49 protein-coding genes and 1 tRNA gene (2 of these 50 cut by a window edge) are annotated in these 57,671 nt (G+C 63.3%); 26 read left to right on the plus strand and 24 right to left on the minus strand.

Annotated features, from left to right (window positions below; genetic code table 11):
* From tuf to IVA79_RS06745, 18 genes are all read right to left on the minus strand, one after another.
* Positions 1–110 carry the 5' end (the start) of an elongation factor Tu gene (gene tuf / locus IVA79_RS06660; protein ID WP_008136415.1) on the minus strand. It extends 1,081 nt beyond the left edge of the window, so the window shows 110 of its 1,191 coding nt (coding positions 1–110); it begins with the start codon at positions 108–110; its stop codon lies off the left edge, out of view.
* A gap of 40 nt (positions 111–150) precedes the next feature.
* Positions 151–2,223 (minus strand): elongation factor G, encoded by a 2,073-nt coding sequence (gene fusA, locus IVA79_RS06665; RefSeq protein ID WP_018322261.1) that lies wholly within the window; start codon positions 2,221–2,223, stop codon positions 151–153.
* Between the two features lie 30 nt (positions 2,224–2,253).
* Positions 2,254–2,724 (minus strand): 30S ribosomal protein S7, encoded by a 471-nt coding sequence (gene rpsG, locus IVA79_RS06670; RefSeq protein WP_027520967.1) that lies wholly within the window; start codon positions 2,722–2,724, stop codon positions 2,254–2,256.
* Between the two features lie 15 nt (positions 2,725–2,739).
* On the minus strand, positions 2,740–3,111 hold the full coding sequence (rpsL, locus tag IVA79_RS06675; protein WP_007603006.1) for a 30S ribosomal protein S12: 372 nt from the start codon (positions 3,109–3,111) through the stop codon (positions 2,740–2,742).
* A gap of 832 nt (positions 3,112–3,943) precedes the next feature.
* Positions 3,944–5,965, minus strand: a complete 2,022-nt coding sequence (locus IVA79_RS06680; protein WP_247551142.1) for an ABC transporter ATP-binding protein — start codon at positions 5,963–5,965, stop codon at positions 3,944–3,946.
* 132 nt (positions 5,966–6,097) lie between these two features.
* Positions 6,098–8,161: an FAD-dependent oxidoreductase gene (locus IVA79_RS06685; RefSeq protein WP_247551144.1), complete on the minus strand. Its 2,064-nt coding sequence runs from the start codon at positions 8,159–8,161 to the stop codon at positions 6,098–6,100.
* Between the two features lie 193 nt (positions 8,162–8,354).
* A complete protein-coding gene (gene rpoC, locus IVA79_RS06690; RefSeq protein ID WP_247551146.1) occupies positions 8,355–12,551 on the minus strand; it encodes a DNA-directed RNA polymerase subunit beta' in 4,197 nt (1,398 codons plus the stop codon).
* Positions 12,552–12,679: 128 nt separating this feature from the next.
* Positions 12,680–16,798, minus strand: coding sequence for a DNA-directed RNA polymerase subunit beta (rpoB, locus tag IVA79_RS06695; protein ID WP_247551148.1), 4,119 nt, complete (start codon positions 16,796–16,798; stop codon positions 12,680–12,682).
* A 474-nt stretch (positions 16,799–17,272) separates the two neighbouring features.
* Complete coding sequence (rplL, locus tag IVA79_RS06700) at positions 17,273–17,650, minus strand: 50S ribosomal protein L7/L12 (protein ID WP_084803769.1); 378 nt, start codon at positions 17,648–17,650, stop codon at positions 17,273–17,275.
* Positions 17,651–17,703: 53 nt separating this feature from the next.
* Complete coding sequence (rplJ, locus tag IVA79_RS06705; protein WP_035709556.1) at positions 17,704–18,222, minus strand: 50S ribosomal protein L10; 519 nt, start codon at positions 18,220–18,222, stop codon at positions 17,704–17,706.
* Positions 18,223–18,809: 587 nt separating this feature from the next.
* The gene (locus IVA79_RS06710) at positions 18,810–19,763 is read right to left on the minus strand and encodes a 2-hydroxyacid dehydrogenase (RefSeq protein ID WP_247551150.1); all 954 of its coding nucleotides are present in this window, start codon (positions 19,761–19,763) and stop codon (positions 18,810–18,812) included.
* A gap of 90 nt (positions 19,764–19,853) precedes the next feature.
* Complete coding sequence (gene rplA / locus IVA79_RS06715) at positions 19,854–20,546, minus strand: 50S ribosomal protein L1 (protein ID WP_014494487.1); 693 nt, start codon at positions 20,544–20,546, stop codon at positions 19,854–19,856.
* Positions 20,547–20,552: 6 nt separating this feature from the next.
* Entirely contained in the window at positions 20,553–20,981 is a 429-nt protein-coding gene (gene rplK / locus IVA79_RS06720; RefSeq protein WP_006611824.1) for a 50S ribosomal protein L11, read from the minus strand.
* A 133-nt stretch (positions 20,982–21,114) separates the two neighbouring features.
* Positions 21,115–21,669: a transcription termination/antitermination protein NusG gene (nusG, locus tag IVA79_RS06725; protein WP_007602985.1), complete on the minus strand. Its 555-nt coding sequence runs from the start codon at positions 21,667–21,669 to the stop codon at positions 21,115–21,117.
* Positions 21,669–21,860 carry a preprotein translocase subunit SecE gene (secE, locus tag IVA79_RS06730; RefSeq protein WP_007602984.1) on the minus strand — a complete coding sequence of 64 codons (192 nt, stop codon included), beginning with the start codon at positions 21,858–21,860 and terminating at the stop codon, positions 21,669–21,671. The genes nusG and secE overlap by 1 nt, the downstream gene beginning before the upstream one ends.
* Before the next feature lie 313 nt (positions 21,861–22,173).
* Positions 22,174–23,442 (minus strand): class I SAM-dependent methyltransferase, encoded by a 1,269-nt coding sequence (locus IVA79_RS06735; RefSeq protein WP_247551152.1) that lies wholly within the window; start codon positions 23,440–23,442, stop codon positions 22,174–22,176.
* An 85-nt stretch (positions 23,443–23,527) separates the two neighbouring features.
* Positions 23,528–24,544: a lysylphosphatidylglycerol synthase transmembrane domain-containing protein gene (locus tag IVA79_RS06740; RefSeq protein WP_247551155.1), complete on the minus strand. Its 1,017-nt coding sequence runs from the start codon at positions 24,542–24,544 to the stop codon at positions 23,528–23,530.
* Between the two features lie 12 nt (positions 24,545–24,556).
* Positions 24,557–25,144, minus strand: coding sequence for an SIS domain-containing protein (locus IVA79_RS06745; protein WP_247551157.1), 588 nt, complete (start codon positions 25,142–25,144; stop codon positions 24,557–24,559).
* 165 nt (positions 25,145–25,309) lie between these two features.
* Between IVA79_RS06745 and IVA79_RS06750 the strand changes: the two genes are divergently transcribed.
* The 18 genes from IVA79_RS06750 to IVA79_RS06835 all read left to right on the plus strand — a co-directional run bounded on the left by IVA79_RS06750 (position 25,310) and on the right by IVA79_RS06835 (position 44,222).
* Entirely contained in the window at positions 25,310–26,323 is a 1,014-nt protein-coding gene (locus tag IVA79_RS06750; RefSeq protein ID WP_247551159.1) for an SDR family oxidoreductase, read from the plus strand.
* A gap of 83 nt (positions 26,324–26,406) precedes the next feature.
* A complete protein-coding gene (locus IVA79_RS06755; RefSeq protein ID WP_247551162.1) occupies positions 26,407–27,972 on the plus strand; it encodes a PfkB family carbohydrate kinase in 1,566 nt (521 codons plus the stop codon).
* A 28-nt stretch (positions 27,973–28,000) separates the two neighbouring features.
* Positions 28,001–29,002 carry an SDR family oxidoreductase gene (locus IVA79_RS06760; RefSeq protein ID WP_247551164.1) on the plus strand — a complete coding sequence of 334 codons (1,002 nt, stop codon included), beginning with the start codon at positions 28,001–28,003 and terminating at the stop codon, positions 29,000–29,002.
* Between the two features lie 5 nt (positions 29,003–29,007).
* Complete coding sequence (locus tag IVA79_RS06765) at positions 29,008–29,619, plus strand: hypothetical protein (protein ID WP_247551166.1); 612 nt, start codon at positions 29,008–29,010, stop codon at positions 29,617–29,619.
* Positions 29,616–30,653, plus strand: a complete 1,038-nt coding sequence (locus tag IVA79_RS06770; protein WP_247551168.1) for an aminoglycoside phosphotransferase family protein — start codon at positions 29,616–29,618, stop codon at positions 30,651–30,653. Before IVA79_RS06765 ends, IVA79_RS06770 begins: the two co-directional genes overlap by 4 nt.
* Positions 30,628–31,476, plus strand: coding sequence for a transketolase (locus IVA79_RS06775; RefSeq protein WP_247551170.1), 849 nt, complete (start codon positions 30,628–30,630; stop codon positions 31,474–31,476). Before IVA79_RS06770 ends, IVA79_RS06775 begins: the two co-directional genes overlap by 26 nt.
* A 10-nt stretch (positions 31,477–31,486) precedes the next feature.
* Positions 31,487–32,446: a transketolase C-terminal domain-containing protein gene (locus tag IVA79_RS06780; RefSeq protein ID WP_247551173.1), complete on the plus strand. Its 960-nt coding sequence runs from the start codon at positions 31,487–31,489 to the stop codon at positions 32,444–32,446.
* 8 nt (positions 32,447–32,454) lie between these two features.
* Positions 32,455–33,561, plus strand: coding sequence for a DegT/DnrJ/EryC1/StrS family aminotransferase (locus IVA79_RS06785; RefSeq protein ID WP_247551175.1), 1,107 nt, complete (start codon positions 32,455–32,457; stop codon positions 33,559–33,561).
* Entirely contained in the window at positions 33,551–34,669 is a 1,119-nt protein-coding gene (locus tag IVA79_RS06790) for a DegT/DnrJ/EryC1/StrS family aminotransferase (protein WP_247551177.1), read from the plus strand. The genes IVA79_RS06785 and IVA79_RS06790 overlap by 11 nt, the downstream gene beginning before the upstream one ends.
* A complete protein-coding gene (locus IVA79_RS06795; RefSeq protein WP_247551179.1) occupies positions 34,666–35,472 on the plus strand; it encodes a sporadic carbohydrate cluster 2OG-Fe(II) oxygenase in 807 nt (268 codons plus the stop codon). Before IVA79_RS06790 ends, IVA79_RS06795 begins: the two co-directional genes overlap by 4 nt.
* Complete coding sequence (locus IVA79_RS06800) at positions 35,465–35,857, plus strand: LIC12192 family sporadic carbohydrate cluster protein (protein WP_247551181.1); 393 nt, start codon at positions 35,465–35,467, stop codon at positions 35,855–35,857. Before IVA79_RS06795 ends, IVA79_RS06800 begins: the two co-directional genes overlap by 8 nt.
* 25 nt (positions 35,858–35,882) lie before the next feature.
* Positions 35,883–36,548 carry a class I SAM-dependent methyltransferase gene (locus IVA79_RS06805; protein WP_247551183.1) on the plus strand — a complete coding sequence of 222 codons (666 nt, stop codon included), beginning with the start codon at positions 35,883–35,885 and terminating at the stop codon, positions 36,546–36,548.
* Positions 36,526–37,104, plus strand: a complete 579-nt coding sequence (locus tag IVA79_RS06810) for a WbuC family cupin fold metalloprotein (protein ID WP_247551185.1) — start codon at positions 36,526–36,528, stop codon at positions 37,102–37,104. The genes IVA79_RS06805 and IVA79_RS06810 overlap by 23 nt, the downstream gene beginning before the upstream one ends.
* A gap of 58 nt (positions 37,105–37,162) precedes the next feature.
* Complete coding sequence (locus IVA79_RS06815; protein ID WP_247551186.1) at positions 37,163–38,140, plus strand: lysylphosphatidylglycerol synthase transmembrane domain-containing protein; 978 nt, start codon at positions 37,163–37,165, stop codon at positions 38,138–38,140.
* Positions 38,141–38,252: 112 nt separating this feature from the next.
* Positions 38,253–40,541 carry a hypothetical protein gene (locus tag IVA79_RS06820; protein ID WP_247551188.1) on the plus strand — a complete coding sequence of 763 codons (2,289 nt, stop codon included), beginning with the start codon at positions 38,253–38,255 and terminating at the stop codon, positions 40,539–40,541.
* Positions 40,542–40,768: 227 nt separating this feature from the next.
* Entirely contained in the window at positions 40,769–41,986 is a 1,218-nt protein-coding gene (locus tag IVA79_RS06825; RefSeq protein WP_247551190.1) for a class I SAM-dependent methyltransferase, read from the plus strand.
* Positions 41,979–43,184 carry a class I SAM-dependent methyltransferase gene (locus IVA79_RS06830; RefSeq protein ID WP_247551192.1) on the plus strand — a complete coding sequence of 402 codons (1,206 nt, stop codon included), beginning with the start codon at positions 41,979–41,981 and terminating at the stop codon, positions 43,182–43,184. The genes IVA79_RS06825 and IVA79_RS06830 overlap by 8 nt, the downstream gene beginning before the upstream one ends.
* Before the next feature lie 3 nt (positions 43,185–43,187).
* The gene (locus IVA79_RS06835) at positions 43,188–44,222 is read left to right on the plus strand and encodes a Gfo/Idh/MocA family oxidoreductase (protein WP_247551193.1); all 1,035 of its coding nucleotides are present in this window, start codon (positions 43,188–43,190) and stop codon (positions 44,220–44,222) included.
* Here the strand turns inward: IVA79_RS06835 and IVA79_RS06840 are convergent.
* Positions 44,212–45,819 carry a hypothetical protein gene (locus IVA79_RS06840; protein ID WP_247551195.1) on the minus strand — a complete coding sequence of 536 codons (1,608 nt, stop codon included), beginning with the start codon at positions 45,817–45,819 and terminating at the stop codon, positions 44,212–44,214. The genes IVA79_RS06835 and IVA79_RS06840 overlap by 11 nt on opposite strands.
* Before the next feature lie 6 nt (positions 45,820–45,825).
* Here IVA79_RS06840 and IVA79_RS06845 point away from each other — a divergent pair, with 6 nt between their 5' ends.
* From IVA79_RS06845 to IVA79_RS06860, 4 genes are all read left to right on the plus strand, one after another.
* Positions 45,826–46,041: a hypothetical protein gene (locus IVA79_RS06845; RefSeq protein ID WP_247551197.1), complete on the plus strand. Its 216-nt coding sequence runs from the start codon at positions 45,826–45,828 to the stop codon at positions 46,039–46,041.
* Positions 46,038–46,544, plus strand: coding sequence for a hypothetical protein (locus tag IVA79_RS06850; protein WP_247551199.1), 507 nt, complete (start codon positions 46,038–46,040; stop codon positions 46,542–46,544). Before IVA79_RS06845 ends, IVA79_RS06850 begins: the two co-directional genes overlap by 4 nt.
* A gap of 111 nt (positions 46,545–46,655) precedes the next feature.
* Positions 46,656–47,060 (plus strand): hypothetical protein, encoded by a 405-nt coding sequence (locus tag IVA79_RS06855; protein ID WP_247551201.1) that lies wholly within the window; start codon positions 46,656–46,658, stop codon positions 47,058–47,060.
* A gap of 143 nt (positions 47,061–47,203) precedes the next feature.
* A complete protein-coding gene (locus tag IVA79_RS06860) occupies positions 47,204–47,965 on the plus strand; it encodes a glycosyltransferase family 2 protein (protein WP_247551203.1) in 762 nt (253 codons plus the stop codon).
* 115 nt (positions 47,966–48,080) lie between these two features.
* On the opposite strand, the gene IVA79_RS06865 is transcribed toward IVA79_RS06860, so the two are convergent.
* Positions 48,081–48,156 (minus strand) — tRNA-Trp (locus IVA79_RS06865).
* A 150-nt stretch (positions 48,157–48,306) separates the two neighbouring features.
* On the opposite strand from IVA79_RS06865, the gene IVA79_RS06870 reads away from it, so the two are divergent.
* Positions 48,307–49,542, plus strand: a complete 1,236-nt coding sequence (locus IVA79_RS06870) for a serine hydrolase domain-containing protein (protein ID WP_247551205.1) — start codon at positions 48,307–48,309, stop codon at positions 49,540–49,542.
* A gap of 206 nt (positions 49,543–49,748) precedes the next feature.
* Here IVA79_RS06870 and IVA79_RS06875 read toward each other — a convergent pair whose 3' ends face one another.
* Both IVA79_RS06875 and IVA79_RS06880 read right to left on the minus strand, forming a co-directional pair.
* On the minus strand, positions 49,749–50,516 hold the full coding sequence (locus IVA79_RS06875) for an SDR family oxidoreductase (protein WP_247551207.1): 768 nt from the start codon (positions 50,514–50,516) through the stop codon (positions 49,749–49,751).
* Positions 50,517–50,585: 69 nt separating this feature from the next.
* Complete coding sequence (locus IVA79_RS06880; RefSeq protein ID WP_247551209.1) at positions 50,586–51,284, minus strand: histidine phosphatase family protein; 699 nt, start codon at positions 51,282–51,284, stop codon at positions 50,586–50,588.
* Positions 51,285–51,416: 132 nt separating this feature from the next.
* Here IVA79_RS06880 and IVA79_RS06885 point away from each other — a divergent pair, with 132 nt between their 5' ends.
* Positions 51,417–52,202, plus strand: a complete 786-nt coding sequence (locus tag IVA79_RS06885; RefSeq protein ID WP_247551211.1) for an SDR family oxidoreductase — start codon at positions 51,417–51,419, stop codon at positions 52,200–52,202.
* Positions 52,203–53,316: 1,114 nt separating this feature from the next.
* On the plus strand, positions 53,317–54,489 hold the full coding sequence (gene argE, locus IVA79_RS06890; RefSeq protein WP_247551213.1) for an acetylornithine deacetylase: 1,173 nt from the start codon (positions 53,317–53,319) through the stop codon (positions 54,487–54,489).
* 171 nt (positions 54,490–54,660) lie between these two features.
* On the opposite strand, the gene IVA79_RS06895 is transcribed toward argE, so the two are convergent.
* Both IVA79_RS06895 and IVA79_RS06900 read right to left on the minus strand, forming a co-directional pair.
* A complete protein-coding gene (locus tag IVA79_RS06895; protein ID WP_247551215.1) occupies positions 54,661–55,719 on the minus strand; it encodes a phosphotransferase family protein in 1,059 nt (352 codons plus the stop codon).
* Between the two features lie 238 nt (positions 55,720–55,957).
* Positions 55,958–57,193, minus strand: a complete 1,236-nt coding sequence (locus IVA79_RS06900) for an acyl-CoA dehydrogenase family protein (RefSeq protein ID WP_247551217.1) — start codon at positions 57,191–57,193, stop codon at positions 55,958–55,960.
* Between the two features lie 223 nt (positions 57,194–57,416).
* On the opposite strand from IVA79_RS06900, the gene IVA79_RS06905 reads away from it, so the two are divergent.
* Positions 57,417–57,671 carry the beginning of a TetR/AcrR family transcriptional regulator gene (locus IVA79_RS06905; RefSeq protein ID WP_247551219.1) on the plus strand. The gene runs 408 nt beyond the window's last position, so only the first 255 of its 663 coding nucleotides appear in the window; its start codon is at positions 57,417–57,419; its stop codon lies off the right edge, out of view.

The following is a 57,671-nucleotide window of genomic DNA, read 5'->3' on the forward strand; positions in this document are numbered from 1 at the left end:
GCGAGAACCTTGGTGATCGCCGCGGTCAGCGACGTCTTGCCATGGTCGACGTGACCGATGGTGCCGATGTTGCAGTGCGGCTTGTTACGTTCAAACTTTGCTTTGGCCATTTGACTCTCCGTTCAATCGTCAGTTCGTGACCGACGACAATCAGGCAAACTTCTTCTGGACTTCTGCCGACACGTTGGCCGGCGCTTCTGCGTAGTGGTCGAACTGCATGGTGAAGGTTGCGCGACCCTGGCTCATCGAGCGCAGGTTATTCACGTAACCGAACATGTTCATGAGCGGCACCATCGCGTTGATGACGTTGGCGTTGCCGCGCATGTCTTGACCCTGGATCTGACCGCGCCGCGAATTCAGGTCGCCGATGACCGAACCGGTGTAGTCTTCCGGGGTCACCACCTCGACCTTCATGATCGGCTCGAGCAGGACGGACTTGCCCTTCTGCAACGCTTCGCGGAATGCCGCGCGCGATGCGATTTCGAAGGCGAGCGCCGACGAGTCGACGTCGTGATACTTGCCGTCGACGAGCTGAACCTTGACGTCGACCACGGGGAAGCCCGCGACCACGCCGGAGCTCATCACGCTGTTGAGGCCCTTTTCGACGCCGGGGATGTATTCCTTCGGAACCGCACCACCGACGATCTTGGACTCGAACTCGTAGCCCTTGCCGGGCTCGTTCGGCTCGACCACGATCGACACTTCCGCGAACTGACCGGTACCGCCGGTCTGCTTCTTGTGGGTGTACTTGACCTCGGCCTTCTTGGTGACGCGCTCACGGAACGCAACCTGAGGTGCGCCGATGTTGGCGTCGACCTTGTAGGTGCGCTTGAGGATGTCGACCTTGATGTCGAGATGGAGTTCGCCCATGCCCTTGAGGATGGTCTGGCCGGACTCCTGGTCGGTCGACACGCGGAAGGACGGATCCTCGGCGGCGAGCTTGGCCAGCGCCACGCCCAGCTTTTCCTGGTCGGCCTTGGACTTCGGCTCGATCGCGATCTCGATGACCGGCTCGGGGAATTCCATCTTCTCCAGGATCACCTGCTTGTCGGGATCGCACAGCGTGTCACCGGTGCGCGCTTCCTTCAGGCCGGCCAGCGCGACGATGTCGCCGGCATAGGCTTCCTTGATGTCTTCGCGGTTGTTCGCATGCATCAGGAGCATGCGCCCGATGCGCTCCTTCTTCTCGCGGGTCGAGTTCACGACGCCGGTGCCGCTCTGCAGAACGCCGGAATAGATGCGGCAGAAGGTGATGGTGCCGACGAACGGGTCGTCCATGATCTTGAACGCGAGCAGCGCGAGCGGCTCCTTGTCGTCCGCCTTGCGCACGACCTCGTTGCCGCGGTCGTCGGTGCCCTTGATCGCGGGCACGTCGATCGGCGACGGCAGATAGTCGACGACGGCGTCGAGCAGCGGCTGAACGCCCTTGTTCTTGAAGGCCGAGCCGCACAGCACGGGATAGAACGCGCCGGTCAGGACCGCCTTGCGGATCAGCCGCTTCAGCGTTTCTTCGTCCGGCTCCTTGCCGTCGAGATAGGCGGCCATGGCGTCGTCGTCGAGCTCGACGGCGGCTTCCACCATCTTCTCGCGGTATTCCTTGGCCTGCTCGACGAGATCCTCGGGAATGTCGACATAATCGAACTTCGCGCCGAGCGATTCATCGTTCCAGATGATGCCCTGCATTTTCACGAGGTCGACGAGACCCTTGAAGTTGTTCTCGGCGCCGATCGGAAGCTGGATCGCGATCGGCTTGGCGCCGAGGCGGTCGACGATGTCGGCGAGGCACTTGAAGAAGTCGGCACCGGTCTTGTCCATCTTGTTGGCGAAGACGATGCGCGGAACCTTGTACTTGTCGCCCTGGCGCCAGACGGTCTCGGTCTGGGGCTCGACACCCTGGTTGGAGTCGAGCACGCAAACGGCGCCGTCGAGCACGCGCAGCGAACGCTCGACTTCGATGGTGAAGTCGACGTGGCCGGGGGTGTCGATGATGTTCAGACGCTTGCCGGCCCAGAACGCGGTGGTGGCAGCCGAGGTGATCGTGATGCCACGCTCCTGCTCCTGCTCCATCCAGTCCATCGTCGCGGCACCTTCGTGCACTTCGCCGATCTTGTGGCTCTTGCCGGTGTAATAGAGGATGCGCTCGGTCGTCGTCGTCTTGCCGGCATCGATATGCGCCATGATACCGAAGTTGCGGTAATTCTCTATGGCATGAACGCGGGGCATTGGGTGTTCCTCAGATTCCGTGTGTCGCCGTTACCAGCGATAGTGCGAGAAGGCGCGGTTGGCTTCCGCCATCCGGTGCACGTCTTCGCGCTTCTTGACGGCGTTGCCACGGTTGTTCGACGCATCCAGCAGTTCCGCCGACAGCCGCTCGGTCATGGTCTTCTCGTTGCGCTCGCGCGCAGCCGAGATCAGCCAGCGGATGCCTAGCGCCTGACGGCGGGTCGAACGAACCTCGACCGGGACCTGGTAGGTCGCGCCACCGACGCGGCGGGAGCGCACTTCGATCGTCGGCATGACGTTCTCGAGTGCCTGCTCGAACACGCCGAGCGGGTTCTGCTTGGTCTTGGTTTCGATGATACCGAACGCACCGTAGACGATGCCTTCGGCGACCGACTTCTTGCCGGCGTACATCACCGAGTTCATGAACTTCGTGACGATGATGTTCCCGAACTTCGGATCGGGAAGGACTTCGCGCTTTTCCGCTGAGTGGCGACGAGACATGGACCTGGTTCCCGCTTACTTCGGACGCTTCGCGCCGTACTTCGAACGACGCTGCTTACGGTTCTTGACGCCCTGGGTATCCAGAACGCCGCGGAGGATGTGGTAGCGCACGCCGGGCAAGTCCTTGACGCGACCGCCGCGGATCATGACCACCGAGTGCTCCTGGAGGTTATGGCCCTCGCCGGGGATGTAGCCGATCACCTCGAAGCCGTTGGTCAGGCGCACCTTGGCGACCTTACGAAGCGCCGAGTTCGGCTTCTTCGGGGTCGTGGTGTAGACGCGGGTGCAAACACCACGCTTCTGCGGCGACTGCTGCAGCGCCGGCACCTTCTTGCGCGACTTCTGCACTTCACGCGGTTGAGCGATCAGCTGGTTGATCGTCGGCATCCTGGCCTTACCCTTTGTTCTGTCGCGGACCCTTTTCGGATCCGCTGTCTTTGCCGCAGCCCGTCGCCGGGACTGCAAATTCTTTCGAGCTACCTGCCCGACGAGGTCGCCTTCCGCGGAACAATCCGCACAAAGCGAAATTGCGCCAACCGCTCCATCAACGAGCGGAAAGCGCTTCGACGCCACAGAGGACCGCAGTATTGAGGCCGGTCAGCATAAAGCCGCGGCCCGCGCACTGAGGTCATGCATCCGAATTCGATCTCAAGAGAACGTGCTCAAGAGAACTAAAGTCGCACTGGCATTGCCTAGCTATGATCGACAGCGTTTGAGCGGCATTCGTCGAGGTTGGTGCCCATCACAGCGATCCCAAGAGGATCAAATGGGTGGCCCGTTCCGACGCTGGCGATGCTCACCGCCTGTCGTTAAGTGAGGCGCTTTCTATAAGTGAGAATCGTTCAAGTCAAGGCGAAACGACAGTCACAAAGCGCTCAGGAGCCTGTCAAAATCGCTGTTTGCCGCTCTCGCCGCGCCGCCCTGATATGGGACCACAGCTCACATTTCGCCATCCCTTTGGCGATTTATACCCGGGCAAAAAGTAACTTTATAGCCGCCCGCAAGGGCTTTTCTGCTCGTAAAGCGTTAAGGCACGCTAATCTCTCCGTTTCGGGGCGATGAGACGCCCACTCGACTGACGCCGGTGGTATCGGCTGCCCGGCTTTTCGAAGCTCCGGCCGCCTGCCTGAGAGCTATCCGAGCGGATTATCGAATCGAAGATCTGACCGTGAGGTGCGGACCGCGCGCATGCCGATGACCAGAATCGGTGCGCCCCCGGTCACTCCTTCCCGTCGTCGTCCTCGTCATCCTCGAGGTCGACTTCATCGTCATCGTCTCTGTCGTCGTCGGCGTGAGCCGCCGCGCCATGCGGCTGGTGGATCTGGTCGTTCCACAGCTTGCGATAGGTGCCGTTCTTGGCGAGCAGCTGGGCATGCGAGCCGCGTTCGATCGCCCTGCCCCCTGAGATCACGATGATTTCGTCCATCTCGACCACCGAGGTCAGGCGGTGGGTCGACCAGATCATGGTGCGGCCCTTGGCGAGCTTGAGCAGCGTCCGGTTGATCGCAGCTTCCGTGGTCTGGTCCAGTGCCGAGGTGGCCTCGTCCAGCAGCAGCACCGAGGGGTTGCGGATGATCGCGCGCGCGATCGCGATGCGTTGGCGCTGGCCACCCGACAGGGTGTCGCCGCGCTCGCCGACCGGCGTGTCGTATCGCTGCGGCAGGCTCATGATGTAGCGATGGATCTCGGCCTTCTTGGCGGCGTCCTCCACCTCCTCGTCGCTGGCGCCCTCCTTGCCGAGCCGGATGTTCTCGCGGATCGACATGTTAAACAGCATGTTCTCCTGGAACACCACCGCCATGCTCCGGCGCAGTGAATCCAGCGTCACCTTGCGGACGTCGACGCCGTCGATGGCGACGCGCCCCTCGCTGGGCACGTAGAGCCGCAGGATCAGGTTGAGCAGCGTGCTCTTGCCGGAGCCGCTCGGGCCGACGATCGCGATGCGCCTGCCCGCATTGAGCTTGAGACTGAGATTGTCTAGCACCGGCGTCTGACTGCCCTCGTACTGGAAGGTGACGTGATCGAAGGTGATGTCGTTGGTGATGCACGGCAGGTCGGGCGCGCCAGCGCGATCGGCACTGCGGGTCGGCTCGTCCAGCAGCTCCTGGATGTGGCGGATCGCGGCGGCCGAGGAGATCGACACCGGGATGAAATGCATCACATGAGCGATGTTGTAGGAGACCTCCCAGAACGCACTCTCGAAGGTGACGAAGGTGCCGATGGTGATCTGGCCCTTGGTGGCCAGATACGCACCGATGGCCAGCACGACCAGGTGCAGCAGCAGCACCGAGATGGTCACCGTCCGCTCCACCATGGTCGACAGGAACGCGGCCGAGGCGATCTTGTTGCGCGTCTCGTCGTTGCGGAAGGTGAAGAAGCCGAACATCTTGCGCTGCAGGCTGAGCGCCTTGATCACGGCCTGCGCCGCCACGTTCTCCTGCACCATGCCGAGCAGCGCGCTCTCGTTGAGCTTCTGCTCGTAATTGGCCTGCACCGCCTTGGGCGTCAGGATCCGCGGGCCGATCAGCGTGATCGGGAATACGAGCAGCGCGACCGCCGCGAGCTGCCAGTTCAAGGACACCATCAGGATGATGCCGGCGATCAATTCCAGAAACGGCAGCGCGGCACTGTTGGCGAAAGTTTTCACCGCGCCTTCGAAGGCCGAGAGGTCGACCGAGAAGCGCGACAAAATCTCGCCGCGCTTGGTGCGGCCGAAATAGGCCGCCGGCAGGTCCTGGACGTGCTCGAACAGGTGCTTGCGGACGTCGGAGATGACACAGGCGGCCAACCGCGCATCCCAGCGCTCGTACCAGACTGCGACGATCGAGGTGAAGATGCCGGCGACGGCGAGCACGCCGAGGATCTTGTACAGCGCCTGGAAGTCCTCTTCGCCGAGCGCATCGTCGATCAGGAACTTGAGACTGAGCGGCATGATGACATTGAACAGCGTCTCGACGAAGACGCCGAACGCCACGAATGACAGCATCCGCTTGTAATTGGTCAGATAGGGCTTGACGAACCCAACGATGGTCGCGAGCGCGCCGGCGGCCTCGCGCGCGGTAAAAACGACGAGGTCCTCGTCCTCATCGTCGTCATCGAGTTCCAGCTCGTCATCTGCCTCGTCTTCGCCGTCCTCGTCGTCTTCGAGGTCCGGCCTGGCGGCGGCGAGCTTGTCGTCGAGCTCGGCCGCCTCTTCCGCGGCGAGCTTCTGTTTGTCGGGCGGGAGGGGTTTGGACGCCATGAAACCAACCGATGCTGACGGCCGGCATGACCGCAGAGAAAGCAGGAGATAGCGGTAACCGCTATTGCACCGATTCTATGCGATCAAGATGAATTCGGCAAAACAATTGGCGAAGGCGCTCGCTCCAAGCGGCTAATCGTCGTCGTCCTCGTCCTCGACCTTGTCGAAGAAGGAATAGCGCAAGCTGTCGGCGTCGGCGTACCACTGCCCCGGCCCCTTGTTGGCGGCGAGCGTCGCCACCCAGAGCGCATCGGTGCAGTCCTTGCGGTGCATCGAGAGGTCGAAACCGTTGCCGAAGAACAGCTCGGACCATTCCCACCAGGTGCCGAGCTTCCTGACGCCGCGCAGCAGGTCGTAGCGGTCAATCAGAGCCGGAGCCATGTCCGAGGTGATCGAGCCAAACACCAGGCCGGTCTTGACCACGCGGTTCAGCTCCTTGATGGCGCGGACCACCTGCTTCGGGGACACATGGCAGAGGCTGGTCTCGAACACGAAATCGAACGCGCCGTCCTTGAACGGCATGTCGGCGATCGAGCCGAGCTTGTTGTACTTCTTCAGCGCCTTCGGCGTCCTGGCGTGGATCGCACGGTTGTTCTCGATGCCGAAGGCATCGATGCCGCGCTCGCGCAGCGCACCGACCAGCTCGCCGCTGGCCGAGCCCGCGACGAGCAGCTTGGCGCCCTTGGTCTTGCCCCAGACGATGTCGAGCAGCCTGATGAGATAATCGGGGTCGGTGAAGTGGCGCCATGCCTCGTGATAGGGACCAAGGCCGCGATAGTTCTCGAAATAGTCGCGGTCGATCTTGTCGGAGACCGGCTTGCCATCCTGCGCGCGCTTGCGGCGCAGGCGCATCATCTCGGTCAGGATGATGTCGGTCGCCGCGTCCGAGGAGTCGAGCAGGCCGTTCAGCGTCGAATCGAACAGGTAGTCGCCGACTACCACGATGCCCGGATGCTCCTTCGGCTCCGGCCGGTGGTTGGTCATGACGTCGCGCACGGGCAGACCGCCCGGGATCGCGTTCACAGACGACAGCCAGCGATGGATCTTGCCTTCCATGAAATGCAACCGCGCATTGCCGAGCGAAGCCGGCAGCGACTTGAGCGCGGCGTCGATCAGCTCCTGGTCCGACAGATTGGCGAAGGCCAGCGCGTCGGAGCCGGGAATGAGCCAGTTCAGCACGCCGTGCTTGCCGACGTCGTGGCGCGCGCCCTCGTTGTAGATGCAGCAGCCGCCAAAGGCTTCCGACATGAACCAGGCGCCGGGAATCTTCTCGCCCCAGAACGGCGTGTCGAACAGGATCGAGACGCGCAGGTAGTGCGCGGGACGGTCGAAATAGGAGACGTGCTTGACCATCGACTTGCGAAGCTGTTCGCCTTCCCACCCCATGGTGGCGAGCCAGGAATGCGGCAGGCAGACCAGCACGAGATCGAAGTCGCGGGTCTCCGGTCCCTTGCCGTTCATCATCTTGAGCTGGTAGCGGCCGGTTGGCGCCCTGCCCACGGTGAGCACGCGGTGATTGAGCTGGATGTCGGCGTTGACCTCCGACTGCAGGCACTCGATCAACTGCTCATTGCCGTTCTGGATGGAATACAGGCCAATATAGCCGTCGACATCCATCAGATAGTTCTTGAGCGCGTTGAGGCCGTTGGTGTTGTGGCTCTCGGTCGCGATGTCCGAGCGCGCCATCACCTTGAAGAAGCGCTTTGCGGTTTCGTCCTCGACCTCCTCGTCGAGCACCTGCTCGGCGGTCTTGTAGGCCCAGGGGTTGTCGTTGTCGTGCGCGCCGACGCCCTCGTAATATTCGATCGGCGACATCACCTCGGCACAACGTTTGCGGAACGCCTCGATCGCAGCCGCGGTCTCGGCGCCGTATTTGCGGCGCATGCCGGGCACGTCGCTCAGCAGCTCGCCGCCGAACTGCACCTGCTCGGCATCCATCGGAATGGTCTGCAGCCCGAAATGCTGAATCAGCTCGCGCAGCGGATCGGGCCCGGTCATCGAGTAGTCGTAGATCTCGGCAACGCCGGCCTCGTACATCGCAGGCGCGGAATCGAACTTGCGCGTGACGATCTTGCCGCCGAGCCGGTCGGAGGCCTCGTAGATGGTGACGCGACAGAGATCGCCGAGCTTGCGCTTGAGATACCAGGCGCTCATCAGCCCACCGGGGCCGCCGCCTACGATTGCGAGATCGAGCATGTAAGTTCCGTGGTCTCCGGCCCTGCCCCCGTCACGGGATCCACCGGTCTAAACTCTCCTAGCAGAAGCGCTTTTGCGCCTGAAGGAAAGATGAACAAAGGTCGATCCCGCATCGCAGCAGGCAATGAAAGCAGCAAAAAGGCCGGCTTACGCCGGCCTTTTCATTGTCCTCGGTATTCCTACGGATGAAGGATCATTCCGCAGGCGGCAGTGCAGGAAGCTCCGCTTCCGGCGCGGGCGACACGACGGCCGCCTGCTTCTCGCGCTCGTCCAGGATCAGCTTGTCGCGCTTCATGGCGACTTCGCGGATCTTGGCCATGGAGGCGCCGGTGCCTGCCGGGATCAGCCGGCCGACGATCACGTTCTCCTTGAGGCCTTCGAGCGGATCGACCTTGCCGTTGACCGCCGCTTCCGTGAGGACGCGGGTGGTCTCCTGGAACGAGGCCGCCGAGAAGAAGGAGCGGGTCTGGAGGCTCGCCTTGGTGATGCCGAGCAGAACCGGCGTTCCCGTGGCGACCTTCTTGCCCTCTTCCTTGGCCTTCTCGTTGAGCGCGTCGAACTCGATCTTGTCGACCTGCTCGCCGGAGATCATGTCCGTGTCGCCCTGGTCGGTGACTTCCACCTTCTGGAGCATCTGACGGACAATCACCTCGATGTGCTTGTCGTTGATGAGCACGCCCTGGAGCCGGTAGACCTCCTGGATCTCGTTGACCAGATAGGCCGCAAGCTCCTCGATGCCCTTGACCGCAAGGATGTCGTGCGGCGCCGGGTTGCCTTCCACGATGAAGTCGCCCTTTTCGACGACATCGCCGTCCTGAAGGTGGATGTGCTTGCCCTTCGGGATCAGGTACTCGCGCGGCTCGTCGGTCTTGTCCATCGGCTCGATCGAGATGCGACGCTTGTTCTTGTAGTCGCGTCCGAACCGGATGGTGCCCGCGATTTCGGCGATGATCGCCGCATCCTTCGGACGCCGGGCCTCGAACAGTTCCGCCACCCGCGGCAGACCGCCGGTGATGTCACGCGTCTTGGCGCTTTCGGTCGAGACACGGGCGAGGATGTCGCCCGGGTTGACCTTGGCTCCGACGTCGACCGAGAGAATGGCGTCGACCGACAGCATGTAGCGAGCATCGCCGCCACGGGCGAGCTTGAGCACCTTGCCGTCCTTGCCCTTGACCACGATGGCCGGACGCAGGTCCGAGCCGCCGCGGGTCGAGCGCCAGTCGATGACCACGCGCTTGGCGATACCGGTGGCCTCGTCCAGCGTTTCCGAGATCGACTGCCCTTCGACCAGATCCTCGAAGCCGATGGTACCTTCGACTTCGGTGAGGAGCGGACGGGTGTAGGGATCCCACTCGACGATACGCTGGCCGCGCTTGACGTTGTCGCCTTCGTCGACGTGCAGGCGCGAGCCGTACTGGACGCGGTGCGTCGCACGCTCGGTGCCGTCGGCATCGACGATCGCCACCACCATGTTGCGCACCATCGCGACCAGGTGACCTTCGCTGTTGCGGGCGATGGCCTTGTTCCTGATCACGATCTTGCCGTCGAAATTGGCTTCGACGAACGACTGCTCGTTGAGCTGCGCCGCACCACCGATGTGGAAGGTGCGCATGGTGAGCTGGGTGCCCGGCTCGCCGATCGACTGCGCCGCGATGACGCCGACCGCTTCGCCGTGGTTGACCGGCGTGCCGCGGGCGAGGTCGCGGCCGTAGCACTTGCCGCAGATGCCGTTGACGAGCTCGCAAGTCAGCGCCGAGCGGATCTTCACCTCCTGCACACCACCCTGCTGGATGGCGTCCAGATGGCTTTCTTCCATCAGCGTATCGCGCTTGATGATCACCTTGCCCGAGCTGTCACGAATGTCTTCGCAGGCCGTGCGTCCGAGAATGCGCGAGCCGAGCGAAGCCACCACGGTGCCGGCATCGACGATGGCGCGCATCTTGATGCCGAGCTTGGTGCCGCAGTCGCTCTGCGTGATGATGCAGTCCTGCGCGACGTCGACCAGACGACGGGTCAGGTAGCCCGAGTTCGCGGTCTTCAACGCGGTGTCCGCGAGACCCTTGCGGGCGCCGTGGGTCGAGTTGAAGTACTCGAGAACCGAGAGGCCTTCCTTGAAGTTCGAGATGATCGGCGTCTCGATGATCTCACCCGACGGCTTGGCCATCAAGCCGCGCATGCCGGCGAGCTGGCGCATCTGGGCCGGCGAACCGCGGGCACCGGAGTGGGCCATCATGTAGATCGAGTTGATGTCGGCATCGGCTCCACTCGCCGTCTTCTTGGTGGAGGAGATCTCCTTCATCATCGCCTTGGCGATTTCTTCCGTGGCCTTCGACCAGGCGTCGACGACCTTGTTGTACTTCTCGCCATGGGTGATCAGACCGTCGTTGTACTGCTGCTCGAAATCCTTCGCCAGCGTACGGGTGGTGTCGACGATCTTCCACTTGGAGTTCGGCACGACCATGTCGTCCTTGCCGAACGAGATGCCGGCCTTGAACGCGTTGTAGAAGCCGAGCGCCATGATGCGGTCGCAGAAGATCACCGTCTCCTTCTGACCGCAGTGGCGGTAGACCTGGTCGATCACGCCCGAGATCTCGCGCTTGGTCATCAGCTTGTTGATGATCTCGTACGGGACGCGCGGGTTCTTCGGCAGCAGATTGCCGAGCATGACGCGGCCGGCGGTGGTCTCGATCCAGCGCTTGGAGACCTTGCCGGTCTCGTCGACGCCTTCCCACCGGTACTTGATCTTGGTGTGGAGGTGGATGACCTTCGCGTGCAGGGCGTGCTCGAGCTCGGCCATGTCGCCGAACACCTTGCCCTCGCCGGGCAGGCCTTCGCGCATGATCGAGACGTAGTAGAGACCGAGCACGATGTCCTGCGACGGCACGATGATCGGCTGTCCGTTGGCCGGATGCAGGATGTTGTTGGTCGACATCATCAGGACGCGCGCTTCCAGCTGCGCTTCGAGCGACAGCGGGACGTGCACGGCCATCTGGTCGCCGTCGAAGTCGGCGTTGAACGCGGAGCAGACCAGCGGGTGAAGCTGGATCGCCTTGCCCTCGATCAGCACGGGCTCGAACGCCTGGATGCCGAGGCGATGCAGCGTCGGTGCGCGGTTGAGCAGCACTGGATGCTCGCGGATGACCTCATCCAGGATGTCCCAGACCTCGGGCCGCTCCTTCTCGACCAGCTTCTTGGCCTGCTTCACCGTGGTGGACAGGCCCTTGGCGTCGAGCCGCGAATAGATGAACGGCTTGAACAGCTCGAGCGCCATCTTCTTCGGCAGGCCGCACTGATGCAGGCGCAGCTCGGGACCGACCACGATCACCGAACGGCCCGAATAGTCGACGCGCTTGCCGAGCAAGTTCTGGCGGAAGCGGCCCTGCTTGCCCTTGAGCATGTCGGCGAGCGACTTCAGCGGACGCTTGTTGGCGCCCGTGATGACGCGGCCGCGGCGGCCGTTGTCGAACAGCGCATCGACCGCTTCCTGAAGCATGCGCTTCTCGTTGCGGATGATGATGTCAGGCGCGCGCAGCTCCATCAGCCGCTTCAAGCGGTTGTTGCGGTTGATGACGCGGCGGTAGAGGTCGTTGAGATCCGAGGTCGCGAAGCGGCCGCCGTCGAGCGGCACGAGCGGACGCAGGTCCGGCGGAATCACCGGAACCACGGTCATGATCATCCATTCCGGCTTGTTGCCGGAGTGACGGAACGCTTCCACGATCTTCAGGCGCTTGGCGAGCTTCTTGTGCTTGATGTCGGAGTCGGTCTCCTGCATCTCGACGCGCAAGGAGGCCTCGAGCTTCTCGAGGTCCATGCCCTTGAGCAGCTCGCGGATCGCTTCGGCGCCGATCATGGCGGTGAAGGAATCCTGGCCGTACTCGTCCTGCGCCTTCAGATACTCGTCTTCCGACAGCAGCTGGCGATCCTTCAGCGCGGTGAGGCCCGGCTCGAGCACGACGTAGTATTCGAAATAGAGGATCCGCTCCAGATCCTTCAGCGTCATGTCGAGCAGGAGGCCGATGCGCGAGGGCAGCGACTTCAGGAACCAGATGTGGGCGACGGGGGCTGCGAGCTCGATATGGCCCATGCGCTCGCGCCGGACGCGCGACAGCGTGACCTCGACCGAGCACTTCTCGCAGATGATGCCCTTGTACTTCATGCGCTTGTACTTGCCGCACAAGCACTCGTAATCCTTGATCGGCCCGAAGATGCGGGCGCAGAACAGGCCGTCGCGCTCGGGCTTGAAGGTACGGTAGTTGATGGTCTCCGGCTTCTTGATCTCACCGTAGGACCAGGACAGAATCTTCTCTGGAGACGCGATCGAGATCCGGATCTGGTCGAAGACCTGAGCCGGCGTCGTCGGGTTGAAGAGATTCATAATTTCTTGGTTCATCGTCTTCTCCTCGCGTGCCGGTCGCCTCCGGCCGCAAATTCGAAAATCACTCGAGCAGGCGCCCTGCCCTCAAGGCCTCGGGCGGGGCGCCGGTGCCCGGCCGGGAAGGCCGGGCATGACAGGTCGAATTACTCGGCCGCTTCCGACGTCGGCGCCGGTCCCACCTTGGAGTTGTGCAGGTCGACGTTGAGGCCGAGCGAGCGCATTTCCTTGACCAGCACGTTGAACGATTCCGGAATACCGGCCTCGAACGTGTCGTCGCCGCGCACGATCGCCTCGTACACCTTGGTACGGCCGGCGACGTCGTCCGACTTCACCGTCAGCATCTCCTGGAGCGTGTACGCCGCGCCGTAAGCCTCGAGCGCCCACACCTCCATTTCGCCGAAGCGCTGGCCACCGAACTGCGCCTTGCCGCCCAGCGGCTGCTGGGTGACGAGCGAGTACGGACCGATCGAACGCGCGTGGATCTTGTCGTCGACCAGATGGTGCAGCTTGAGCATGTAGATGTAGCCCACCGTCACCTTGCGATCGAACGGATCGCCGGTGCGGCCGTCATAGACGGTCGACTGACCCGAAGCGTCCAGACCGGCAAGCTTCAGCATCTCCTCGATGTCGGCTTCCTTGGCGCCGTCGAACACCGGCGTCGCGATCGGCACGCCGCGGCTCAGATTGTGGCCGAGTTCGATCAGCTCGTTGTCGTTGAGCGACTTGATCGTCTCGTCCTCGCCGTAGACCTTCTTCAAGGTTTCCTTCAGCGGCTTGATGTCCTGCTTCGACAAATAGGCATCGACCGTCTGGCCGATACGCTTGCCGAGGCCGGCACAGGCCCAGCCGAGATGGGTCTCGAGGATCTGTCCGACGTTCATGCGCGAGGGCACGCCGAGCGGATTGAGCACGATGTCGGCATGGGTGCCGTCTTCGAGGAACGGCATGTCCTCGATCGGCACGATCTTCGACACCACGCCCTTGTTGCCGTGGCGGCCGGCCATCTTGTCGCCGGGCTGGATCTTGCGCTTCACCGCGACGAAGACCTTGACCATCTTCATCACGCCGGGCGGCAATTCGTCGCCGCGCTGCAGCTTCTCGACCTTGTCGAGGAAGCGCTGTTCAAGCCCCTTTTTCGACTCGTCGTACTGCTTCCGCATGGCCTCGATCTCGGCCATCAGCTTGTCGTTCGGCGACGCGAACAGCCACCACTGCGACTTCGGGTACTCCTCGAGCACCGCACGGGTGATCTTGGTGTCCTTCTTGAAGCCCTTGGGACCTGCAATGCCCTGCCGCCCCTCGAGGAGCTCGGCAAGACGGTTGTAGACGTTGCGGTCCAGGATCGCCTGCTCGTCGTCGCGGTCCTTGGCCAGACGCTCGATCTCTTCCCGCTCGATCGCCAGCGCACGCTCGTCCTTGTCGACGCCGTGACGGTTGAACACGCGCACTTCCACGATCGTGCCCTGCACGCCCGGAGGAACGCGCAGCGAGGTGTCACGAACGTCGGAAGCCTTCTCGCCGAAGATGGCGCGCAGCAGCTTCTCTTCCGGCGTCATCGGGCTCTCGCCCTTCGGCGTGATCTTGCCGACCAGGATGTCGCCGGCGCGCACTTCCGCACCGATGTAGACGATACCGGCTTCGTCGAGGTTCTTCAGCGCTTCTTCCGAGACGTTCGGAATGTCGCGGGTGATTTCCTCAGGTCCGAGCTTGGTGTCGCGGGCCATCACCTCGAACTCCTCGATGTGAATCGAGGTGAAGACGTCTTCCTTCACGATCCGCTCGGAGAGCAGGATCGAGTCTTCGAAGTTGTAGCCGTTCCACGGCATGAACGCGACGAGCACGTTCCGTCCCAGAGCGAGCTCACCGAGATCGGTCGAGGGACCGTCGGCGATGATGTCGCCCTTCTTGACGATGTCGCCGACCTTCACCAGCGGACGCTGGTTGATGCATGTCGACTGGTTGGAGCGCTGGTACTTCATCAGGCGGTAGATATCGACGCCCGACTTGGTCGGATCGAGATCTTCCGTGGCGCGGATGACGACGCGGGTCGCGTCGATCTGGTCGATCACGCCGGAACGGCGCGCCGCGATCGCGGCACCCGAGTCACGCGCAACCACGCCTTCCATGCCGGTGCCGACGAACGGCGCCTCGGCGCGAACCAGCGGCACCGCCTGGCGCTGCATGTTCGAGCCCATCAGCGCGCGGTTGGCGTCGTCGTTCTCGAGGAACGGGATCAGCGCCGCTGCGACCGAAACCAGCTGCTTCGGCGACACGTCCATGTAGTCGACCTTGTCGGGCGTCACCGGCAAGACTTCGCCGGCGTGACGGCAGACCACGAGGTCTTCGGTGAAACGCCCCTTCGGGTCGAGCGGCACGTTGGCCTGCGCGACCGTATAGCGGCCCTCTTCCATCGCCGAGAGATACACGACCTCGTCGGTGACGCGGCCGTCCTTGACCTTGCGATACGGCGTCTCGACGAAGCCGTACTTGTTCACACGCGCGAAGGTCGCGAGCGAGTTGATCAGGCCGATGTTCGGACCTTCCGGCGTCTCGATCGGGCAGATGCGGCCGTAATGCGTCGGATGCACGTCGCGCACCTCGAAGCCGGCACGTTCGCGGGTCAGACCGCCCGGTCCAAGTGCCGACAGGCGGCGCTTGTGGGTGATCTCGCTGAGCGGGTTGGTCTGGTCCATGAACTGCGAGAGCTGCGAGGAGCCGAAGAACTCGCGCACGGCGGCAGCCGCCGGCTTCGCGTTGATCAGGTCCTGCGGCATGACCGTGTCGATGTCGACGGAGGACATGCGCTCCTTGATCGCGCGCTCCATGCGCAGGAGGCCGATGCGGTACTGGTTCTCCATGAGTTCGCCGACCGAGCGCACACGGCGGTTGCCGAGATGGTCGATGTCGTCGATCTCGCCCTTGCCGTCACGCAGGTCGACCAGCGTCTTGATGACGGAGAGGATGTCTTCCTTGCGCAGCGTGCGCTGGGTGTCGGGCGCATCGAGGTCGAGGCGCATGTTCATCTTGACGCGGCCGACCGCGGAGAGGTCGTAGCGTTCGGCATCGAAGAACAGCGACTGGAACATGGCCTGCGCCGAATCCAGCGTCGGCGGCTCGCCCGGACGCATCACGCGGTAGATGTCGAACAGCGCATCCTCGCGCGTCATGTTCTTGTCCGCCGAGAGCGTGTTGCGGATGTAGGGGCCGACATTGACGTGGTCGATGTCGAGCAGCGGCAGCTCCTTGTAGCCCTGCTCGTTGAGCACCTTCATCGACTTGTCGGTAATTTCCTCGCCGGCCTCGGCGTGGATCTCGCCGGTCTTCGGGTTGACGAGGTCCTCGGCGATGTAGTTGCCGACCAGCTCCTCATCGGACATGCGCAGCGCCTTCAGCCCCTTCTCCTGGAGCTGGCGGGCGGCACGGACGGTGAGCTTCTTGCCGGCCTCGAGCACGACCTTGCCGGTGTCGGCGTCGATCAGGTCGTTGACGGTCGAGTAGCCGCGGAAACGGTTGGCATCGAACGGAACGCGCCAGCCTTCCTTGGTCCGCTTGTAGAGGATCTTCTTGTAGAAGGTGGACAGGATCGCCTCGCCGTCGAGGCCGAGGGCGAACATCAGCGACGTCACCGGAATCTTGCGGCGACGGTCGATACGCGCATAGACGATGTCCTTGGCGTCGAACTCGATGTCGAGCCAGGAGCCGCGATACGGGATGACGCGGGCGGCGAACAGCAGCTTGCCCGAGGAATGGGTCTTGCCCTTGTCGTGGTCGAAGAACACGCCGGGCGAACGGTGCATCTGCGAGACGATGACGCGCTCGGTGCCGTTGACGATGAAGGTGCCGTTCATCGTCATGAGCGGGATGTCGCCCATGTAGACGTCCTGCTCCTTGATGTCCTTCACCGACTTCGCGCCGGTTTCCTCGTCGATATCGAACACGATGAGGCGCAGCGTCACCTTGAGGGGAGCCGCGAAGGTCATGCCGCGCTGGCGGCACTCGTCGACGTCGTATTTCGGCTGCTCGAACTCGTAGCGGACGAATTCCAGCATCGAGGTGCCCGAGAAGTCGGAGATCGGAAACACCGAGCGGAACACCGCCTGAAGACCTTCGTCGAGACGGCCACCCTGGGGTTCATCGACCATCAGGAACTGGTCATAGGACGCCTTCTGAACCTCGATGAGGTTCGGCATCTCGGCCACTTCCTTGATGTGTCCGAAGAACTTGCGAACGCGTTTGCGACCGGTGAATGTCTGCTGCGCCATCGTGGCCTCTCATTTTCGTCGCCCGCTCCGGGCGCGCCGTCCGGGACGCGGCTGCCACCGCTCCCCGGGTTGAATTTTTCGAACCCGTTTTGGGGGCCGGAGACTCAGCTTCAGGCGAGAATGTCCTGAATCTGTTCTTCAGACCTTCAAAACGCAAAACGACGCGCGGGGCGCTGGTGCGCGCCCGCCCGTCACAACGATTGTCTTCACGGACTGCAAAAGCCCGAAATAGCTTGCTCTCCCAACGGCTTACAGGGAAATCCGGCCTCCCTGCCCACCGCGCTTTCGTGCTGTCGACCCGATATGGGGCGACAATAGTGCAGATTCGAGGGTGAAACCCGCAAATCCCCACACTTTTCCGTGTTCGGCCTGCGTCAGAACGTTCCGTCGCACGCCTTTTGCATCTGCCCCTTGTCGAGGGCGGACCAAGATCCCGGGCGCTGCCGCCCGGGACCCCGCGCCAGTAAGCGCTGCTTACTTGAGCTCGATCTTTGCGCCAGCCTTCTCGAGCTGGGCCTTGATCTTGTCGGCTTCTTCCTTGTTCACGCCTTCCTTCAGCGGCTTCGGAGCACCCTCGACGAGGTCCTTTGCTTCCTTCAGGCCGAGACCGGTGATGGCGCGGACTTCCTTGATGACCTCGATCTTCTTGTCGCCGGCGCTGGCGAGAACGACCGTGAACTCGGTCTTCTCTTCCGCCGGAGCGGCGGCAGCGCCACCACCAGCCGGGCCGGCCACGGCGACAGCCGCGGCAGCCGAAACGCCCCACTTCTCTTCGAGGAGCTTCGCCAGTTCAGCAGCTTCGAGCACGGTGAGGCTCGAGAGGTCGTCAACGATCTTCTGCAAGTCAGCCATTGTTCAGTTCCTTACGTGTAAGTCTGGTTCGGGTTTGAGTTTTGCGAAGGGCGTCAGGCCGCTTCGCCCTTTGAGGCATGAGCCTGGATGACGCGCGCGAGCTTGCCCGCAGGCGCATTGGCGAGCTGAGCGATCTTGGTCGCCGGGGCCACGATGAGGCCGACGATCTTGCCGCGCAGTTCATCAAGCGACGGCAGCGAGGCAAGCGCCTTCACGCCGTCGACATTCAGGACGGTCTTCCCCATCGATCCGCCGACGATGACGAACTTTTCGTTCGCCTTGGCGAATTCGATGGCGACCTTTGGCGCCGCTACCGGATCGTTCGAAGTGGCGATCACGGTCGGTCCCTTCAGCATGGGGCCGATGGCAACGACGTCAGTGCCTTCAAGAGCAATTTTGGCGAGACGGTTCTTCGAGACCTTCACCGCAGCGCCCGCCTGCTTCATCTGCTGGCGCAGCTTCTGCATCTGGGCGACGGTGAGGCCGGAATATTGAGCAACGACCGCGACGCTCGTGGTCTTGAAGACCTCATTGAGCTGTTCGACCGCCTCTTTTTTTGCCGCTCGTTCCACAGCAAGCTCTCTCCGGTTGGCGGTCATCGCGAAAAGCGGGACCGCCGGGTTGCACCCATCGTCCCACCCCAAACCTGAACCTCGGGGTCAAAAACCCTTCGGACACGCGCCGGGCGAGACGACGATTCAAAGCCTGCCCTCCGGGAGCACCTGAAGGCACCCACGGCGTGTCGAGGTCCGAACCAGACCCATTCCGCAACCACCCCTTAAGGTGGAAGGCGAAGTGAAATCCGGTCTTCACCCGTCTATGCAGGCCATGCGATTAAGCCGTTGAGAAATCGAAACTCCTCGCGGGCGCCTGCAGTCTTGGACAGGACAAGGTCAGGCGGCGAACCGTCCGACCTCTGCCCACATTCCACCCACCGACGGGTTTTCCTTCCTTTTCGGGCAAATCCTCACGGACGTCCTGAAAAGGAATGATCTCCTGTCGCGTCGGGTTTTCGGAATGCGTGCACGAACGCGCCAGCCGAGGCCGGCACGTCCGGAAGCGGTTCTTTAACCGCTCGGAGCCTGCTTGCCAAGAGCAAAATTCACACCAGTTCCAATCTGTTGCCGCGGGCGCTTGACCCGGGCCGATAAGGACCGATTCAGGCCGATTTGACCCCATAAGGCAGTGGCTTGCCCTCGAAGAACGCGGTCAGATTCGCCAGCACGCAGGCTTGCATGGCGACGTGCGATTCGAGGGTGTGACCGCCGATATGCGGGGCGAACACCACATTCGGCAGCGCCGTCAGTGCATCGGGCGCGTGCGGTTCCTCTTCGAAGACGTCGAGGCCGGCGCCGGCGATGGTCTTGTCGGTGAGCGCCGCCACGAGGGCCTTCTCGTCGATCACGGAGCCGCGGGAGATATTGACGACATAACCGTCCGCCCCGAGCCGCTTCAGGATGTCGGCGTTGACGACGTGCTTGGTCTCGGCCCCTGCCCGGACCGCGACCATCAGCACGCTGCACCAATCGGCCAGCGCCTCCAGCGTCGGGAAGTATTGATAGGGCAAATCGTATTTGCTGCGGCTGAAATAGCCGATTTCGCTCTCGAAGGCGGCGCAGCGCGCGGCGATCTTGCGGCCGATCTCGCCCATACCATAGATGCCGATGCGGCGGCCGGGCATGCCGGCCTGCGGGCGCATCATCGGCGATTGCTTCGAGGCGGCCCAGTCGCCGCTGCGGACATATTGGTCAGCCACCAGGATCCGCCGCGTCGTTGCCAGCATCAGGGTCATCGCGATATCGGCGACAGAGGCCGCATTGGCGCCGGGACTGTGGGCGACCGCGATATTGCGGCTGGCTGCCGCCTTGAGGTCGACACCGTCATAGCCTGTGCCGTAGCAGACAATGGCGCCGAGTTTCGGAAACAGATCCATCGCCTCCGCACCGAGCGGCGAGCCGCCGGCGGTCAGCATCGCTCGGATGCCGCTTAGCTCCTCGGCCGAAAACACCTCCCGCGCGGGCTTGCCACCGGTGTCGAGCAGCTCGAACCGCTCGGCGAAGCGCGCCATCATCGACTTGGGAAAGCGCGAATAGATCAGGACCTTGTCAGCCATTGTTCGTGTTTCCGGTGAAAGCCTTCACAAACGACGAGGGGCGGAATCGGTTGCCCAATTCCGCCCCTCGCCTCTAGCAATTTCGAGACCTTAGCCGAGGATGGTGCCCGGCTCGACCTTCACGCCCGGGCCCATCGTCGAGGACACCGCAACGCGCTGGATGTAGGTCCCCTTGGAACCGGCCGGCTTGGCCTTGGAGACAGCATCGGCCAGGGCCTTGATGTTCTCGACCAGCTTCTCCTCGGAGAACGAGGCCTTGCCGACGCCGGCCTGCAGGATGCCGGCCTTCTCGACACGGAACTCGACCGAGCCGCCCTTGGCACCCTTCACCGCACCGGTGACGTCCATGGTCACGGTGCCGATCTTCGGGTTCGGCATCAGGCCGCGCGGGCCGAGCACCTTACCGAGACGGCCGACCAGCGGCATCATGTCGGGGGTGGCGATGCAGCGGTCGAAATCGATCGAGCCGTTCTGCACCTTCTCGACCAGGTCTTCGGCGCCGACGACGTCGGCACCCGCAGCCTTGGCCTCATCGGCCTTGGCGCCGCGGGCGAACACGCCGACGCGGAGCGTACGGCCGGTGCCGTTCGGCAGGGTCACGACGCCGCGGACCATCTGGTCGGCGTGACGCGGATCGACGCCGAGGTTGATCGCGACCTCGATGGTCTCGTCGAACTTCGCTTTCGCGCGTTCCTTGACCATCTTGATGGCGTCCGCAAGCGGATAAAGCTTTTCGCGGTCAACACCTTCGCGGGCTTTGTTCAAACGCTTTCCGATTGCCATAGCCGCTTACCCCGCCACTTCCAGACCCATCGAACGGGCAGAGCCCTCGACCATCTTCATGGCCGATTCGATCGAGTCGCAATTCAGATCCTTCATCTTCTTCTCGGCGATCTCGCGCACCTGCGCCTTGGTCACCTTGCCGGCCTTGTCGCGGCCCGGCGCCTTCGAGCCGGACTGGATCTTGGCAGCCTGCTTGAGGAAGAACGACATCGGGGGCGTCTTCATCTCGAAGGTGAACGAACGATCGGCGTAGATCGTGATCACCACGGGAATCGGGGTGTTCTTCTCTTCCTTCTGGGTCTGGGCGTTGAACGCCTTGCAGAACTCCATGATGTTGAGACCGCGCTGACCGAGCGCGGGACCGATCGGGGGCGAAGGATTCGCCGCACCGGCCGGGACCTGAAGCTTCAGGTATCCGGTCACTTTCTTTGCCATGTATCACTCCTGTTGTGCCGGCATGCCGCCGGCGGTTTCAGGTTCGTGGTCGGGATCAACAGGCGGCTGGCAACCGCCCTCGTCCTCCCACGGCCTCTTCTAGCGTGAGACCGAAGTCTCGCGCATTACCCGGTCAGACCTTCTCGACCTGACCGAATTCCAGTTCGACCGGCGTGGCGCGGCCGAAGATCGACACCGCGACCTTCACGCGCGAGCGCGCCTCGTCGATTTCCTCGACGACGCCCGAGAACGAGGCGAACGGGCCATCGGCCACGCGCACGTTCTCGCCGATCTCGAACGACACCGACGCCTTCGGCCGTTCCACGCCCTCCTGCACCTGGTGCAGGATGCGCATGGCCTCGGCTTCCGAGATCGGCATCGGCTTGTTCTCGGCGCCGAGGAAGCCCGTAACCTTCGGCGTGTTCTTGATCAGATGAAACGCCTCGTCGGTCAGCTTCATCTTCACCAGCACGTAGCCCGGGAAGAACTTGCGCTCGGCGTCGATCTTGCGGCCGCGGCGCACTTCCGTGACCTTCTCGGTCGGAACCAGCACCAGCTCGAACAGCTCCTCGAGCCCGCGCTGCTTGGCCTGCTCGCGGATCGATTCGGCGACCTTCTTCTCGAAGTTCGAATAGGCGTGGACGATGTACCAGCGCTTGTCAGACAGTTGAGCGGTTGCTGTTGCCATCAGTGGATGCCCAGAAGGAAGGTGATGAGGACACGGATAATCTGGTCGGCGGCGAAGAAGAAGATCGAGGCCACGGCGACCATGACGAACACCATGATGGTGGTGATCGTGGTCTCGCGGCGGGTCGGCCAGGTGACCTTGGCCGTCTCCGAGCGCACTTCCTGCAAGAACTTGAACGGGCTGACTGCCATCGTTTTGATGTCCAACGTCCGTCGACAGACGCGAATGAATTTCAGGGATCCGAACAGCCGCCGTTGGCCCAGCCCTCTGTCTCGAAGGATGAGCCGGAAACCGGGCTCGATTGTTCGGGGATTTCAAAGCCGCGCCGGAGATCCGCGTCTAACGGGCCGGCTGCGAGTGCGGGGTATCTACTGCGAATGGGGCCAAAGGTCAAGATACAGGAGGCTCGTCTGGCCCCATCGCCGTTCCTGGGCGGCAGAGCAGAGCGCAGGCGAATCAAGAACTTATCTGCCCCACCCTTGCACGGCCTGACGGCACGCGCGGTCAGTCGGCCCGGTCGACCATCGAAATGCCCGGCAGCGGCACCACGAACTTTCCACCTTCGGCGAAATAGCGGGCGTGCTTGGCCCGGATCGGGTCGACATAGCGCCAGGCGAAGACGACCACGAATGCCGGCTTGCGCTCGTAGAGGGTGGCGGGCGGCAGGATCGGAATGTCATATCCCGGGCCGGCCATCACGTTCCCCTTCTTGGGGTCGTCGTCCACCAGGAAGTCGATCTTGCTCTCCAGGCCGAACTGCGGCAGCAGGGTCGTGGTGCCGACCGAGACGCCGTAGCCGGCAACGAGCTGCCCGCGCGCATGGGCGGCATCGGCCATCGCGACCAACTCGTCGCGGATCGCGGCGATCCGCTTCACGTAGGGCGCATAATAGGCCGGCTGATCGACGCCGAGCCGCTCTTCCTCGGCAACGAAGCGCGCGACCTCGGCCGACGGTTTCTTGGCGCCACCGGCACGCTGCACGGTCACGCGGATCGAGCCCCCCTTGGTCCAGATGTGCTGGACGTCGATCAGCTCCATGCCGAGCCGGGCAAAGAAACGGATCAGCGGCTTGATGTTAAAATACGACAGATGCTCGTGATAGACGGTGTCGAGCAGGTTCTTCTCGGTGACGTCGACGCCGTATTGCGTTTCGAAGACGAACAATCCATCCGGCGCGAGCACGTCGCGAACTCCGATCACCAGCGGATCGAGATTGTCGACATTGGCGATCATGTTGTTGGCGATCACGACGCTCGCCGCGCCGTGGCTCTGCAGGATGCGGTGACCGATGGCATCGGTGAAGAAATCGCCGATGGTCTCGATTCCCGCCTCCGTCGCGCGCCGCGCAATGTCGACCGCGGGATCGACACCCAATACCCGCATCCCGCGCTCCCTGAAGAAGCCGAGCAGCGATCCGTCATTGCTACCGAGCTCGACGACCAGCGAGCCCGGCGCAATGCCGAAGCGGCTGACGACGTCGTTGGCATAGCCGGCGAAGTGCTCACGCAGGCCGAGCGAGAGCGAGGTGGTGTAGACGTAGTTGCGGTACTGGATCTCGGGATTGCCGACATGGAGAATCTGGAGATGGCCGCAATCCCTGCACAGATGCAGCGCCATCGGCACCGCGGCCCGGAACACCGGATCGTCGACGCTGGCGTCCGGGACCTGGAAGTTCGGCGTGCCGATCGGCATGCCTGCCATCGGGACGACAAGCTCCTGCTTGTCCGAATGACAGAGGCGGCAGGTATGGCGGACGTAGAACAGATTTTTCATCGTGGAACCGAAAAATGAGACACGCGATCGGGTGAGGCAATCTCACCCCGTGAAGACCAGACCGGCAGCAACGGGCTCAAACGGGTCATGGGTGGCTCGAGACTTCCTTGCCCAGCCCATAGCTGGGCGCTTCCTCCGCTGCCTTGGCAGCCTTGTCCGCGGAATATGAGCCGCGCTCCGGACTTGCCAACCAGATCGCACCGCCGACGAGCCCGATGATCACGCTGATGGCGCCCAGCAGGAGCGAAACCGACAGCGCTTCCTCGGAAGGCACGCCCGCCAGACCGAGGCAGGCGACCATCGCTCCCTCACGAACGCCCCAGCCGCTGATCGAGATCGGGACGGCCGTCAACAGCACCACCGGCGGAATCAGGACGACGGCGTCCAGCACCGAGAGCTGGGCTCCGACACCGCGCGCCAAGGAGTAGCACGCCGCCGCGGTCACGAGGTGGATGAGAAGCGCCGACCCGAACAGCAAAGCGCGGCGCTCGGACTGCAGGAGAAGAAACCTGACCAGCGTTCCGAACCGGACGAAGCTTGCGATCGCCGGATGCGCGATGAGGCGCCCAGGCAAACGGTCGAGCGTCAACAGGACCACGGTGCCGGCGACGCCTGCCAGCGTCAGCCCACCGATGGCCAGGATCGCGGCCTGATTGGACACGCGCGACAGCAGCAACGGCAATCCGGCCACCATCAGCACGATCAGCCCGATCAATGCCGTGAAACGGTCGGCCGCAACGCCCTTGACCGCCTGCGGCCATTGCACGCCACGCTGGCGCAGCAGCCACATCCGCACCGCGTCCCCGCCGACCGACGACGGCAACACCTGATTGAACCAGAGGCTGATCATGAGGATGCGCCAGCCCGCGAGCCACTGCAGCGACACGCCGAGCGCGCGCATGATCAGCTCCCATCGGCCGTTGAGCACGAAGGTCTGGAAGAAGATCAGCGCCAGCGCGAGCGCAAACAGGAAAGGATCGACCGAGACGAGATGGCTACGCAACCGTTGCAGGTCGAGCCCGCGCGCGATGTAGACCAGCACGGCGATCGACAGCAGCAGCTTTACCGAAAACAGGGCCGCCTGTTTGAACCGCGACTGCATCTTGTGTCCGCCTCAGGATGCCGGATATTCCGCGCGACCGATGACGAGGTCGATCGCGGCCATCATCCAGAACTGGTGCGTGGTTTCGACAATGTTGTAGCTGCGGCTATCGACCCAGAAATTGACGTCGCCGAGATTGCGCAGAGGATTGTCAGCGTTCATCCCCGACAGCGCGATCACATCGAGCTTCATCGCCCTCGCCTGCGCAACCGCGTTGAGGATGTTCTTCGAGCGTCCCGACGAGCTGATCGCGACCAGGCAGTCGCCGGCACGGGCGTTCAGCCGCACGGCGTGCGCGATCCAATCCTCGAACCCGTAGTCGTTGGCAAGGCAGGACATCATGCTCGCGTCGCTGAAGCAGAGCGCAGGCACCGATGCGTTCTTCGCCAGATCGATCGCCAGATGCGAGGCGATGCCGGCCGAGCCGCCATTGCCGATGAAGATGACGCGGCCACCCTGCTCGCGCGTGCGCAACCAGGCGGCGCGGGTGGCGGAGATCCCGGCAAAAACGATGTCGTCGACCGCCGTCGCGCGATGGAGGCGCCCCACATAATCGTCGAGGAAAGCCTTGTGATCGGGATCGACGGACTCGGCGGGCATGGGCTGGCGGCTCGATTGCAACATGGCCGGGTGATACCGGCTATTACCAAGGATTGCAAAGGTATAATGCTTGCAAAGTCGGCGAGCGGCTGATAGTCGGCTTTCGAGTTTCACTTAACATTGGCGGGCCTGTTTCGCTGGGCATTCGCGTCACGGATGTTCCCCATGAAATGCATTGTCACTGGCGGCGCAGGTTTCATCGGAAGTCACCTCGTCGACCGCCTCCTCGATGATGGCCATGAGGTCATCGCGCTCGATAATTTCGTGATCGGCCGCCCCGAAAATCTGGCCTCGCGCGCCAATTCGAGCCAGCTGAAGGTCGTGCGGGCCGATGTCACCGACCTCGAATCGATCAAACCGTATTTCCACGGTATCGACTGGGTCTTCCACCTCGCGGCGCTGGCCGACATCGTCCCCTCGATCGAGTCCCCGATCCCGTATCATCGCGCCAATGTCGACGGCACGGTCAACGTTCTCGAGGCGGCGCGGCACGCGGGCGCCAAGCGTTTCGTCTACGCTGCGTCGTCATCCTGCTACGGCATTCCCGACGTCTATCCGACGCCGGAAAGCGCCGAGATCCGGCCGATGTATCCCTACGCGCTTACCAAGAATCTCGGCGAGCAGTGCGTTATGCACTGGTGCCAGGTCTACAAGCTGCCCGCGGTCGCGCTGCGCCTGTTCAACGTATACGGGCCGCGTCATCGCACCACCGGCACTTACGGCGCGGTGTTCGGCGTGTTCATGGCGCAGAAGCTCGCCGGCAGGCCCTTCACGGTGGTCGGCGATGGCGAGCAGACGCGCGACTTCACCTTCGTCAGCGACGTCGCGGACGCCTTCGTGACTGCCGCGCGCTCCGATATCTCGCACGAAATATTCAACGTCGGTTCGGACAACACCTACAGCGTCAACCGGTTGGTCGAGCTTCTCGGCGGCGACAAGGTCCACATTCCCAAGCGCCCGGGCGAGCCCGATTGCACCTACGCCGACATCACCAAGATCAAGCGAGTCCTGAACTGGACGCCGAAGGTGAAATTCGAGGACGGCGTCGCGACGATGCTGAAATCGATGGATCAGTACAAGGACGCGCCGCTGTGGACGGTCGACAAGATCGCCGACGCCACCAAGGACTGGTTCAAATATCTCGGTGACGACAAGGGCTCGCCGAAGGCAAGCTCTTGAACAGGTTCGCCGGATATCGTTGCTGCGAGTCGATCAATTTCGCGCCGGCCATTTGAGACCTACCGGCGCTTTGGGTAATTCACATGGGTAATGCACCGACAGACAAGCCGGCCGGCCATCCGGCACCGCACGAGAAGATCAAGACGATCGAGGAGCTCGGCGCGGTTGCGCGCGCTGCGCAGGCAAAGGGCCAGACCGTCGCGCTGTGCCACGGCGTGTTCGATCTGGTGCATCTCGGCCACGTCCGGCACATCCTGGCGGCGCGCAACGAGGCCGACGTGGTGATCGTGACCATCACCGCCGACCGTTTCGTCAACAAGGGCCCGGGGCGGCCGATCTTTCCGGAGAACATGCGCGCCGAGATGCTGGCCGCGCTCGGCACGGTCGATTGGGTCGGCATCAACCGGACCTCCAGCGCCGAGCCGGTCCTCGATACCGTGCGTCCCGACATCTACGTGAAGGGCTCGGACTACGAAAACCCCGAGGATGACGTCACCGGAAAGATCGCCACCGAGCGCGATGCGGTCGAACGTCATGGCGGGCGGATCGTCTTCACGCGCGACGTGACCTTCAGCTCGTCGTCGCTGCTGAACCGCTACTTCGACATCTACGACCCACCCTTGCGCGACTATCTCCAGAAGGTGCGTGAAGGCGGCGGCGCCGAACGCCTGCTGAGGCTGATCGACAAGATCCAGGACATGCACGTCGTGCTGGTCGGCGACACCATCATCGACGAATACCAGTACGTCACGGCGCTCGGGAAGGCTTCGAAGGAGAACATCGTCGCTACGCTGTTCAAGAATGGCGAGCAATTTGCCGGCGGCGTCATTGCCGCGGCCAATCACGTGGCGAGCTTCTGCAAGTCGGTGGAGATCGTCACGACGCTGGGCGGCAACGACTACCCCGAAGAGTTCATTCGCGCGCATGTCCGCCCGAACGTCACGCTGACGCCGATCCGCATCCAGGGCCGCCCGACGACGCGCAAATTGCGGTACGTCGAGATGGGCTATCTGCACAAGCTGTTCGAAGTCTACACGATGGACGACACGCCGCTGGACGAGAGCGCGCGCAAGGAGATCGACAAGGTCACCGCGGAACGCGCGCGCGGCGCGGACGTGGTCATCGTCACCGATTTCGGTCACGGCATGATCGCGTCCAGCACGATCGACACTTTGATCGCGAACTCCAAATTCCTGGCGGTCAACGCCCAGAGCAACAGCGGCAACCACGGCTACAATCTGATCACGAAATATCCACGGGCCGACTACGTCTGCATCGACGCGCCGGAAGCGCGCCTCGCCGCCACCGACAAGTTCAACGACATTGCATCGGTGATCCAGGACGGCCTGCACGGCAAGATCGATTGCGACAACATGATCATCACGCACGGCTCCTTCGGCTGTTACCCCTTCTCGTCGAAGACCGGGGTCGCGCGTGTGCCCGCTTTTACCAAGACCGTCGTGGACACGGTCGGCGCCGGCGATGCGTTCCTGACGATTACGGCGCCGCTGGTGGCGGCCGGCGGCAATATCGAGGACGTCGCCTTCATCGGTAACGCGGCGGGCGCGATCAAGGTCGGCATCGTCGGTCACCGCAGCTCGGTCGAAAAGGCGCCGCTGGTCAAATTCGTCACCGCGTTGTTGAAGTGATGCGAACGAGAAATTCGGAGAACGACAAGTGATTGATCAGAAATGGAACGTGATGGTCACCGGTGGCGCCGGCTATGTCGGCAGCGTGCTGGTTCCCCGGTTGCTGGCGGCCGGCCACATGGTCACGGTGCTCGACCTCTTCATGTACGGCGATGACGTCTTCAACGCCGTTCGCGACAATCCGAACCTGCGCCTGATCAAGGGCGACATCCGCGACGAGGCCGCGATCAACGAGGCCCTGCGCGGCAACAATGCGGTGATCCACCTCGCCTGCATCTCCAACGACCCCTCGTTCGAGCTGGATCCGGGGCTCGGCAAGTCCATCAACTACGACTGCTTCCGTCCGATGGTGCGCGCCGCGAAGAAGGCCGGCGTCAAGCGCTTCATCTATGCCTCCTCGTCGAGCGTTTACGGCATCAAGGACGAGGCCGAGGTGACCGAGGAACTGTCCTGCGAGCCGCTCACGGACTACTCCAAGTTCAAGGCGATGTGCGAGACCGACCTCGCCGACGAGGCCACGTCCGGCTTCGTCACCTGCACGGTTCGTCCGGCCACCGTCTGCGGCTACGCTCCGCGGCAGCGGCTCGACGTCGTCGTCAACATCCTGACCAACCTCGCGGTCAACACCGGCCGCATCCGCGTGTTCGGCGGAACGCAGAAGCGGCCCAATCTGCACATCGAGGACATGTCGGCGGCCTATCTTTTCCTGCTTCAGCAGGAAGACGCGAAGATCGACGGCAAGACCTACAATATCGGCTACGAAAACCACTCGCTGATGAAGATCGCCGACATCGTCAAATCGGTGGTCGGAAACAACGTCGACGTCGCCGTCGAGCCGACCGATGATCTGCGCTCCTACCACGTCTCCTCGGAGAAGATCCGCCGCGAGCTCGGATTTGCGCCGACGCACACCATCGAGCAGGCCGTGTCTGGCCTCGTGGACGCCTTCAGGGCCGGCCGCCTGCCGAACTCGCTGAGCGATCCCCGGTATTTCAACATCAAGATGATGCAGAACATCAGCCTGAAGTGAGCGGCGTGCGGATCGGCATCGATTTCGACAACACGATCATCTGCTACGACAAGGTCTTTGCCGCCGCCGCGCGCCAGCGTGGGTTGGTGCCGGAGGGCTGGGTCGGGCTGAAGACCGAGTTGCGGGATTTCTTGCGGTCCCGCGCCGGCGGTGAGCTGGCCTGGCAGGGGCTGCAGGGCTTCGTCTACGGCAAGGGCATTGGCGGCGCCGGGATCTATCCTGGCGTCCGCGAGTTCCTTGCGGCGTGCCGCAAGGCCGGCGCGAGCGTCTACATCGTCAGCCACAAGACCCGGTTCGGTCACCAGGATCCCGAGCGCGTCGATCTGCGCGAGGCGGCGCGCGGCTGGCTGAAGGGCGCGGGCCTCATCGACGTCGCCGATGCGGCGTTGGCGGCAGGCGATATCTATTTCGAGGACACGCTGGCGGCCAAGGTCGAGCGGCTCGCGAGCCTCAAGCTCGATATCTTCATTGACGATCTCGTCGATGTCTTCGAGCAGCCGCATTTTCCGAGGGCGACCCGATCGATCCTGTTCACGCAGTCGCAGCCTCCCCATCCCGCGCATTGCGAACCGATCGCGACCTGGGTCGATATCCACCGCGGAGTGTTCGCACAATGAGCGAGCCCGACCTGAGCGCGCAGGATGCGATCTCGATCGGCAGCCGCCTCTCCGGGGCACGGATCGTGGCCGCCCAACCGGCGCGGTCCGGCGGCAACAACCGGGTGTTTCGGCTGGAGATGGCGGAGGGTTCGCCCCTCGCCCTCAAGCAATATCCGTCCGACGGGCGCGATCGCCTGGGACAGGAATATGACGCGCTATCGTTTCTGTCGCGCCACGGTATCGTCTCGACGCCGCGCCCGGTCGCGAAGGACGCGGATGCGTTCTGCGCCTTGTATCAATGGTTCGACGGCGAAGCGGCGGTGCTGCGTCCCCAGAAAGACGATGCCGACCAGCTCGCCAATTTCCTGATCGAATTGCAGAAGCTGCGCGAGACCGAGGGTGCGCAGAATTTGCGGAACGCCTCAGCCAGCATCTTTTCGCCCGAGCAAGCCGTCGCCCAGTACGAGCAGCGTCTCGACGGCCTGAGGCGGGCCTCGGACGATCATCCGGACCTGCGCGCATTCATCGACGGCAGCCTGATTCCCAGCACGGCCGCCGCGATTCAGCGACTCCGTCAACGCTATGCGGAACTGGGCCGGGATCCCGCAGCGGACCTGGCACCCGCCCATCGCGCATTGAGCCCGTCGGATTTCGGATTGCACAACGCGCTGCGCACCGAAGATGGCAGGCTGCGCTTCATCGACTTCGAATATTTCGGCTGGGACGATCCGGTCAAGCTGGTGTCCGACACCGCGATTCACCCGGGCAGCGATCTGCCGGAGGCCAGCGCGAACCGATTGATCGAACGGCTCTCGCGCGCCTTCGAGGCTAGGGATGACGCGTTTGCGATCCGCCGTGACGTACTGTATCCTGTGTTCGGGGCGATTTGGTGCCTGATTGTCCTGAATGCTTATTTGCCGGAAAGCCGCTCCCGGCGCGCCCTGGCCGCGCAAGGAGGCGATCTGACGGTCCGCCTTGCCGGTCAGCTCGACAAAGCCCGCCGGCTCCATCAAACGATTTGCCAACGTGATCCAGATCTCACCCCACGCTGAAGCCGCCCTCACCTGCATGCTGGACGAGCGCAGTCTTTATTTGCGCCGCCTTGTCCTCGGTTCTGTCCGTTCGGCGGGACGCGGCCATGTCGGACCCGCCCTGTCGCTGATCGAGATGGTGCGCGTGCTCTACGACGACGTGCTGCGGATCGACCCGAACAACCCGCGTGATCCCGATCGCGACCGCGCGATCCTCAGCAAGGGACACGGTTGTCTGGCGCTCTATGCGCTGCTCGCCGATCGCGGTTTTTTCCCGCTGTCGGAGCTGGACGGCTTTTGCGGCCCCGACAGTATTTTGGGCGGACATCCCGAATACGGCATGGTGCCGGGCGTCGAGGCGTCGACCGGTGCGCTCGGACACGGCCTGTCGATCGGCGTCGGCCTTGCGCTCGCCGCCCGCATGCGCGAGCGCAGCTACCGGACCTTCGTCCTGCTCGGCGACGGCGAGATCAACGAGGGATCGGTGTGGGAGGCCGCCATGGGCGCGGCCAAGCACGGGCTCGATAATCTGGTCGCGATGGTCGACTACAACAAGCTGCAGAGCTACGGGCCGACCGACTACGTCCTGCCGCTGGAGCCACTCGCGGACAAATGGCGCAGCTTCGGCTTCGCCGTGCAGGAGCTCAACGGCCATGACGTCGGCGCCCTGCGCACCGTCCTGAAGCAGGTCCCGGCCGTTCCGGGCAAGCCCACCGCGATCATCTGCCATACCGTCAAGGGCAAGGGTCTGCCGGCTGCAGAATCCAACGCCGATTGGCATCACAAGAACAAGCTGACCGACAGCGAGCTCGACGCCATCCGCGTCGCCGTCGGCGATTTTTGATCGGCTCCCCATGCGCAACACCGCCATGAACATGGTCCACAAGCTCGCCGCGCGCGACGAGCGTGTGCTCTACATCGGCTCCGATCCTGGCGCCGGCACGCTGCGTGCGATGAGCAAGGAATTTCCCAAGCGCCATCTGATCGAGGGCATTTCGGAAGCGCACATCATCGGCATGTCGGCAGGCCTCGCGATGGAAGGCTTCGTGCCTTACGTCAACACCATCGCGACTTTCCTCACCCGCCGCTGCTACGAACAGGTGGCCGTCGATCTCTGTCTGCACAATCTGCCGGTGCGGCTGATCGCCAATGGCGGCGGCCTCGTCTATGCGCCGCTCGGCCCCACGCACCAGGCGATCGAGGACATCGCCATCATGCGCGCGCTGCCGAACATGACGGTGGTCTGCCCGTGCGACGCCGACGAGGCCGCGCGACTGATGGACAAGACGCTCGACTGGACCGGGCCGATCTACATCCGGCTCGGCAAGGGCGGCGACGCGATCGTCTCCAAGGCCGAGCACGGTTTCGAGATCGGCAAGGCCATCCTGATGCGGCCGCCCGGCGACGTTCTCATGGTGACCACCGGCATCATGCTTCAGCGCGCCATTGCCGCAGCTGACCTACTGGCCGCGCAAGGCATTCGCGCCGGCATCCTGCACATGCACACCGTGAAGCCGTTCGACACCGAAGCGCTGCTGCAGGCGGTTCGCGGCGTCAAGCTCGTGGCAACACTGGAGGAGCACGTGCCCTCGGGCGGCCTCGGCAGCGCCGTTGCGGAGGCCTTGATCGACAAGCTCGGTTCAAGCCTGCCGGCGATGCTTCGGTTGTCGCTGCCGGACCGCTTCATGCACAATTACGGCTCGCAGGACTCCCTGCTGAAGAAGCACGGGCTTTCCGCAGCCGCGATTGCAACCTCGATCGAGCGCGCGCATGCCGCCTCGCACACCCCCTCTCCTCAACTCCACTCCACCTGACGGGTCACATGTACGACGTTCGATATTCTTATCTGCTCGAGCAATTCTCCGACCCCGCCCCGATCCTGGCCGAAATCGGCCGGCTGGTGGCGACCGGTGACTTCACCCTTGGCAAGCCGGTTGCCGAATTCGAGAAGCGCTTTGCCGAACTGATCGGCGTGCGCCACGCCATCGGCGTCGGATCCGGCACCGATGCTCTCAAGCTGCCGCTCAAGGCACTCGGCATTGGTCATGGCGATGAGGTCATCACCGCCGCCAACACCTTCATCGCCACCGTCGGCGCCATCGCGGAGACCGGCGCGACGCCGGTGCTGGTCGACTGCGACGATTCCTTCTGCATGAACGTCGACCAAGTCGAAGCCGCCATCACTGAGAAGACCAAGGCGATCATGCCGGTTCAGTTGACCGGCGAGGTCACCGACATGGGCAAGCTGATGCCGATCGCCCAGCGTCACAACCTGCCTGTCGTCGAGGACGCCTGCCAGGGCATCTTGTCGGAGTTTGCGGGCAAACGCTCCGGCACCCACGGCATCGCAGCCGGCTTCTCCCTGCACCCGCTCAAGAACCTCAACGTCTGGGGCGATGCCGGCGTCGTCGTCACCAATGACGACGGCATGAACGAGAAGCTCCGCCTGATCCGCAATCACGGCATGAAGAACCGCGACGAGATCGCGATCCTCGGCTGCAATTCGCGGCTGGATTCGCTCCAGGCCGTCGTCGGCAACTGGCTGATCGGCCAGACCAGCGAAATCACGCGGCGCCGGATCGAGAATGCGGCCTATTACGACGCCGGCCTTGCCGGCCTGCCCGGCCTGCGCGTTCCGCCGCGCCGTCCCAACGTGAAGCACGTCTATCATCTCTACATGGTGTTCGCCGAGCGGCGCGACGAGCTCTACAAATACTGCCTGGACAACGGGGTCGAGGCCAAGATCCATTATCCCATCCCGCTGTATCAGCAGGAAGGCCTGAGGCATCTCGGTTACGCGCCCGGCGCCTTCCCGGTTACCGACCGCCACGCCAAGGAAGTCATCAGCTTCCCCGTCGACCAGCATCTGACGCGCGCACAGCAGGACCGCGTCATCGAGACTGTCAGGACGTTCTGCCATGGACGCTGACACCGGCCGCCGGCGGATCGGTTACGTCAATCTTCCCGCGCAATTCGAGGAAGAGCGCGCCGAGATCATGCAGGCGGTGGAAGGTGTATTCCAGCGCGGCGATTTCATCGGCGGCGCGGCAGTCGGAAAGCTCGAGGAGGAATTGTCGGCCTATCTCGGCTCGCCGCATGTGGTGACGCTGAATTCCGGCACCGACGCGCTGATCCTCGCCTTGCGGGCGCTCGACATCGGCCCCGGCGACGAGGTCATCACCCCGCCGAACTCGTTCGTGGCATCGACCGCCGCGATCATCGCAGTCGGCGCCACGCCTGTCTTTGCGGACGTGCTGCCGGACCAGAACATCGATCCGGCCGCGGTCGAGGCCGCCGTCACGGCGCGCACCAAGGCGATCATGCCGGTACATCTGACCGGGCGCATGGCCGACATGGCCCCGCTGGTGGCGATCGCGGACAAGCACGCGCTCGCCGTGATCGAGGACAGCGCCCAGGCGGTCGGCTCGACCTATGACGGCCGCATGAGCGGCACCATGGGAACGTTCGGCTGCTTCTCCGCCCATCCTCTGAAAAATCTCAATGCCGCCGGCGATGCCGGCTTCCTCGTCACCGCCGACGCCGAGCTCGCCGCACGAATCCGCCGGCTGCGCAATCACGGCCTGATCAACCGCAGCGACGTCCAGGAATGGGGCATCGTGTCACGGCTCGACACGCTCCAGGCCGAGGTGCTGCGGATCCGCCTGCGCAACCTGCCCTCCGTGATCCAGCGCCGGCGGCGCAACGCCGCGCAATACCGCGCCGAGCTCGCAGGGCTCCCTCTGTTCATTCCGCCCTGCCGCAACATCGAATTCAACACCTTCCATACCTTCGTGGTGCAGACCGACCGCCGCAACGACTTCCAGAAATATCTCGCCGACAAGGGCATCGAGACCGCAATCCACTATCCGGTCCCGATCCACCTGCAGCCGGCGGCGGCCCATCTGGGCCACGGCCGCGGCGCGTTCCCGGTGACGGAACGGCAGGCGGATCAGATCCTCACGCTGCCCATCAACCAGTTCCTGTCGGCCGCCGATATCAGCTATATCTGCGCGACCGCCCGGGAGTATTTTGCATGACGGATACGGACTTCCTTCAGGCCGATGAGCAGGCGCTGGCGCAACGCTTCATCGACAACGGCTTCGTCACCACGCCGGCCGACGATCGCGCCGGGCTCGATCGGATCCAGCGGCGCGCCGCCGAGCTCGCGGCGGATTATCTGAAGCTGCCGCACAGCAACGATCCCTACGCGATGCTCGACAGCATCCACACGCGGGTGAGCGTCGACGATCTCAACGGGCTGCGGCTCCACGTCTTCAACGGCCTCAACGCCGAGCCCTGGTTCCGGCCGACCTATTTCCGTCTGGCGCGCTCGACGATCGAAACCATCGTCGGCAACGAGCTCTGCATGCAGCGCCGCGTCAATCTCAGCATCCAGATGCCCGGTGACGATTCCTCGCTGCTCGCCACCCATTCCGATGTCTGGTCGGGCGATTCGCCGTTCGAGGTCGTGGTGTGGGTGCCGCTGGTCGACGTCCACCGCACCAAAGCGATGTACCTGCTGCCGCCGTCGCTGAACGGCAACATGCAGGACCGGATGGCTGACTTGCGCAGCGCCGAGGAACTGTACAAGACGATCAAGCCGCACGCGACCTTCATCGAGATTCCCTACGGTCACGTGATGCTGTTCAACCAGACTCTGATGCACGGCAACCGCGTCAACGAGGAGCCCGGCACGCGCTGGAGCATGAACTGCCGCTTCAAGAGCATCATGTCGCCCTACGCGGACAAGCGCTTCGGCGAGTTCTTCGAGCCGATCCTGCTGCGCCCGGCGACGCGGGTCGGCATGCAATACAAGCTGCCGGGAGGCTTCCATGCCTGAGCGAGCCGGCCATCGCGGCTATATCGGCGCCCGGCCGCTGAACGGCAGCCGTACCCCGCAGCACGTCCAGAACATCGTGATCCGCGACTACGCGCGGCGGAAGAACCTGCAATTTCTGCTCAGCGCCGTCGAGCACATCATGCCCGGCAGCTACATGGTGCTCGAGGACATCCTGGACGAGCTGCCCCGCCTGAACGGCATGATCCTCTACAGCATCTTCATGCTGCCGCCCGACGAGGCGCGGCGGCTGCAGATCTACGACCGCGTGCTGCGCGAAGGCTGCGACCTCCACGCCGCGGTCGAGGAGATCACGCTGTCGTCGCAGAAAGACATCCAGGCCGTCGAGGACATCCTGCTGGTCAACAAATACGCGACCATCCTGTGACGATGGCGCGGACCGATTGACGATCATGGCCGAGATCAACCTGCTCCAGCCGATGCACGCGTCGACCAGGCGGAACTACGTTCAGCGCGTGGTCGAGCACGACAAGGCGGAATCCGCCACCGTGGCGCGGCAATGGGGGCGCGACTATTGGGACGGCGACCGGCGCTATGGCTATGGCGGCTATCGCTATGACGGACGCTGGCGCCCGCTCGCCCAGACGCTGATCGATCGCTACGGCATCAAGCCCGGCATGAGTGTGCTCGATGTCGGCTGCGGCAAGGGCTATTTGCTCTACGAGTTCACCCAGCTCGTCCCCGACCTCACGGTCGCCGGCATCGACATCTCCGACTACGGCATCGCCAATGCCAAGGAGGAGGTGCGGCCGCAGCTCCAGGTCGGCAGCGCCGTCGAGCTCCCCTACCCCGATCACAGCTTCGATCTCGTGGTGTCGCTCGGCGTGCTGCACAATCTTCCGCTCGAGGACGTCTTCCGGGCCGTGGCGGAGATCGAGCGCGTCGGACGGGGCGCATCGAAATATCTGATGGTCGAATCCTTCCGCAACGAACGCGAGAAGGCGAATTTGCTCTACTGGCAGCTCACCTGCCTGAGCTTCCACGGTCCGGAAACCTGGGCCTGGATCTACGACAAATGCGGGTACCGGGGCGACCATGGGTTCATCTTCTTCGAATGAGGCGACGAGCCCACGCCGGCCGACGTCGCTGCGCGCGCAAAATCCCGAAGTCTATTATTCGGACGACGCCATCGTCACGGCCGATGACGCCACGATCGCGGAGCTGAAGCGCATCGCCGCCGGCAACCCGCGTCTGCGCAGCCGGCTGTGCACGCACCCCGATCCCTCGTCCGGCCTGCACGAGATGCTGATCGTGCATCATCGCGAGGCCTATGTGCGGCCCCACAAGCATTTTGGCAAACCTGAATCGTTTCACCTGATCGAAGGCACCGCACAGGTCGTGATCTTCGAGGACGACGGCCGCATCCGCGACGTGCTGGAAATGGCGCCATATGGCCAGGGTGCCCTGTGCTATTACCGGATGCCCGAACAGGTCTACCACTCGATCCTGATCACCTCGGAGTGGCTGGTGTTCCACGAAACCACCGCCGGTCCGTTCGATCCCTCCCGTACCGCATTTCCCGACTGGGCCCCCGATGGCAGCGACGCCGCCGAGGTCCAGGACTACGTCACACGGATTGCCACGCTCGCCGCGGAGCATCTGGCGAGGAAATAGCCTCCGACCGTCCCTGCACGACGATCCCGCCGCGAATGATCGAGGACGACACCAGCCGATGAAGCCGCCTGCAAAAGCACTGGTTACTCTGGCCAAGCTCGCCGTCTCGGTCGGTATCCTCGTATTGTTGTTGCGGTCTCAGGATTTGTCGTCCCTGCAAGCCGATCTTCTCGCTGTCAAACTGGACATGCTGGCGCTCGCGGTGCTGCTGCTGTTTGTCCAGACCTTCGTGCTTTGCCACCGCTGGATCCTGATCCTCCGCGCCATCAACGTGCCGCTGGATTGGCTGCCCGGCTGGCGCATTCTCATGGTCAGCACCTTTTTCAACCAGGTGCTGCCCGCAGGCGGCGACGCGGTCCGGATCTGGATGCTGCGGCGGCATGGCGTGCAATGGTCGCCGACCATCAGCAGCATCGTAGCCGATCGGTTTCTTGCGCTGCTGGCGCTTGGTGCCGTCATATTGGCAGGAATGCCGTTCCTGCTGCAACGGATCAGCGACAGCTCGCTGCTGTTCGCGATCATCATCGTTCTCGTCATTGCGTGTTTCGGCCTCATCGCTCTGCTCACGCTGGATCGCTGGCCGCCTCGCATCATCGCCGCCCTGCCGGCCGGGATCGTGCAATTCACGATGCTGGTCAGGGCTCCGCTGGCGGCCGAAGGACGCGGAACGCTGATGGCGGCCGCCGTCATCATCCATCTGATCACGGTCGCGGCTTGCTATGTCCTTGCGACCGGCCTCGACGCGCCGCTCTCCCCGCTCGATGCTTTCGTTCTTGTTCCGCTTGTCATTCTGTCGTCCGCGGTTCCGATCTCGATCGGAGGATGGGGCGTGCGAGAAGGCGCAATGGTTGCCGCGCTCGCCCTCGCCGGGATCGCATCCGACAAGGCGCTTGCCATATCGGTTTTGCTCGGCCTTGGCGGCCTGATCGTCGGACTGTTCGGTGGGCTGGTATGGCTGATCGCGCCTGAGCGCGCCAATTTCAGCGCCGACGAGGCGCGCGGCATTGCCAAGCCCGCCGACGTCACACCCATCTAGCAACGACAAAGATGACTATCCTTCAAGCCTTTCATCCTGCAGCCAATCGACCGAGCCCCCTTCAGTCGATCTGCGCTTTTTTCGTCGACGCGACAGCGGATTAGACAAAGCAATGACAATTAACCAAGCGAATTTGCGCACCGGTCTCGAGGCGCTGTGGTGGCGCGTCCTCGTCTTCGCGCCGGCCGCTGCTTCCATCTGGTACCTGAACCGGACGGGAACGTACCGAACACTGATATTCGACGGGGGCTGGACAACGCGATTTTACGTCGTCGCCTGGATCGTCCTGACGCCATATCTCGGCTGGTTCATCATGGCGGCCGGCCGCCTGACGTTTTCCCTCATCAAGCACGAACCCGCTCAGCGCGTGGACGAATTTTTCGTTGGCGCGGCCACGCTGATGCTGATGGGATTTGGGCTTGGCGCGCTTTCCCTTCTGTATCCGCAGATTGTTCTTGGGTCTGCGATCGCGGTTCTCTGGTGGGACACCCTCACCTTCAAGGCGTCGCGCAAATTCGCCGTGACCTTGCCGCTGATCGCGATGTCGATACTGGGCCTTTGGCTTCTGGTGACGGTGTTTCTCGATCGTGCCGTCATGCCCGACGTCATTTCGACCGACGTTCCGCAGCTCTACGCACCGTATCTTGCCGAAGTTGCGAGAAATCACAGCATCTGGCTTGCGGCCGACAATCCCATCTTCTCCGACTTCGAGATCGGCCACGGTAACGGACTGCACTTGCTGCTGGCGACGTTTCTACCTCCTCACGTCGCCCAGATCATCTCATTTCTCTACTTCGTCGGCATCGCCGCGGTCATTTTCGAGCTCGCCCGCATTGTTGTGCCGTTGCGGGCTCTCGGACGGTCGTGGGAGGACGCAATGACACCGATTGCGCTCGGCCTGGCCGTCCTCGGGCTTGCGTGGCCGCGTACGATGCCAAGCGTCAAGGCCGGCCTCCACATCATGGAGTTCGGCAAATATCATCTTCAGACGGCGGCGTTCTTCGTCTATTTCCTGCTGGTCGTCATTCGCTCTTCCCAAAGCCGCGACAGGTTTGCCGCCGGCATCTGCGGCCTTGCCGTCGCCGCCTCCTATCCGCTGTACGTCTCGCTCGTCTTCGTGATCTCATCGCTGGGCGTGTTCACCAAGACGATTCAACGAGACCGCCCCGGCCTCGTCACCAGCGTCCTGCTGGGTTTGGGAGCGCTCACGGGATGCATTCTCGCGTTCTCCGTCAATTACTTCTATCTCGGAATTCCAGCGACAAATCCATATTCGCTTTTTCGGCGTATCGTGGCGATCGAGCGGTTTTCGCAGTTCGGCAGCCTCGACATTCTGGATTATTTCGTGCTGGCGCAGTCGCTGGAGGTCAGCGACTTCCTGAGCAAAGCTGGAGTCGTCGCCTTCCTCAGACAGGCCAGGTCGGTTCTCACGGTCGCTTTCCTCATCGTGGTGGCGATCTCCGCCGTCGCGTTCGCCGAGTCAAAGCTCCGTCGCGATCGACCGGATGGCGCGAAGTTGCCGCCGCTGCCCAATCCTGCAGGTCTCTTCATCGTTGTCGCCTACGTTGCCAGCGTCCGTCTGCTGGACATGACGCTGAACATTCCCAGCCTGATCAGACTGTCCATTCACGTGAACGCGCTGTTCCCGCTTGCGACCGCCGGGATCGCTTGCTGGGGCCTGGTTCTGTTACGGCGGTTCGGGCTTGCCTGGTTCTCGGGACGCTTGGCTCCCTCTGCCGTGCTCGTGGCGCTTTTGGCCACGTGCGCCTGGATGACCACCACCTATCCCTGGCAGACCTTCAGGGATGACCGGGCCATCGCTTTTGTGCAGGGCCGTCCACTCGATCAGATGCCTCGTGTCAGCCAGAATTGGCAGCGCTGTGACGAGCTGCAGCAATCAACCGGCGCAGATCGCATTCTCGCCCTCAATGGCTACCGCGCGATGGTGCCCTGCTATTTCTCGCCGCTGCTCACGCGCGGCAAAGTCATCCACACCTATGAAAGCGACGTCGCGCGCGACTTCAGGAAGATCGCACTAGGAACCGCCGACACGGCAGAGGCCGCCCTTCGGGCGCTCGGCGTCAAGCTGTTCTATGTCCAGAAGCAGAATTGCGATTTCTGGCTCAACGGCTTCTCCGACCTCTTTCGGGGGGCTGAGCTGGAGAAGCGATTCGCCCTTCACAGCGAGACTCCGAACTACTGGATGTTGACGTGGAGGGATGGCGATCAAACATTGAGTCCCCAAGTCGAGGCCGGCATTTCCGCACTACGGACGAGGTCGAAAGAAATCTACCAGGAGGCTTACGGCATAGAGCCGTTTGAGGTGGTCAAGCACCGTTCTGTCCCCAACGGTAAGCGAGCAGACATCAAAGCCCTCGATCAGGTCTTCACCTGCCACTAAGTCGTGCTTCGCTCCGATCTCGTTGGTTCCGCGCATGTTCGGCAAGACGGAAGCCCGCGGCGAAGGCCACGGGTGCCAGCTTCAGAGGACCTCCGGGGCTTGTGAATAGCCCGCCCGGGGCAACTTAAGAATTGTGGCACGGCCTGCGGCGCTATATAGGCTTCAACTGCGCCGCGTATCGCCTGGGCGCCGCTGTTCCCTTGCCTTTCCTGCAAAGAGTCAAAGCCGTGACCGACCATTGCCGCCTTTGCCATTCGACCAACCTGCGTCCGGTCATCGACCTCGGACTGATGCCGATTGCACATCGGCTGCGGCATAGCCGAAACGAGCGGGAGGAACGGTATCCGTTCGAGGTGCTGGCCTGCGGCGATTGCGGCCTGCCCCAGATCGTCAAGCCGATCGATCCCGACATTCTGTACCGCCAGTTCAACTACAATTTCAGCAGCTGGAAGCCCGAACCGCACCAGGTGGACGAGCTCGACACCATCGCGAAATTCTCGAAGCATCAGTCGGTGTTCGAGATCGGGTGCAATGACGGCCTGTTCATGGACAGGCTACGCGAGCGCGGCACCAAGGTCATGGTCGGCGTCGAGCCCAATCCGGTGTCGGGCAAGATCGCTCGCGAGCGCGGCATCAAGGTCTATGCCGACATGCTCAGCCCGGAGATGGCCCACGACGCAGTCGCTCAGTCCGGCAAATTCGACCTCGTCATATCGCGCCAGGTGCTCGAGCACATCGTCGATTTTGAGAACTTCTTCGCCTGCGTGAAGATCGCGCTGAAGGAGGATGGGCTGCTGTTCATCGACGTGCCCGATTTCGCGCCCGGCTCGGCCGTTGGAGATCTCTCCGTGCTCTGGGAAGAGCACGTCAGCTATTTCACCGAGCCGACCCTGCTCGCGCTACTGGCGCGCCATGGCTTCGAGGCGGTGTCCGTGAAGAAATACAATTTCAGCGGCGGCAGCCTCGCGATCGCGGCCCGCCGTGCCGCAGGCACGGTGAAGGTGCCGCCTGCGCCATCCGGCGTCGGCGAGAAATTCGGTCAGCGCGCAAGAGAGTATGGCGCACGTCTCCGCCCGATTCTCGCGAAAGCTCGCGCGAGCGGTGCCGAGATCGCCATCTACGGCGCCGGCTGCCGCGCCTGCACCTTCACCAACGCCCACGAGCTGGCGGATCTCGTCGACGTCTCGGTCGACGATCAGAAAGAGCGCCAGGGGCTGTTCCTGCCCGGCACCGGCATTCCGATCCGCTCGCCCGACGACCTTGCCGGCAAGTCGGGGCCGCTGGTCTGTCTTCTCGCCGTGAACGAGGAGAACGAGGCCAAGGTCAGCAGCCGGCTGCGCGAGGCCGTGAAGCGCCCGCTGCAGATCGTTTCGATCTTCGCGCCCTCCGACATCTGGAGCGAGCTCGATCGCCTCGAGGCGGCGCTAAGGTCGCAGCATGGCTGAGGACAAGCTCTTCAACTATTACGAACGTCAGGATGTTCTGCCGACGTTCGGGAATTTCAAGTCGGCCGCCGAGCTCGAGGCCTACGCCAGCCAGCGGCGCGAGCTGTTTTCGGATAAGCTGATGCTGCCGCCACGGCTGTTCCGAAATGCCGAGGTGCTCGAATTCGGCCCCGATTCCGGCGAGAACGCACTGGTGTTTGCCGGCTGGGGCGCCAACATGACGCTCGCCGAACCGAACAGGCATGCACATCCGAAGATCGAGGCCTATTTCGCGCATTTCGGCTTGACCGAACCTCTCCGCAAGCTTGCACTGGCTGATGTCGAGGGCTTCGGCAGCGACCGCGGTTTCGACATCATCGACGCCGAAGGCTTCATCTACACCGTGCAGCCCAGCGAAAAGTGGCTCGGCATCTTCCACCGCCTGCTCAATCCGGACGGTTACGCCGTCGTGTCCTACTACGAGCGGTATGGCGGCTTCTTCGAGCTCGCGCTCAAGGCGATCCATGCGGCCGGCAAGGCATTGACCGGTCGCGCCGCACTCGTAACGGCGAAGATGCTGTTCGAGGCGAAGTGGAACAGCATCCCGCACACGCGCAGCTTCGAATCCTGGCTGATGGACGTGCTGGAAAATCCGTTCGTTCGGCATCGCTACTTCCTCGATGCGGCCGCCTTGTGCACGGCGGCGCATGAACAGGGATTCGACGTCCATTCGGCATGGCCCGCCTACCGCGACAGCCTGGACATCTACTGGCACAAGAAGGTCCTGCCCGGCGACGAGAAGCTGCGTCGCGCCGCACGTCACCTCGACCGCAGCCGCCTGAGCTTCCTCGGCGGGCGAAAGCTCTATCTGGTCGGCAAGGCCGATGCAGTGCAGGCGATCTCGGCATCGATCGAGGCGCTGGTCCTCGACGTCGATGCGATGATCGACGATCCCTTCGGCGAGAGCCTGCCGCGCGTGGTCGCGGGCCTCGCGTCCCTGCGCGAGACGATCCGGACGAGCGACATTCTCGCCGACGATGCTGCCGACATCGAAGCCATGATTGCGACGCTCGACAGTTTCCATCGCATCTTCGGCGCGATCGGGCGACGGGATGCGTCCGCGGTCGCCGCCCTCACCCAGTCGGATCCGGCGTTCATCAACACCTGGGGACAGCCGGCGCATTTCCTCGTCGTCCGGAAGCGCTTCAAGGGATCGTAGCCAGTGAGGCCAGGCATTGGCATCATCGGAACGGGCATGGTCGGCCAGATGTGCCACCTCGCCAATTTCGCAGCCAATCCCGCCTGCCGTGTCGTCGCGATCGCCGATCTGCGGCCGGACCTCGCTGCAGCCGCCGCGCAGAAATTCGGCATCCCCCAGGTTTACAGCACGCATCGCGAGTTGCTCGCAGACAGCGCGGTGTCCGCCGTCGTCGTCGTGACGAAGCGTCGCGCCACCGGCCCGATTGTCCTGGACGCGCTGAACAGCGGCCGGCACGTGCTCTCGGAAAAGCCGATGGCCTACACGACGGCCCAGGCCATTTCGCTGGTCGAAGCTGCGCGGCAGCAAAGCCTCGTCTACAGCATCGGCTACATGAAGCGTCATGATGCCGGTGTGGCGCGGGCGCTGCAGGTGCTGACGCGCTTGCGCGACGACCGGTCGCTCGGACGCATGGTCCGGGCAAGAGGCTGGTGCTTCGGCGGCGACACGGGCCGCTCGCACGATAATTTCGTGATGACCGGCGAAGCGCGGCCGGACGGGCTCGAGCTCTGGCAGGATGGTCCCGACTGGATGCCGCGCGCGATGCGTCCCGGCTACGACAATTTTCTGAACGTCTTCAGCCATATCATCAATCTGGCGCGCTACCTGCTCGGATCGTCGCCAACGATTGCCGAAAGCACGGTCGAGACTTCGGGAGCCGCACGCATCACCCTCGATTTCGACGGCATCACCTGCACGCTGGATCTCGTGAACGGGTCGGAGGGTGCCTGGCGCGAGGGACTGACGTTCGATTTCGAGCGCGGCGCGGTGACCCTGGAATTGCCTCCACCCTTTGCCGAGCACGAGGCGGAGGTCATCATCGATCACGATGGTCAGAGCACGCGACTGACGGGTGAAGCGAGCTGGGCGTTTCGGCGCCAGGCCGACGCCTTCGTTTCCGACATCGCGTCGCACGCCATACCTCTGGCCTCCGGCGAGGATTCGGTGACCGACATCGCGCTTGCGGAGACGGTCTGGAAACAGCGGGCTAGCGGCTAGGCGCGGCGCTCTTGCTGGCGCCGTCGAGCGGCAGGATGCCGGCGATCGGGCCGACCGTGATCGTGACCTGCGCAAGCTGAGCCAGAAACTCCGCAACATCGCAGCGCGCCAGCAACCGGCATTCGTAGTATTTCCGCACCAGGGTCTGGTTCGGCGCGGCTCCGGGGCCCGGTTGGAACGAGATCGTCGCCTGCGGCCCCGAGGGATCGAAATGATGGAATGCGCTTCCCGGCGCCTTCCTCGCCTCGTCCATTCCCTGGAGGATGTCCGGCCGCTCCGCACGCAGCGCAAATCCGAAAAAGGGCTGATTGCCCCAGGCAAGACGGAGCATGCCGGTGACCTCGGCGAGGCCGAACGGCACATGCCGAGACGGGTAGTCGAAAAAGCCGTCGTCGAGCGCATAAACCGTCGCGGCGGGCTGGACCCGGCCGGCAAGGTCGCGCGCCAGCGCCTCCTGCTTCAGCGTTCTCGCTTGCATGAAGACGTAGTCGCTCCACAACATGCCGATCGACGTGACCAAGCCCAACCCGAACATGACCGCAAAGGCGGCGCCGGGGGTGATCCAACGTTCGGCTTGCCGCTTGAACGCAAGTAGCGTCAGCGCCGCCGGCAGGCCGAACAACAACAGATGACGGCTCTCGTAGAAATGCGTGGATGACGGCCGCAGGCCGGCGATCAGATAGGGCGATGATAGTGCGAGGAACAGAACCACGGCGAGCACGAGCGGCAAGGCGATCGCGAGCCTGGACGTGGTCGGCTTCGCGGTGGAACGCAGCAACAGCAAGACGATGCCGACGAGCACCGCGGCCAGGATGAACAGCGCCGGGACCTGGATTGCCGCGCGGATCGCGCGGGCCAGGACGTCCCTGTAGCCGGTCACGAAAAATACCCACCATCCCCTTGCCAATTCGCCGAGCGTGGGGAAATGGGCGTCATAGTGTTGCGTGTACACGCCGATCCGTTTGAACCAGATATTGAGCGTGCCCCAGTAGGTCAGGGGAAGCACGATCAATTCCGGATAGCCGAGGGCGCAGCGCCAGGCTGCGAACCAGGTGCGACGAACGAAGCCGTCCGCCGCACGCCCGCCCCGCCATATCGCGACGTAGAGACCGAGCACCACGAAGGCATAGAGCACAATCGTCGAGTTGAGCGCGAAGCTCAGCAGGAACACGAGCGCACTGGCCAGGCGAAGCAGCACACGCCGCAGGCCGCTTGCGCTGAAGGCCAGTGTCAACAGCCCTGCACCGACGAACAGGAGCCCGAAGCTGAAGACGTAGACCGCGTTCGCCTTGCCCGCCCAAAGCTGGTAGCCCGGATAGGTCCAGACGATCAGCGCGAAACCGACCGCCTCGGCGCGGTCGAGCAGACTAAGACGCGTTGCCGTCAGCGCCAGCGATGTCGCGCCGAAGACGATTCCGGCGAACGCCAGCGAGACCATCACGGCAACAGGGGCGCCGGTCCAGTTCGCGAACGTGTCGTAGCTGTAGAAAATCGGATGACCGGCGCCGTTGAGCAGGAAATCGATGTCGATGAAATAGTCCGCACGCGGCTTGAGCACCAGCCAGTCGTCCATGAAGAGACCGTCATTCAGGAGCATCGGCGCATGCGCAGCCAGCAAGACGACGAGGAGGACGACTATCGCACGCAACAATGGGGACATCTCGGACGGAGGAACGGCATCGCCGGCAAGGATTCGCACGCCCAGGTGACGTCCGCAAGAGCGACCATGACGGGCTCCCTTGACCCGAAAAATACGACCTCCTATAGACTTTTGCTCTGGCTGGGCCTGAGAGGCGTCCGGGACGATTTTCCGCAATGAACATGCTACCGGGCCCGGCGCAAGCCGCTGCGATTGGTCTCAGCGTCGCGCTGCCGCTGCTGCTGCTGTGCTACGCGCGCATCGCCGCCACCGGCGGATCCGGCCGCCGCTTCCGGCTCGGCTGCGTCAGCGTCATCGCACTTTACGCGATCGCCTGCATCGCGCTCCCCGGTCAACGCCATTTCGACGACGTGCTTGGCGGTCTGTTCCTGTTGGCGACGGCGATGATGTTTTGCTACATCCTGTTCAGCCTGCTGGCCTGGGGCTTTACGCTGACGCTGCTCACCGCACTCGTCCAGGCCGGGCGTCCCCTCACTCTGGAGCAATGGGCCGTCGCCTATATGCAGGGCGGAGATCTCGGCACCTTCACCCACAACCGTCTGAAGCTGCTCGTCGGCGCGGGGATGGTGATCACGGCAGACGGCCGGCTGGCCCCAACGGCCAAGGGCGTGGCGGTCGCGCGTCTCGTCAAATTCGTCCGTCTGTCGACTGGACTTGAGTGAGCGGTTACGATGTCCTTCGTTGTCGGACTCTTCGCCGCCGTCACCTTCGCCTTGCTGGCGCCCGCCTTGCAGTTGATGGCCCGCGCTCGCGGATGGACGCTTGGAGCCGTGATGCTGCTCGCGATCGCCGCGGTCGTCACCCATTGTCTCGGTGTGATGCTCGGAATCCTCGTCGTCCCGCAATTCCAGTACTGGGACGCCGCGTCGATTTTCGGGTTTTGCGTCATGGGCTACGTCTTCGCTTTTGGCGCGGTGTACAAGTCGGTCTCCCTGGACATTCTGCTCGGCCTCATCAATCGGCCTGAGCAAAGGGCTCCGCTTTCGGACATCGTCGAACGGCAGGTTCCAGCTCTGTTCCAGGGACGGATTGGGAATCTGGTCGACGGCGGGCTGGTCGAACCGGTGGATTCGCACTTCGCCGCGACCGCCGCGGGGCGCGCCACGGCAGGCCGCGTCGGGCGACTGCGCCGCGCCTTCGGCATCGGCGATACCAGTCTCTACGATTTTTCCGATTAGTTGCGCGGAACACACACATCGCCGGATTCATGCCGGTTGTGCGGGGCATATCTGCGGGCCCCTTATTGTTCGCCCGGCTGAGATGACCTAGAGTTGCGCTGGGGTTCCACCAGTAAAGAGTGGCCGGCAACGGGCGGCATAAGATGACACCTTCCAGGGCGGCAAAAAGGCTTACGATCGTCATTCCTGCGCTGAACGAGCAGGACAAGATCGCCGACACCATCGACGGCGTGTTGCCGCTCGCCCGCGAGCTGCTTGACGATTTCGAGATTTTCCTGATCGACGACGGCAGCACCGACGCCACCGGCGCGATCATGGACGAGTTTGCGGCCAGCGAGCCCCGCATCACCGTGCAACATAACGCCGTACGGCGTGGTGTCGGTGCCGGCTTCGAATTCGCCCTGTCGCGCGCGAAATTCGATGCGATCACGCTCATTCCCGGCGATCACGCCTTTCAGAACGAGGGTATTGCCCGGATGTTCAAGGCGGCCGGCGCCGCGGACCTCGTCATCACCTATCGCGACAACCAGTCGGACCGCTCCGTCAACCGCTCGCTGCAGTCGCATTCGCTGCGGTTCATCCTGAACTGCCTGTTCGGCTTCTGGCTGTCCGACTATCACAGCATGATCGTCTACCCCGTGAAATGGCTGCGCCAGATCGCGGTCAAGGCCGACGGCTACGGCTATCAGATCTGCGCGTTGATCTCGCTGCTGCAGCTCGGCCTCACCTACGTGCAGGTGCCGGTGAGCCTGAACGCGGAGCTGAAGGGCTCGTCCCGTGCGCTGCGGCTGCGCACCTATTTCGAGCTCGGCGGCACCATCGTCTCGCTGCTGCGCCGCGTTCCCATCCGGGACGTCGATCGCAGCCAGGTTCCCACCGACGCGGAACGGGCCCCGGCGCGCTAGGCGACCCCGCCGGGCTTGGCGCCGAGTCAAGCGTGCGCGGTGGCTCGTGGCGATTCGCACCAGGGACGTCCGCGTCCCTATCCCGCCAGCATCCAACTTAAGTGATTGATTTGACTGGCAGGAGTGGCAGGGCTCGAACCTGCGACCCCCGGTTTTGGAGACCGGTGCTCTACCAATTGAGCTACACTCCTACAGACCCTGCGTCGCCTTAGGATCAGGGGCGCTTTCAAGCACAGAGAGCGGCCGGTTTGCAAGGGTGAACCGCGCCGGCTTCGCTTGTTTGTACCGGGGTTTCTGGGCCACAGTCCGCTTCCGACAATGAAGAACAATTGGGAGCGCCCATGACCGCTACAGCGACCGCGACCGCCGCCCCGCAGGCCACGATCACCCCGCAGACCCCGCCCTTGCCGGAGGCGCGCCCGGAGACGCTTGGGCTGTCGCGGCCTCGCCTGCAGGCCATGTCGGACGCCTTCAAGCGCGAGATCGACAAGGGAACGGTTCCCGGCGTCACCGTGCTCGTGGCGAGGGGCGGCCAGGTCGGCTGGTTCGAGGCGCTCGGCAAGCAGAGTCCGGCGGGGCCTGCGCCGATGGCGCGGGATTCGATCTTCCGGATCTTCTCGATGACCAAGCCGATCGTCTCGGTCGCCGTCATGGCGCTGGTCGAGGACGGCCACCTCCTGCTCAGCGACGCCGTCGCAAAGTTCATCCCGGAATTTGCCAGCCAACAGGTCGGCATCGTCAAGGACAGCAAGCTCGAGTTGGTGCCGCCGGCGCGGCCGATGACCGTGCAGGACCTGCTCCGCCACACCTCGGGTCTCACTTACGAGCACCAGGGCGACGGCCCCGTGCACAAGCTCTACCAGGAGTCCCGCGTCCGCAGCCGCAAGATCACCAACGCCGAGCATGCCGCATTGGTGGCGAGTTTCCCGCTGGTCTGCCAGCCTGGCGCGGAATTCAACTACAGCCGCTCCACCGACATCCTCGGCCGCATCATCGAAATCGTCAGCGGCAAGTCGCTCGGCGCGTTCCTCACTGAGCGCGTGCTCGCGCCGCTGCAGATGGCCGAGACCGGCTTCTCAACCAGCGAGGCCAATGCTGGCAGGCTTGCCGAGCCGTTCGCGGCCGATCCCTGGACCGGCGACAAGGTCGCGCTCTTCAACATGCTCGAACAGCCGGTGATGGAGTCCGGCGGCGGCGGGCTGGTCTCGACCACGATGGACTATGCCCGCTTCTGCCTGATGCTACGCAATGGCGGCACGCTCGACGGCAACAGGATCATCGGCCGCAAGACGCTGGAGCTGATGGCGTCGGATCATCTCGGTCCGCACGTTCAGACCAACGGCACGCTGCTCTCGCCCGGCCACGGCTTCGGTCTCGGCTTCGCGGTGCGCCGCGAGGCCGGCATCGCGCCCTTCCCCGGTAGCGTCGGCCAGTATTTCTGGAGCGGCATTGCCGGCACGTTCTTCTGGATCGATCCGAAGGAAGATTTGTTCGCGGTGTTCATGAGCCAGGGCCCCGGCCAGCGCGACTACACGCGGACCTTGGTGCGGGATCTGGTCTACGGCGCGGTGGAGTGAGGAGAGGATTCGGCTGACTTGAACGAACGATCGAGCGGCGAACTCGGTGCAACCTCTCCCGCTTGCGGGAGAGGTCGGCGCGTAGCGCCGGGTGAGGGCTTTCCCCTCATCGGGAATCTCACTGCGGAGACAACCCTCTCCCCAGCCCTCTCCCGCAAGCGGGAGAGGGAGCGCACCGTCCATCACGGCCGCACCTCGGCCTAACCTCAACTGATCGTCGCGCCGCCGTCGATCACCATGGTCTGGCCGGTCATGAAGTCGCCGGCCGCAGATCCCAGGAACACCGCCGCACCCGCGATCTCGTCGGGGATGCCGATGCGCAAGAGTGGCGAGCGCGAGGTCGAGGCTTTCAAATTCTCCGGATTGTCCCACAGCGCCTTGGCAAAGTCGGTCTTGATCAGGCCAGGTGCGATGCAGTTCACGCGGATATTGTGCTTGCCGTATTCGCAAGCGAGATTGCGCGCGAGCTGCATGTCGGCGGCCTTGGAGATCGCGTAGGCGCCGAGGATGGTCGAGCCTTTCAAACCGCCGATCGAGGAGACGATGATGACCGAGCCGTCCTTGCGCTCGATCATCTGCGGCACCACCATCGAGATCAGCCAGTTGTTGGCGACGATGTTGTTGTCCAGGATCTTCCTGAACTGATCGTCGGAGATGCCGGCGAGCGGGCCGTAATACGGGTTCGAGGCGGCGTTGCAGACCAGCACGTCGATCTTGCCGAAGGCACGGTTGCTCTCGTCGACGAGGTTTTGCAGATTCTCCTTCGACGAGATGTTGGCGGCGATCGCGACCGCGGTGCCCTTGCCGTACTTGCCGTTGATGCCCTTCGCCACCTCTTCGCAAACGTCGGCCTTGCGCGAGGAGATCACCACCTTGGCGCCGTGCTCGGCCATGCGCTCGGCAATCGCAAGCCCGATGCCGCGCGTCGATCCCGTGATGACGGCGACTTTCCCCTTCATGTCGAACAAGGTCATGTGTCTCTCCCAGAGTACGATTTGATTTGGCCCCGAGCTTACGTCGCGTCGGTGCGAGCGCGCAATTTCTCAGGCCAGCTTCTTGACTTCCGGTCCCGCCGGCTGATGCATCGCCGCGTGCGCAGCGTCGGCGATCCACGGTTGCTGGTTCACCATCGGCAGCCGCCAGACCGTGCGCTCGGGACTTGCGAAATGATCGAGCCGGGTCACCGAGACATTGTCGATATCGAACGCCAGCCCCTGCTCCGGCAGGCCCCCGAGCGCGAGGCCGACGGCCGCCTTGATGGTGCCGCCATGCGCGACCGCGATGATGTCCTGCCCGGACGCCTCGTTGTTGATCCGCTCGATGGTGCGGCGCGTGCGGTTGTAGAGGTCCACGAAGCTTTCGCCGCCGGGAGCGGGCTCGTTGATGTCGGCGAACCAGCTCGTGCCGACCGGGCGGCTGGCGATGAACTCCGCACGGTTCATGCCCTGCCAGCGGCCGAGATTTTGCTCGGCGAGGTCCGCTTCCCGTTTCATCAACGCAGGCCTGGGGAAGCCGGCCGCCCAGATCGCTTCGGCCGTTTGGTGCGTGCGCTTCAGATTGCTCGAATACCACACCGCAGTGCGTGGCAGCACCTTGGCGACAGCATTGAATACATAGGTATCGCTGGTATCACAGGCGATGTCGGACTGGCCGTAGATGTTACCGCCGTCATTGCGCACCGGCGCGTGACGGACCCACCACCACCGTGTCGTGACCACCTTCGGCTTGTCTTCGGCTGTCATCGAAACCCTTCCATCCCGTTTGATGTCGCTGTACGTCAGTAGCGAACGTGTCTCAAGACACTTTACCGTTTGAAATCTTGTTTGAAATTCCGTCGCGCGGCAAGGGCCGCGCGAGGCACAAGGGAGAAACGCATGGGCCGCCTGCAAGGCAAATCCGTCATCATCACCGGCGCCGGCAGCGGCATCGGTCGCGCCGCCGCGCTGCTGTTCACCCGCGAAGGCGCAAAGCTCGTTGCGGTCGATCGTACCGAGGCGGTGAAGGAGACCGTCGACGAGATCAAGAAAGCCGGCGGTGTCGCGGAGGCCATTATGGCGGATGCGGGCTCCGAGGCTGACGTCATTGCCGTGATCGACAAGGCGGTGAAGACCCACGGCCGGCTCGACGTGATCTGGGCCAACGCGGGCGTCTCCGGTGGACTCGTGCCGCTCGGAGAACAGACGGTGGAGCATTGGCAGGAGGTGTTGCGTGTCAATCTGATCGGGCCGTTCCTGGCGGTGAAGCATGCGATGCCGCACATGGTGAAGCAGCAGTCCGGTGCGATCGTGCTGACCGCGTCCGTCGCGGGCCTCAAGGCCGGCGCCAGCGGACATCCCTATGCCGCGAGCAAGGCCGGCGTGATCAGTCTGGTGCAGACCACCGCCTATTCGCTCACCGGCACCGGCGTGCGCATCAACGCAGTGTGCCCCGGCTTGATCGAAACAGGCATGACCAAGCCGATCTTCGACCGCGCCAAGGAGCGCGGCACCCAGGACAAGATCGGCCAGCTCAACCCGCTCAAGCGCCCCGGCCAACCGCACGAGCTCGCGGCGATGGGCCTGTTTCTGGCCAGCGACGAGGCCTCGTATGTCAACGGCCAGGCATTCCCGGTGGATGGCGGCCTCACGGCCTCGATGCCGTATACGGGGAAACCGGTGTAACGAACTCCGCTCGTGTCCCGGACGCGCCGCAGCGTTCCTACGCTGCTGCGCAGAGCCGGATCCAGCAGGTTGTTCGTTCCATTGCACATAGGCCCCGGCTCTGCAGCGCACCGTCGAAGAGACGCTGCGCTGCGTCCGGGGCACGACCTCATCGCTCGGGCGCGTACTGCATCAACACCGTCACTGCGAGCGCAGCGAAGCAATCCAGACTGCCGCTGCGGAAAGACTCTGGATTGCTTCGTCGCAAGGGCTCCTCGCAATGACGGAGTGTGTGGCGAATGCGTCGCTCTTTCAATCTGCATTTCAATTTCAGACACACTTTCGCATTCTCGCGGCGCATTTCGCCCGAGCTTTGCTTCATCTCTTCACCCTCGATTGAAAGAGGGCGCAGGGAAGACCGGGTGCTGACCTGGCACCCGCGGTCCACTGTGCGAAGCGTGTGCTTAAAAAAAGCTGCACAGCGGCATACAGGTGAAGCCCAACAACCGGCCTTCCCTGCGCAATGGTTTTACGGCTTATGTCGTGCTCTCCCCGGGGAGCGTTGCACTATTGCCCCCGTCGCCTTGCAGATGAATGATGCGTGGGCCCGGTTGAGCCACACTCATCGCCGCAAGCCTTGACGCACAGATCCCGGGCGTCAGGACCACACGATTTTGCCGTACGCTGATCACACCGGTCGTGTGCGCGACGCTCTCGCTCACGGTTACCCGCCCTGCGAAGCTCTTCGCGCCGATGTGACCTGCGTCCACCGCCGCCCGGCCCGCGTTCGTGACGGTCGCGATACGCCCCTCTTCCTTGGGCCGGGTTGCCGCGACACATACGCCCTTTCCGAATTTCGGTAAAGTGGAATATTTTTGGCGGCGCGGATTGACCGACCCATGGCGGGTTTTGCCCGTCGGGCAACGCAAGGTGTTGTGGCCTGCAGTCTCGTAGGGTGGGTTAGCGGAGCGTAACCCACCTCTTATGCGCCAGCGGAAACCGAAATGGTGGGTTACGCTGCGCTAACCCACCCTACGAACCTCTACGGGACCGCGTTGATTTGCCCCACCCCGCCTCACATTGGTATGGTTCCTGCAAGCACTTCAGCCTCCATACTCCCTGACAGAACGAGACAATGCAGAGCTCAAGACCCGAACGTATTCGAAAACTCCTCGCCGACCTCGTCGGCTTCGACACCGTCAGCGACCGCAGCAACCTGCCCCTGATCGCCCATATCGAAAGCTATCTCGCCGCGTTCGGCATCAAGGGCGAGCGCATCGTCGATGCGACCGGGCAAAAGGCTTCGCTGTGGGTCACGATCGGACCGGAGGATCGACCAGGCTTGGTGCTGTCGGGCCATACCGACGTCGTGCCGATCGTGGGCCAGGACTGGAACCACGATCCGTTCAAGCTGATCGAGCGCGACGGCAAGCTCTTTGGGCGCGGCACCACCGACATGAAAGGGTTTGTGGCGGTGTGCCTTGCCATGGTGCCGGAGATGGTGGAGGCCAAGCTGAAGACGCCGATTCACCTCGCGATCTCCTATGACGAGGAGATCGGCTGCGTCGGCGTGCGGCCGATGCTCGGCGAGGTCGCAAAGAAACGGGTCAAACCGCTCGGTGCCTTCATCGGCGAGCCGACCGAGATGAAGGTGATCATCGGCCACAAGGGCAAGCACGGGGTGCGCGCGACGTTTCATGGACTCGCTCGCCATTCCTCGATCGCGCCCGACGGCGTCAACGCGATCGAATATGCCGCCGAGCTGATCGTCGAGATCCGCCGCCGGGCCGTTGCGCTCGCGGCCGCGCGGTCAAACGACAGCCTCTACGACGTTCCGCACTCGACGCTGCTCACCAGCATCGTGCATGGCGGCGCCGCGCTGAACATCGTGCCTGACACTTGCACGGTGGATTTCGAATGCCGCGGCATCGGCATCACCGAGTCGCGCGAAGTCACGGATGCGATCGTCGCCTGGGCCAAGGCCGAGCTCGAGCCGGCGATGAAAGCGCGGCATGCGGATTGCGGCATCGATTTCGAGGAGATCCTCGACTATCCCGCGCTCGACACCGCGGCCGACGCCGCCATCGTCACGCTGGCCAAGAGCCTTGCGGGACGCAACGACCACGCCAAGGTCGCCTTCGGCACCGAAGCCAGCCTGTTCGCTGACATCGCCGGCATCCCCTCGGTGGTGATCGGGCCGGGATCGATCGCGCAGGCGCACACGCCGGATGAGTTCGTGGAGATGGCGGAGTTGGAGAAATGCGCGGGCTTCGTGGAGAGGCTGATCGCGCATTGCGCGAAGGGTTGAAAGTGTAGGGCGGATTAGCGCAGCGTAATCCGCCATCGCCCTCTCGTCGTATGAACGGCGGATTACGCTCCGCTAATCCGCCCTACGGTATGGACGCGAATTGGGGTCTCGTATCCTGCCTCCTCGCCCCAAACCAAAGGCGCGGCCATCCTAGCCGCGCCTTCGTCATTCCTACACCGCGCCCGCCTTCTGCGCGTATTCCCAGGATGCCTTTGACAGCGGCACGGTGCGCTTGGCGGACTCCAGGGCCTTGGCGTTGGCGGCGGTGCCGTCGCGGACGCGGCCGGCAATGCCTTGCGTGATGCCGGCGAGGCGAAACAGATTGTAGGCGAAGTACCAGTTGAGGTCGGGCACCGTCATCTTGGTGACGTTGCAATAGATCTGCGCGGCCTCCTCCACGCTCGGGATGTTGAGCGCCTTGAGGTCGGCGCCGTCGAGCCCCGGCATGATCCACTGCATCAAGAGATAAGTGAAGTCGGCCATGGGATCGCCGAGCGTCGACAGCTCCCAGTCCAGCACCGCCTGCACGCGCGGTTCCGTCGCGTGGAAAATCATATTGTCGAGGCGATAGTCGCCATGGACGATCGAGACGCGCGCCTGCTCCGGCACGGTCCTGGGCAGCCATTCGGCGACTTTCTCGAACTCGGGAATGTGCTGCGTTTCCGACGCGCGGTATTGCTTGGTCCAGCGGTCGATCTGGCGCGCAAAGTAGTTGCCGGGCTTGCCGAAATCGCCGAGGCCGATCGCCGTGGGATCGTACATGTGGAGCTTGGCCAGCGTCTCGATCTTGCTGGTGAAGATCTTTCGCCGCGCATCGCCATCCTGGCTCGGCAGCGTCGGATCCCAGAACACGCGCCCTTCCTCCATCGACATAATGTAGAAGGCGGCACCGATGACGCCGTCGTCCTGGCACAGCGCATAGGCACGCGCGACCGGAAAACCCTGCTTTCCAAGGGCCGCGATGACACGGTATTCGCGGTCGACCGCATGCGCCGATGGCAGCAATTTGCCGAACGGCTTGCGGCGCATCACGTAGGAACGGTTCGGCGTGTTCAGGCGATAGGTCGGATTGGACTGGCCGCCCCTAAACTGGAGCACGACCAGCGGGCCCTCGAAGCCTTCGACGTTGTCCCGCATCCAGGCTTCCAGGCGCAGCTCGTCGAAACGATGCCGCTCCTCGACGGGCTTGGTGCCCGAAAACTCTTCGTCTTTCCTGACGCCGTCGGCCACGATGACGCTCCCTTTTCAGTCCTGACCTTTTCAGGTCGAGCATGATCCTAATCGGTAACCGCTGACGCACTTGCGTCAAGCGGTCACCGCATCATGCCTGTCGTTTCTTCAGATCGGGAGCGCCTCCCGGCTCTCCCTCCCAGAGATTCCGTTCCGACAAGTCGGAACGGAATCTCCAGATTCGTAGTTTAACGCGTTTTCTTAGCGCGAACCGGCAACCACTTCGCTTGAAAACGCGCTAATGATTGGGAGAATTTGCATACTTCCGAACCTCAAGTCTGGCAATGGCGCGATTGTGCACCTCGTCCGGACCGTCGGCGAGACGGAGCGTGCGGATGTGGGCGTAGTCCTTGGCGAGGCCCGCCTCATCCGAGACACCGGCGCCGCCAAAAGCCTGGATCGCCTCGTCGATGATCTTCAGCGCCATGTTGGGCGCGGCGACCTTGATCATGGCGATCTCGGCCTGCGCGGTCTTGTTGCCGACCTTGTCCATCATGTCGGCAGCCTTGAGGCACAGCAGCCGCGTCATCTCGATGTTGGTGCGGGCTTCGCCGATGCGCTGCTCCCACACGGAGTGCTCGACGATCTTCTTGCCAAAGGCGGTGCGCGAGGACAGACGCTTCACCATCTTCTCCAGCGCCTCCTCGGCCTTGCCGATGGTACGCATGCAGTGATGGATGCGGCCGGGGCCGAGGCGTCCCTGCGCGATCTCGAAGCCGCGGCCTTCGCCCAGCAGGATGTTCTCCTTGGGCACGCGGACGTTCTCAAGCAGCACCTGGGCGTGGCCGTGCGGCGCGTCGTCGAAGCCGAACACGGGCAGCATCTTCTCGACCTTGATACCGGGGGTGTCGAGCGGAACCAGGATCTGCGACTGCTGCTGGTGCTTGGCCGCCTTGAAATCGGTCTTGCCCATCAGGATCGCGATCTTGCAGCGGGGATCGCCGACGCCGGACGACCACCATTTGCGGCCGTTGATGACGTAATGATCGCCATCCTTCTCGATCCGCGTCTCGATGTTGGTGGCATCCGACGAGGCCACCGCCGGTTCCGTCATCAGGAAGGCGGAGCGGATCTCGCCGTCCATCAGCGGGCGCAGCCATTTGCGCTTCTGCTCCTTGGAGCCGTAGCGGATGAACACTTCCATGTTGCCGGTGTCGGGCGCGGAACAGTTGAATACTTCCGAGGCCCAGCTGATGCGGCCCATCTCTTCCGACAGCAGCGCGTATTCGATATTGGTCAATCCCGCGCCGCGGAATTCGTCGTCCTCATGCTCGCTCGGCGGCATGAACATGTTCCAGAGGCCCTCGGCCTTCGCCTTTTTCTTGAGGTCTTCGAGGATCGGAATCACTTTCCAGCGCTCGCCGCTGTGATCCTGCTGATCGTAGATCGGCACCGCCGGGCGCACGTGCTTGGCCATGAAGGACCGCACGCGGTCGAGCCATTCCTTCTGCTTGGGGGACAGATCGAAATCCATGGGACGCTCCTCGTCTCTCGTTGCGAGCTTGCTTGCTTCGCGGGCTGTTTTGCGCCGGACTGTCCTCCCCTTGCGCGCAGCCCGCAAGCGCAGGCTTGCGGACGCTTCGGAACCAACCTTTCGCGTTGCGAACGGGTCCCGATTGCGGATTGACATCTCCGACCTTCAAACGATAGTTTCATACAACTGTTTGAATTGCAACTCCCTCCCCTCAGGGACAGTCATGGCCAGCGATCATACGAGATCTGCCATTCTTACCGCCGCAGAACGGCTCTACGCCGATCGCGGCTTTAGCGACGTGACGCTGCGCGACATCGTCGCGGAGGCCGGCGTCAATTTGGCGGCGGTGAACTATCATTTCGGCTCGAAGGACGAGCTGATCGCGGAATTATTCGTCACCCGCTCGGTTCAGACCAACCGCGAGCGCCTGCGCGAATTGAAGGCGGCGGAAGAACAAGGCGGCGGCCGCGCGCCGATC

This window comes from Bradyrhizobium sp. 138 (assembly GCF_023074075.1).
In the GTDB taxonomy this organism is placed as follows: domain Bacteria; phylum Pseudomonadota; class Alphaproteobacteria; order Rhizobiales; family Xanthobacteraceae; genus Bradyrhizobium.

Coding starts and splice junctions, on each gene's coding strand:
- fusA (WP_018322261.1), bottom strand. CDS start 2,223: ATGCCCCGCGTTCATGCCATAGAGAATTACCGCAACTTCGGTATCATG.
- rpsG (WP_027520967.1), bottom strand. CDS start 2,724: ATGTCTCGTCGCCACTCAGCGGAAAAGCGCGAAGTCCTTCCCGATCCG.
- rpsL (WP_007603006.1), bottom strand. CDS start 3,111: ATGCCGACGATCAACCAGCTGATCGCTCAACCGCGTGAAGTGCAGAAG.
- IVA79_RS06680 (WP_247551142.1), bottom strand. CDS start 5,965: ATGGCGTCCAAACCCCTCCCGCCCGACAAACAGAAGCTCGCCGCGGAA.
- IVA79_RS06685 (WP_247551144.1), bottom strand. CDS start 8,161: ATGCTCGATCTCGCAATCGTAGGCGGCGGCCCCGGTGGGCTGATGAGC.
- rpoC (WP_247551146.1), bottom strand. CDS start 12,551: ATGAACCAAGAAATTATGAATCTCTTCAACCCGACGACGCCGGCTCAG.
- rpoB (WP_247551148.1), bottom strand. CDS start 16,798: ATGGCGCAGCAGACATTCACCGGTCGCAAACGCGTTCGCAAGTTCTTC.
- rplL (WP_084803769.1), bottom strand. CDS start 17,650: ATGGCTGACTTGCAGAAGATCGTTGACGACCTCTCGAGCCTCACCGTG.
- IVA79_RS06710 (WP_247551150.1), bottom strand. CDS start 19,763: ATGGCTGACAAGGTCCTGATCTATTCGCGCTTTCCCAAGTCGATGATG.
- rplA (WP_014494487.1), bottom strand. CDS start 20,546: ATGGCAATCGGAAAGCGTTTGAACAAAGCCCGCGAAGGTGTTGACCGC.
- rplK (WP_006611824.1), bottom strand. CDS start 20,981: ATGGCAAAGAAAGTGACCGGATACCTGAAGCTTCAGGTCCCGGCCGGT.
- nusG (WP_007602985.1), bottom strand. CDS start 21,669: ATGGCAACAGCAACCGCTCAACTGTCTGACAAGCGCTGGTACATCGTC.
- secE (WP_007602984.1), bottom strand. CDS start 21,860: ATGGCAGTCAGCCCGTTCAAGTTCTTGCAGGAAGTGCGCTCGGAGACG.
- IVA79_RS06735 (WP_247551152.1), bottom strand. CDS start 23,442: ATGAAAAATCTGTTCTACGTCCGCCATACCTGCCGCCTCTGTCATTCG.
- IVA79_RS06740 (WP_247551155.1), bottom strand. CDS start 24,544: ATGCAGTCGCGGTTCAAACAGGCGGCCCTGTTTTCGGTAAAGCTGCTG.
- IVA79_RS06745 (WP_247551157.1), bottom strand. CDS start 25,144: ATGCCCGCCGAGTCCGTCGATCCCGATCACAAGGCTTTCCTCGACGAT.
- IVA79_RS06750 (WP_247551159.1), top strand. CDS start 25,310: ATGAAATGCATTGTCACTGGCGGCGCAGGTTTCATCGGAAGTCACCTC.
- IVA79_RS06755 (WP_247551162.1), top strand. CDS start 26,407: ATGGGTAATGCACCGACAGACAAGCCGGCCGGCCATCCGGCACCGCAC.
- IVA79_RS06770 (WP_247551168.1), top strand. CDS start 29,616: ATGAGCGAGCCCGACCTGAGCGCGCAGGATGCGATCTCGATCGGCAGC.
- IVA79_RS06780 (WP_247551173.1), top strand. CDS start 31,487: ATGCGCAACACCGCCATGAACATGGTCCACAAGCTCGCCGCGCGCGAC.
- IVA79_RS06785 (WP_247551175.1), top strand. CDS start 32,455: ATGTACGACGTTCGATATTCTTATCTGCTCGAGCAATTCTCCGACCCC.
- IVA79_RS06790 (WP_247551177.1), top strand. CDS start 33,551: ATGGACGCTGACACCGGCCGCCGGCGGATCGGTTACGTCAATCTTCCC.
- IVA79_RS06795 (WP_247551179.1), top strand. CDS start 34,666: ATGACGGATACGGACTTCCTTCAGGCCGATGAGCAGGCGCTGGCGCAA.
- IVA79_RS06800 (WP_247551181.1), top strand. CDS start 35,465: ATGCCTGAGCGAGCCGGCCATCGCGGCTATATCGGCGCCCGGCCGCTG.
- IVA79_RS06805 (WP_247551183.1), top strand. CDS start 35,883: ATGGCCGAGATCAACCTGCTCCAGCCGATGCACGCGTCGACCAGGCGG.
- IVA79_RS06810 (WP_247551185.1), top strand. CDS start 36,526: ATGGGTTCATCTTCTTCGAATGAGGCGACGAGCCCACGCCGGCCGACG.
- IVA79_RS06815 (WP_247551186.1), top strand. CDS start 37,163: ATGAAGCCGCCTGCAAAAGCACTGGTTACTCTGGCCAAGCTCGCCGTC.
- IVA79_RS06820 (WP_247551188.1), top strand. CDS start 38,253: ATGACAATTAACCAAGCGAATTTGCGCACCGGTCTCGAGGCGCTGTGG.
- IVA79_RS06830 (WP_247551192.1), top strand. CDS start 41,979: ATGGCTGAGGACAAGCTCTTCAACTATTACGAACGTCAGGATGTTCTG.
- IVA79_RS06840 (WP_247551195.1), bottom strand. CDS start 45,819: ATGCTCCTGAATGACGGTCTCTTCATGGACGACTGGCTGGTGCTCAAG.
- IVA79_RS06845 (WP_247551197.1), top strand. CDS start 45,826: ATGCGCAGCCAGCAAGACGACGAGGAGGACGACTATCGCACGCAACAA.
- IVA79_RS06850 (WP_247551199.1), top strand. CDS start 46,038: ATGAACATGCTACCGGGCCCGGCGCAAGCCGCTGCGATTGGTCTCAGC.
- IVA79_RS06855 (WP_247551201.1), top strand. CDS start 46,656: ATGCTGCTCGCGATCGCCGCGGTCGTCACCCATTGTCTCGGTGTGATG.
- IVA79_RS06860 (WP_247551203.1), top strand. CDS start 47,204: ATGACACCTTCCAGGGCGGCAAAAAGGCTTACGATCGTCATTCCTGCG.
- IVA79_RS06870 (WP_247551205.1), top strand. CDS start 48,307: ATGACCGCTACAGCGACCGCGACCGCCGCCCCGCAGGCCACGATCACC.
- IVA79_RS06875 (WP_247551207.1), bottom strand. CDS start 50,516: ATGACCTTGTTCGACATGAAGGGGAAAGTCGCCGTCATCACGGGATCG.
- IVA79_RS06880 (WP_247551209.1), bottom strand. CDS start 51,284: ATGACAGCCGAAGACAAGCCGAAGGTGGTCACGACACGGTGGTGGTGG.
- IVA79_RS06885 (WP_247551211.1), top strand. CDS start 51,417: ATGGGCCGCCTGCAAGGCAAATCCGTCATCATCACCGGCGCCGGCAGC.
- argE (WP_247551213.1), top strand. CDS start 53,317: ATGCAGAGCTCAAGACCCGAACGTATTCGAAAACTCCTCGCCGACCTC.
- IVA79_RS06900 (WP_247551217.1), bottom strand. CDS start 57,193: ATGGATTTCGATCTGTCCCCCAAGCAGAAGGAATGGCTCGACCGCGTG.